Annotated in this window: 53 protein-coding genes and 2 pseudogenes (1 of these 55 running past the window's edge); 24 read left to right on the top strand and 31 right to left on the bottom strand. The window is 50.8% G+C overall.

Translation table 11 applies throughout. The features are described 5' to 3' along the window. Both B157_RS0111190 and B157_RS0111185 read right to left on the bottom strand, forming a co-directional pair. A protein-coding gene (locus B157_RS0111190; protein ID WP_020603417.1) for a DUF2911 domain-containing protein crosses the window boundary here: on the bottom strand, positions 1-944 show its 5' portion. 250 nt of this gene lie to the left of the window's left edge; 944 of the gene's 1,194 nt are visible here — the first part of the coding sequence; the start codon lies at positions 942-944; the stop codon falls past the left edge of the window. Between the two features lie 50 nt (positions 945-994). After that, on the bottom strand, positions 995-1,585 hold the full coding sequence (locus tag B157_RS0111185) for a DinB family protein (RefSeq protein WP_020603416.1): 591 nt from the start codon (positions 1,583-1,585) through the stop codon (positions 995-997). Positions 1,586-2,126: 541 nt separating this feature from the next. On the opposite strand from B157_RS0111185, the gene B157_RS0111180 reads away from it, so the two are divergent. Both B157_RS0111180 and B157_RS0111175 read left to right on the top strand, forming a co-directional pair. Beyond that, the gene (locus B157_RS0111180; RefSeq protein ID WP_169521719.1) at positions 2,127-3,911 is read left to right on the top strand and encodes a sensor histidine kinase; all 1,785 of its coding nucleotides are present in this window, start codon (positions 2,127-2,129) and stop codon (positions 3,909-3,911) included. Then, complete coding sequence (locus B157_RS0111175; protein WP_020603414.1) at positions 3,892-4,530, top strand: response regulator; 639 nt, start codon at positions 3,892-3,894, stop codon at positions 4,528-4,530. The genes B157_RS0111180 and B157_RS0111175 overlap by 20 nt, the downstream gene beginning before the upstream one ends. Positions 4,531-4,634: 104 nt before the next feature. Here B157_RS0111175 and B157_RS39705 read toward each other — a convergent pair whose 3' ends face one another. The 7 genes from B157_RS39705 to B157_RS0111140 all read right to left on the bottom strand — a co-directional run bounded on the left by B157_RS39705 (position 4,635) and on the right by B157_RS0111140 (position 10,665). Continuing rightward, positions 4,635-4,829: an ATP-binding protein gene (locus B157_RS39705; protein ID WP_342664696.1), complete on the bottom strand. Its 195-nt coding sequence runs from the start codon at positions 4,827-4,829 to the stop codon at positions 4,635-4,637. A 366-nt stretch (positions 4,830-5,195) separates the two neighbouring features. Further along, a complete protein-coding gene (arsS, locus tag B157_RS0111165; protein ID WP_026308633.1) occupies positions 5,196-6,242 on the bottom strand; it encodes an arsenosugar biosynthesis radical SAM (seleno)protein ArsS in 1,047 nt (348 codons plus the stop codon). 122 nt (positions 6,243-6,364) lie between these two features. Then, positions 6,365-6,697, bottom strand: a complete 333-nt coding sequence (locus B157_RS0111160; protein ID WP_018620665.1) for an arsenosugar biosynthesis-associated peroxidase-like protein — start codon at positions 6,695-6,697, stop codon at positions 6,365-6,367. Positions 6,698-6,862: 165 nt separating this feature from the next. Beyond that, positions 6,863-7,819, bottom strand: coding sequence for an SDR family NAD(P)-dependent oxidoreductase (locus tag B157_RS0111155; protein ID WP_245565057.1), 957 nt, complete (start codon positions 7,817-7,819; stop codon positions 6,863-6,865). After that, positions 7,785-8,795 carry an NAD-dependent epimerase/dehydratase family protein gene (locus B157_RS0111150; protein WP_020603409.1) on the bottom strand — a complete coding sequence of 337 codons (1,011 nt, stop codon included), beginning with the start codon at positions 8,793-8,795 and terminating at the stop codon, positions 7,785-7,787. The genes B157_RS0111155 and B157_RS0111150 overlap by 35 nt, the downstream gene beginning before the upstream one ends. Then, positions 8,795-9,487: a TIGR04283 family arsenosugar biosynthesis glycosyltransferase gene (locus tag B157_RS0111145; protein WP_020603408.1), complete on the bottom strand. Its 693-nt coding sequence runs from the start codon at positions 9,485-9,487 to the stop codon at positions 8,795-8,797. Before B157_RS0111145 ends, B157_RS0111150 begins: the two co-directional genes overlap by 1 nt. A gap of 80 nt (positions 9,488-9,567) precedes the next feature. After that, positions 9,568-10,665 carry a BamA/TamA family outer membrane protein gene (locus B157_RS0111140; RefSeq protein ID WP_020603407.1) on the bottom strand — a complete coding sequence of 366 codons (1,098 nt, stop codon included), beginning with the start codon at positions 10,663-10,665 and terminating at the stop codon, positions 9,568-9,570. A 127-nt stretch (positions 10,666-10,792) separates the two neighbouring features. Here B157_RS0111140 and B157_RS0111135 point away from each other — a divergent pair, with 127 nt between their 5' ends. The 5 genes from B157_RS0111135 to B157_RS0111110 all read left to right on the top strand — a co-directional run bounded on the left by B157_RS0111135 (position 10,793) and on the right by B157_RS0111110 (position 16,539). Then, positions 10,793-11,581, top strand: coding sequence for a DUF547 domain-containing protein (locus B157_RS0111135; protein ID WP_020603406.1), 789 nt, complete (start codon positions 10,793-10,795; stop codon positions 11,579-11,581). Between the two features lie 22 nt (positions 11,582-11,603). After that, positions 11,604-12,920, top strand: coding sequence for an NAD(P)/FAD-dependent oxidoreductase (locus tag B157_RS0111130; RefSeq protein ID WP_020603405.1), 1,317 nt, complete (start codon positions 11,604-11,606; stop codon positions 12,918-12,920). A gap of 89 nt (positions 12,921-13,009) precedes the next feature. Further along, the gene (locus tag B157_RS0111125; protein WP_020603404.1) at positions 13,010-14,563 is read left to right on the top strand and encodes a 4Fe-4S binding protein; all 1,554 of its coding nucleotides are present in this window, start codon (positions 13,010-13,012) and stop codon (positions 14,561-14,563) included. Further along, on the top strand, positions 14,560-15,246 hold the full coding sequence (locus tag B157_RS0111120) for a DUF6134 family protein (protein WP_020603403.1): 687 nt from the start codon (positions 14,560-14,562) through the stop codon (positions 15,244-15,246). Before B157_RS0111125 ends, B157_RS0111120 begins: the two co-directional genes overlap by 4 nt. Before the next feature lie 360 nt (positions 15,247-15,606). Then, on the top strand, positions 15,607-16,539 hold the full coding sequence (locus tag B157_RS0111110; RefSeq protein ID WP_020603401.1) for a hypothetical protein: 933 nt from the start codon (positions 15,607-15,609) through the stop codon (positions 16,537-16,539). Positions 16,540-16,574: 35 nt separating this feature from the next. Here B157_RS0111110 and B157_RS38240 read toward each other — a convergent pair whose 3' ends face one another. After that, a complete protein-coding gene (locus tag B157_RS38240; protein ID WP_157618396.1) occupies positions 16,575-16,760 on the bottom strand; it encodes a hypothetical protein in 186 nt (61 codons plus the stop codon). A gap of 11 nt (positions 16,761-16,771) precedes the next feature. Between B157_RS38240 and B157_RS40475 the strand changes: the two genes are divergently transcribed. The 6 genes from B157_RS40475 (at position 16,772) to B157_RS0111085 (ending at position 21,625) form a co-directional block, all read left to right on the top strand. After that, entirely contained in the window at positions 16,772-16,849 is a 78-nt protein-coding gene (locus tag B157_RS40475) for a hypothetical protein (RefSeq protein WP_425423195.1), read from the top strand. Positions 16,850-16,940: 91 nt separating this feature from the next. Further along, positions 16,941-17,861 carry a restriction endonuclease gene (locus tag B157_RS0111105; protein ID WP_026308632.1) on the top strand — a complete coding sequence of 307 codons (921 nt, stop codon included), beginning with the start codon at positions 16,941-16,943 and terminating at the stop codon, positions 17,859-17,861. Between the two features lie 35 nt (positions 17,862-17,896). After that, a complete protein-coding gene (locus B157_RS0111100; RefSeq protein WP_020603399.1) occupies positions 17,897-18,781 on the top strand; it encodes an FtsZ/tubulin family protein in 885 nt (294 codons plus the stop codon). 66 nt (positions 18,782-18,847) lie between these two features. Then, complete coding sequence (locus tag B157_RS0111095; protein WP_020603398.1) at positions 18,848-19,429, top strand: Crp/Fnr family transcriptional regulator; 582 nt, start codon at positions 18,848-18,850, stop codon at positions 19,427-19,429. A gap of 82 nt (positions 19,430-19,511) precedes the next feature. Then, on the top strand, positions 19,512-20,468 hold the full coding sequence (locus B157_RS0111090) for an SDR family NAD(P)-dependent oxidoreductase (protein ID WP_020603397.1): 957 nt from the start codon (positions 19,512-19,514) through the stop codon (positions 20,466-20,468). 83 nt (positions 20,469-20,551) lie between these two features. Beyond that, entirely contained in the window at positions 20,552-21,625 is a 1,074-nt protein-coding gene (locus B157_RS0111085) for a TolB-like translocation protein (protein ID WP_020603396.1), read from the top strand. A gap of 33 nt (positions 21,626-21,658) precedes the next feature. Here B157_RS0111085 and B157_RS0111080 read toward each other — a convergent pair whose 3' ends face one another. The 5 genes from B157_RS0111080 to B157_RS0111060 form a co-directional block, all read right to left on the bottom strand. After that, positions 21,659-23,242, bottom strand: a complete 1,584-nt coding sequence (locus B157_RS0111080; protein ID WP_020603395.1) for a DUF819 family protein — start codon at positions 23,240-23,242, stop codon at positions 21,659-21,661. Beyond that, positions 23,206-25,770, bottom strand: a complete 2,565-nt coding sequence (locus B157_RS0111075) for a CHAT domain-containing protein (RefSeq protein WP_020603394.1) — start codon at positions 25,768-25,770, stop codon at positions 23,206-23,208. Before B157_RS0111075 ends, B157_RS0111080 begins: the two co-directional genes overlap by 37 nt. Positions 25,771-25,865: 95 nt before the next feature. Continuing rightward, positions 25,866-27,425 (bottom strand): S8 family peptidase, encoded by a 1,560-nt coding sequence (locus B157_RS0111070; protein WP_020603393.1) that lies wholly within the window; start codon positions 27,423-27,425, stop codon positions 25,866-25,868. 26 nt (positions 27,426-27,451) lie between these two features. Continuing rightward, a complete protein-coding gene (locus B157_RS0111065; RefSeq protein WP_020603392.1) occupies positions 27,452-28,168 on the bottom strand; it encodes a tetratricopeptide repeat protein in 717 nt (238 codons plus the stop codon). Next, positions 28,165-28,758, bottom strand: coding sequence for an RNA polymerase sigma factor (locus B157_RS0111060; RefSeq protein WP_020603391.1), 594 nt, complete (start codon positions 28,756-28,758; stop codon positions 28,165-28,167). The genes B157_RS0111065 and B157_RS0111060 overlap by 4 nt, the downstream gene beginning before the upstream one ends. A gap of 784 nt (positions 28,759-29,542) precedes the next feature. Between B157_RS0111060 and B157_RS0111050 the strand changes: the two genes are divergently transcribed. The 4 genes from B157_RS0111050 to B157_RS0111035 all read left to right on the top strand — a co-directional run bounded on the left by B157_RS0111050 (position 29,543) and on the right by B157_RS0111035 (position 32,873). Beyond that, positions 29,543-29,905 carry a hypothetical protein gene (locus B157_RS0111050; protein ID WP_020603389.1) on the top strand — a complete coding sequence of 121 codons (363 nt, stop codon included), beginning with the start codon at positions 29,543-29,545 and terminating at the stop codon, positions 29,903-29,905. Between the two features lie 101 nt (positions 29,906-30,006). Further along, entirely contained in the window at positions 30,007-30,483 is a 477-nt protein-coding gene (locus B157_RS0111045; protein ID WP_020603388.1) for a hypothetical protein, read from the top strand. A 139-nt stretch (positions 30,484-30,622) separates the two neighbouring features. Beyond that, positions 30,623-32,368, top strand: a complete 1,746-nt coding sequence (locus tag B157_RS0111040; RefSeq protein WP_020603387.1) for an alpha/beta hydrolase — start codon at positions 30,623-30,625, stop codon at positions 32,366-32,368. A 148-nt stretch (positions 32,369-32,516) separates the two neighbouring features. Beyond that, a complete protein-coding gene (locus B157_RS0111035; protein ID WP_020603386.1) occupies positions 32,517-32,873 on the top strand; it encodes an HNH endonuclease in 357 nt (118 codons plus the stop codon). 133 nt (positions 32,874-33,006) lie between these two features. On the opposite strand, the gene B157_RS38235 is transcribed toward B157_RS0111035, so the two are convergent. The 5 genes from B157_RS38235 to B157_RS0111010 form a co-directional block, all read right to left on the bottom strand. Then, on the bottom strand, positions 33,007-33,150 hold the full coding sequence (locus B157_RS38235) for a hypothetical protein (protein WP_020603385.1): 144 nt from the start codon (positions 33,148-33,150) through the stop codon (positions 33,007-33,009). Positions 33,151-33,245: 95 nt separating this feature from the next. Further along, on the bottom strand, positions 33,246-33,503 hold the full coding sequence (locus B157_RS0111025; protein ID WP_041952039.1) for a zinc finger, YgiT-type: 258 nt from the start codon (positions 33,501-33,503) through the stop codon (positions 33,246-33,248). Between the two features lie 3 nt (positions 33,504-33,506). Next, positions 33,507-34,130, bottom strand: coding sequence for a pPIWI-associating nuclease domain-containing protein (locus B157_RS0111020; RefSeq protein WP_020603383.1), 624 nt, complete (start codon positions 34,128-34,130; stop codon positions 33,507-33,509). Continuing rightward, positions 34,120-34,560 (bottom strand): RusA family crossover junction endodeoxyribonuclease, encoded by a 441-nt coding sequence (locus B157_RS0111015; RefSeq protein ID WP_020603382.1) that lies wholly within the window; start codon positions 34,558-34,560, stop codon positions 34,120-34,122. Before B157_RS0111015 ends, B157_RS0111020 begins: the two co-directional genes overlap by 11 nt. 30 nt (positions 34,561-34,590) lie before the next feature. Beyond that, positions 34,591-35,481 carry a bifunctional 5,10-methylenetetrahydrofolate dehydrogenase/5,10-methenyltetrahydrofolate cyclohydrolase gene (locus B157_RS0111010; protein ID WP_020603381.1) on the bottom strand — a complete coding sequence of 297 codons (891 nt, stop codon included), beginning with the start codon at positions 35,479-35,481 and terminating at the stop codon, positions 34,591-34,593. A gap of 333 nt (positions 35,482-35,814) precedes the next feature. Here B157_RS0111010 and B157_RS0111005 point away from each other — a divergent pair, with 333 nt between their 5' ends. Genes B157_RS0111005 through B157_RS0110995 form a run of 3 tightly spaced genes read left to right on the top strand, consistent with a single transcriptional unit; the run spans position 35,815 to position 39,821 of the window. Further along, positions 35,815-37,893, top strand: coding sequence for a patatin-like phospholipase family protein (locus B157_RS0111005; protein WP_041952038.1), 2,079 nt, complete (start codon positions 35,815-35,817; stop codon positions 37,891-37,893). 31 nt (positions 37,894-37,924) lie between these two features. Further along, positions 37,925-38,650: a hypothetical protein gene (locus tag B157_RS0111000; RefSeq protein WP_020603379.1), complete on the top strand. Its 726-nt coding sequence runs from the start codon at positions 37,925-37,927 to the stop codon at positions 38,648-38,650. A 22-nt stretch (positions 38,651-38,672) separates the two neighbouring features. Beyond that, positions 38,673-39,821 carry a hypothetical protein gene (locus B157_RS0110995; RefSeq protein WP_020603378.1) on the top strand — a complete coding sequence of 383 codons (1,149 nt, stop codon included), beginning with the start codon at positions 38,673-38,675 and terminating at the stop codon, positions 39,819-39,821. Between the two features lie 57 nt (positions 39,822-39,878). On the opposite strand, the gene B157_RS0110990 is transcribed toward B157_RS0110995, so the two are convergent. After that, complete coding sequence (locus B157_RS0110990; protein ID WP_020603377.1) at positions 39,879-40,385, bottom strand: DUF4385 domain-containing protein; 507 nt, start codon at positions 40,383-40,385, stop codon at positions 39,879-39,881. Beyond that, complete coding sequence (locus tag B157_RS0110985; RefSeq protein WP_020603376.1) at positions 40,370-41,011, bottom strand: pyridoxamine 5'-phosphate oxidase family protein; 642 nt, start codon at positions 41,009-41,011, stop codon at positions 40,370-40,372. Before B157_RS0110985 ends, B157_RS0110990 begins: the two co-directional genes overlap by 16 nt. A gap of 105 nt (positions 41,012-41,116) precedes the next feature. Between B157_RS0110985 and B157_RS0110980 the strand changes: the two genes are divergently transcribed. From B157_RS0110980 to B157_RS35070, 3 genes and pseudogenes are all read left to right on the top strand, one after another. Beyond that, positions 41,117-41,860: an SOS response-associated peptidase gene (locus tag B157_RS0110980; protein WP_020603375.1), complete on the top strand. Its 744-nt coding sequence runs from the start codon at positions 41,117-41,119 to the stop codon at positions 41,858-41,860. 176 nt (positions 41,861-42,036) lie between these two features. Next, a complete protein-coding gene (locus tag B157_RS0110975) occupies positions 42,037-44,631 on the top strand; it encodes a TonB-dependent receptor (RefSeq protein WP_020603374.1) in 2,595 nt (864 codons plus the stop codon). Between the two features lie 178 nt (positions 44,632-44,809). Further along, positions 44,810-45,604, top strand: a pseudogene (locus B157_RS35070) (SDR family oxidoreductase). 106 nt (positions 45,605-45,710) lie between these two features. Here B157_RS35070 and B157_RS0110965 read toward each other — a convergent pair. From B157_RS0110965 to B157_RS0110955, 3 genes are all read right to left on the bottom strand, one after another. Then, the gene (locus B157_RS0110965) at positions 45,711-46,277 is read right to left on the bottom strand and encodes a 50S ribosomal protein L25/general stress protein Ctc (RefSeq protein ID WP_020603371.1); all 567 of its coding nucleotides are present in this window, start codon (positions 46,275-46,277) and stop codon (positions 45,711-45,713) included. An 83-nt stretch (positions 46,278-46,360) separates the two neighbouring features. Beyond that, complete coding sequence (locus B157_RS0110960) at positions 46,361-47,302, bottom strand: ribose-phosphate pyrophosphokinase (protein ID WP_020603370.1); 942 nt, start codon at positions 47,300-47,302, stop codon at positions 46,361-46,363. A 48-nt stretch (positions 47,303-47,350) separates the two neighbouring features. After that, positions 47,351-47,818: a redoxin domain-containing protein gene (locus B157_RS0110955; RefSeq protein ID WP_020603369.1), complete on the bottom strand. Its 468-nt coding sequence runs from the start codon at positions 47,816-47,818 to the stop codon at positions 47,351-47,353. Between the two features lie 104 nt (positions 47,819-47,922). On the opposite strand from B157_RS0110955, the gene B157_RS0110950 reads away from it, so the two are divergent. Beyond that, positions 47,923-48,855, top strand: coding sequence for an ROK family protein (locus B157_RS0110950; RefSeq protein ID WP_020603368.1), 933 nt, complete (start codon positions 47,923-47,925; stop codon positions 48,853-48,855). Between the two features lie 183 nt (positions 48,856-49,038). On the opposite strand, the gene B157_RS38975 is transcribed toward B157_RS0110950, so the two are convergent. The 6 genes and pseudogenes from B157_RS38975 to B157_RS38970 form a co-directional block, all read right to left on the bottom strand. Further along, positions 49,039-49,188 carry a hypothetical protein gene (locus B157_RS38975; RefSeq protein WP_020603366.1) on the bottom strand — a complete coding sequence of 50 codons (150 nt, stop codon included), beginning with the start codon at positions 49,186-49,188 and terminating at the stop codon, positions 49,039-49,041. A gap of 2,100 nt (positions 49,189-51,288) precedes the next feature. Continuing rightward, positions 51,289-51,618, bottom strand: a complete 330-nt coding sequence (locus tag B157_RS40250; RefSeq protein WP_342664695.1) for a transposase — start codon at positions 51,616-51,618, stop codon at positions 51,289-51,291. Further along, positions 51,551-52,096, bottom strand: a complete 546-nt coding sequence (locus B157_RS35065; protein ID WP_026308629.1) for a transposase — start codon at positions 52,094-52,096, stop codon at positions 51,551-51,553. Before B157_RS35065 ends, B157_RS40250 begins: the two co-directional genes overlap by 68 nt. A 232-nt stretch (positions 52,097-52,328) precedes the next feature. Continuing rightward, the gene (locus B157_RS0110915) at positions 52,329-55,586 is read right to left on the bottom strand and encodes a WD40/YVTN/BNR-like repeat-containing protein (RefSeq protein WP_020603362.1); all 3,258 of its coding nucleotides are present in this window, start codon (positions 55,584-55,586) and stop codon (positions 52,329-52,331) included. A 154-nt stretch (positions 55,587-55,740) separates the two neighbouring features. Continuing rightward, complete coding sequence (locus B157_RS0110910) at positions 55,741-57,279, bottom strand: serine hydrolase domain-containing protein (RefSeq protein ID WP_020603361.1); 1,539 nt, start codon at positions 57,277-57,279, stop codon at positions 55,741-55,743. Between the two features lie 137 nt (positions 57,280-57,416). Next, a pseudogene (locus tag B157_RS38970) lies at positions 57,417-57,671 on the bottom strand (IS701 family transposase); the annotation flags it as partial.

Here is a 57,671-nt window from a genome sequence, read left to right as displayed (position 1 = left end):
CCTTCGGGAATTACGGTCTCTCCAATCTGAATCGATTGCTGAAGCGTCAGTACGGTGGCATTGCTGGCCCCTGTTCGCCATACCGAATCATAGGGAACCACACCACCAAAGATTTTACGTCCTCGTTTATAGGGTCGGCTGTAGGCAACACTGATCAGGCTATTCTGAACGCTGACGTTCAGCGTGTCTCGCGGGGAGGGGTCACCAATACCCGGTGATTTTGCCATCCGTTTCGCCAGTTGATCAATGTCGATGGGGTCGTGTTTCGTTACCAGAAAATTGTAAACTGTGCCGGTGCCATCTGAACTGATTATTTTACCTTCGTCATCAACGTTAATTTTTGTGTACTCGATAAACGGTCCGCCAAAAATCATGGTATCTTTAGCCGTATAGCGAACGCTAACGGTACTGACTACACCAGAATTTGTCATTGTCAGTGGACCAAGCACTTGTTTGCCCGATTTTGCCAGACGGACGCAGTTCCATTCCATCAGTGAAAATAACGGGTTCGTACCACCGTAAAAATCCATACTGGCAGTAGCCTGCTTTCTAATTATCTCCTGCGGACTGTCTTTCTGTGAAATAAAGAACGTACACGTATCATCGGAACAAACCATGGTGCGGTTATACGGGAACCTCCAGGCAGTGGTAGCCTGATAAGGCAGTGAGCTATTGACGGGGTCCATAGCCGCCCAATTGAATTCCCGGATTGTGCCGTTCGGATAAAAATGGACGTTGAATACACCAATGTGATTCTCGAACATCCGGAACAGGACTTTCCCATACAGGTGATTATTGACGATACTATACGTTTCAACGAATACGGTGTCTGGCCCAATTTTCCCAACGAAGGAAGCCGTATAGGGTTTTGTCTGGCTAAAACTACCGGTAGTAGTGAGCAGGATAATCAATAAAATGCCCCTGAATTTTATGAAAAAGCGCATACGTTTGCCCGAATAAGGTTGCCTGTAACGATAACAAACCAAGCTGTGGCTCACCACGGATCAAAATCCGCCTTGCTGGTGATGTGGAACACCCGGCTATATGTGCCCCGGATATAGCGAATCTGATACCGGTGGCCTGACATGTGCGTCGTTTGTGTTTGCAGCAAATTGAAAAGAGTTACGGGGACACGACCCACGAAAATCACTTTTTGGCCCAGTCTATCAGGCGTTAAGCCGTTCACAATGCTTATGGACCGGGCGCGGGCCGCATCAAAACGCGCCCGCATGGCCTCCATCGTAGGCTCCTGAACGGACATTGGGTTTTTATCGGTCAGGTAGCGGCCTTTATTCTCCATTGCATCGGCCATCCATTCCTCATACCAGCATATATGCCCCACTACCCAACGAACGGGGTTCGATTCGGGGTTAGGTTGCCAGTCGGCTTCCTTTTCGGTAATGCCTTTCAGATTACCCCAAAGTGATTTATACTCCCAGCCAGTCATGTCCTGTAGCAGATGAGCCTCTTTCAGCGAAAAGTCGTCGTCCAGCGCGGGCGCGGGTCGTTCAGTGACGAGAAACGGTGTGAGGGCGCAGGCCGTGCTGCCTTGGTGTAAAAACGAACGGCGTGAGTGAAGTTTCATGGCTAAGCAATTGTTAGGTACTGACTTATGTGAACCGTGTGGCTGGAATTGGTTAAGAATTTTTCCGGAAAATCCTGGAATCCTAAAAAGGGTATTTCTTGGAAATTATCGACGTTGAGCTTTTCCGTAACCTATAACAAACGTAGCAAATAAGGCCACGTTAAAACAAGGGGAAATTTCCCCTAAAAGCGGTAGCAGACGTTTGGTTTTTCGCCAGGTTTTTTGCTGGTTGGCTAATCTATGTGGCAAGTCACAGCATATTGAAAACCTGACCATTCGGTCCGATGATGGTCGTCCCTCCGTATGTCTTTGTCAACGCCACCGACACGCTTAGGGCCAGGTTATGGGCTTTTTCCCTTTGTCTGCTTTTAGGCCGTTGGATAAAACAAAGTTGTGATGCACCAAAGCCCCGCACTATCCCCCAATTGGGGGATTTTTTGTATCGGTCAACCACTTTTAATTTGCGGGGGATTTCTGTTTCGCGATCATGCTGCTACGTACTTGCCTGTGGTTTATGTTTTTATGGGGTAGCTATACCGCTATGGCACAGCCTACGCTGAACGTATTGCGGATAGATGACCATTTTACAAAAAATTCGCTCTTTGGATACACAGCCTGTTTTAGTGATACCTCCCAAATCGTAACGATTGAGACTCTTTTAGCAGGCACTGCTAATCACAATGCATTTCGCTTGATTGATAATGAGATACTTAATGTGGGATTTTCCCCCTGGCCCCATTGGATTCGATGCAACATCCGAAATGAAACAAGCCATGAAAAATCGTTAGTATTTGGGGTTGACTTTGCCTATATCGACGATCTTTCATTCTTCGTCGTTGATGAACAGCGGCAACTACTCTATAGGAAGGAACAAATTAACCGTAAGACACCGATTGTTAATCGGCCTATTGCTCACCGTATGTTTGCCTTTCCGGTTACCATAAAGCCAAATCAGACTCTGACGCTCTATTGCAGGGCAATCCGGAAGAAGAGTGTGTTACTGTTACCCATCACGCTATTCAGCCAGCATGAATTTATAACAAACGGGTTTTCGTTCGATCTGCTGATCTCGCTGGGTATGGGTATTTGGCTCATTGCATTTTTAACCAGTTTAACCCTGTTTCTGGCCACTAAAAAAAACCTATTGTTCTATTATGCGCTGTACACCTTAACCTATGGCATTGCTTTTATGAGCCTAATAGGTATTTGGAACCACTATGTGCCAAATATTCCCTTGTTAGATGAGAATACGCATTTAGTTATGTTTGGCATAGCCGGATTTGCGCAATTAAACTTCACAACTGAGTTTTTGCAGCTTCGTAGTCTATTAAAGCGCAAATGGCTTACTGGCATAAAAATTATTTCCTTATTATCACTCTCGGCAGCGATTTATACTTTAATCTGGCCCTTCAGTTATACAAACTCATCCATTATATCAGGCGTTGGCCTGGTTATCGAATTGCTGATAGTATGCCTTGTTATTTTTGGCCTAACTCGTCGGAAGTACGAAGCGCTGGTGTATTTAATCAGTTTTTTACCACTGCTAATAAGCATTAGCTGGTTCTCCATTTCGGTGTTATTTTCTGTTGATATAAGTTGGCTATTTTACAAGTTGGGCTATGCTATTCCATTTGTCCAGATCATCGTGTTGGGCATTGGTGTAGGGTTTAAATTAATTCGGGAGAAAGAAGAATCGTTAACCGCTGTTAGTGCGATGAAACAGCAGTATGTTGAACAACTCCTCAACGCCCAGGAAATCGAACGCCGACGTATTGCCAGGGATCTGCACGACGACATCGGTACCTCGCTCATTGCCCTGCGTGGTAAACTTCCCACTGATAGCCCCGATGCACACAATTTCCTCGATCAGATTATTGCCGACGTACGGGCGGTGTCACATAACCTCATGCCTGACGAATTGGCAACGCTTGGTCTGGCTGGCGCGTTAAGTGAAGTGGCACATCGGTTAGCAGAGTCATCAGGAATTAAGTTTTTATTCATAAGCGCGGGCGAGACCGTGCCACTTTCTCCAATGGCCGAACTGACTTTATATCGTGCTGTATTGGAATTAATGAACAACGTGGTACGCCATAGTGGGGCTACTGAATCGCTTGTTCAGTTAGTATATCATCCTGATCTGTTGAGTATTATCGTAGAAGATAATGGCCGAGGGTTTACGAATAAAAACACTGAATTAATGAACGGAATTGGACTGAATAGTGTAGCTTCACGAACCGAATGGTTAAGGGGCCTGATGGCCATCGACTCATCAGTAGCAGGCACAACCATTCGGCTCGAAATTCCGTATGATCCCCATCCTTCCTGAACCGATTCGCATTCTCTTAGCCGATGATCATGCTCTTTTCAGTGATGGTTTAGCCCTGCAACTCACCCAGTCAGACTCCTCAGTAACGGTCGTAGCGCAGGTGTTCCGGGGGAGCGATGTACTTCCTGCCGTCCATGAATGTAGCCCAGACATCGTGTTGCTGGATATTAACCTCCCTGCTCCCAATGGCATTGAGTGCGTCCGGCAGTTATCAGCTACATTCCCGTCGGTTAAAACGATCATGCTGACGATGTACGCCTATCGACGGTTCATCAATGAATGTTACGATGCTGGAGCCGCTGCATACCTGCTTAAACACGTTCGCGTTCCCGCTATACTCGATACCATACGGCGCGTTCTTGCAGGCGAACGTATTTTTCCGACCCCACCCACTATCGATCTCCACGCTGACGATAGTTTCGTGGTGCGCTTTAAACTAACACCTACTGAAATCAAAATCATCAAACTAATTCGGCTGGGACTGAGCAATCCAGAAATTGGCCATAAGTTGTTCATCGCAGTCGAAACGGTGAAATCGCACCGCAAGAATATTTATCGTAAGCTGGCTATTACTAATCTTTCAGAACTAATCAACTTTGCAATAGAATACGGATTGTAGGAACAATAAATCACAAGTGATTAGGCGCTTTATACTACATCAAAAGCCCCGGCAGGCTTCTACTCAATGGCTAAAGTTAGGTTTCTTATTCACTTTGGAATTTACTACTGAATCGGTAGGCTGATAATAAATTGGGTTCCCTGCCCCTCCTGGCTCTCCACCCACATCTCACCCTGTGTCCCTTGTCCCTTGGTGATGATGTCGTAACTCAGCGATATACTCAACCCCGTACCCTGTCTCGTGGGCTTGGTGGTGAAGAAGGGTTGAAATACCTTACAGGTACTTTTGATTTTGGCCAAAAACCTTTTCCAGGTGGACAGGAACGTCCAACATAATGCCTTTACCACGAAACTCTGGTCTGGAGTTTCGTAGCTTATTTACCTGGGTTTTTTTAAAAGAAGGATAGACATCCAGCCGCCCGAAGGTTAAAATACATCAAGTATATATATTCTGGCTAACCTCCCTGCTGGCAAACTAAGCTGCACTGGGGAACTATTTACTACAAACTGGCTATCAATAATCTGGCTGAACTTATTCAGTTTGCCTGCGAGCCTAGTTCGTAGTACAGAACAAACCAAAACGGTCTGGTATGTTGTCTCAGAAACTGACAACATACCAGACCGTTTTGGTGAAAAAAAACTGTTACTCCGTTAGTTTAGGCTAGCCTAAGCGGTAGTACCGCCACAGCTCGAACCGGCTCCGGCGGTGCAGCCGTAGCAGTGCTGGTTGATGACCACTGTGCGCTGACTCAGCGTGTCTACGTCGAAGTTCTGGACGTGCTGTACCGGACTGGCCACTTTCAAATCCAGCATCTGGTTGAAGTCGCAGTCATACAGGAAACCGTCCCAGCTAATCGAGATGGTATCCCGGCACATAACGCCCATAGCCGCTACGGGGTTGAAGGCATTCACCAGCTTTTCCATATAGGCATCATAGTTGCCCGACGAAATCAGGTAATCCAGGTACCGGCTGATGGGGATGTTGGTGATGGCGAACAGGTCGTTGAACACAATACCAAACTCATCGAACAGTACCCGTTTGAACTGACGGGTCAAACTATCCTGCGAACCGGGCAGGAACGCCCCGTTCGGGTTGTACACCAGATTTAGTTTCAGGTCCGAATCGGGTTGGCCGTACCCAACGGCATTGAGCATACCCAGCGCCTTGATGGAGTCACTAAAAACGCCTTTTCCGCGTTGACGGTCCGTTTTGTCGGCATTGTAGAAGGGGAGTGAACTCACCACTTCCACCCGATGCTGGCGGAAGAACTCGGGCAGGTCATTGTATTTGGGATTCGCTACAATGATGGTCAGGTTGCAGCGTACAATAACGTGCCGACCCAGCTTCCGGATTTCTTCCACAAACCACCGGAAATCGGGATTCATTTCCGGGGCACCACCGGTCAGGTCGACCGTAGCGATGCTTGTTTTGGCCAGCGCATCGAGGCATTGCTGCATCGTTTCGCGGGTCATGATTTCCTTCCGGTCTGGCCCGGCATCGACGTGGCAATGCTTGCAAACCTGGTTGCACATCTTACCCACGTTGACCTGAAAGATAGCAGGTTGGTTGGGTAATAATGGAAAGAGTCCGGCATCCTGCAGTTTTTCGTGAAAAAGCGGGAGCTGTAAGGTATCGGCAACCTCGTCGTGCAGCGACTGCAATTGAACCGCTGAACTGGCTAACTGGTGGCCACTGGCTTTAAGTGATTTCATAGAGTAGGTAACTGGTTTACAGTATACGGTATTCAGTTTACGGTAGCTGACGCCCAATAATACGGTTGCGTCAGCCACCGTAAACTGAATACCATAAACTATAAATCATAAATTGATTTTGCTTACATGGAAAGGCTCTTTGCTTTGTTCATCATCTGGACGCCATGAACCAGGGAGGCACCTCCCCGAATGGCGGCTGCTACGTGAACAGCTTCCATCATTTCCGCTTCCGAGCAGCCTTTTTCGAGCGTGTCGCTGGTGTAGGCGTCGATGCAGTAGGGGCATTGTACCGTATGCGAAACGGCCAGGGCAATCAGCGATTTCTCGCGGGCTGTCAGGGCACCTTCGGCAAAAACGGAACCGTAGTAGGAGAAAAACTTGTCGGCCAGTTCTTTTTGAAACTCGCCGATTTTACCGAACTTTTTGAGGTCTTCAGGATTGTAATACGTTTCCATTTGCTTGAAAGAATCTTGATATATAAACGAAAATAGACTGTTTTTAGATTGAAAGTCACTCGTGGTCATCAAGTTGTCAGGGGTAGTCATTCATCGTTCCACTCGACCACAAATGCCAATGAATGAGTACCACTGACCAGAAATGACAACCTGATGACTACGAGTTCATTCGTAAAAATGACGCATGCGCCGGATGCTGGTTAGTACCACCCAGTCGCCAATGCGGGGAAAATAGGTATGCACCACCGCAATCAACAAACCTAAAGCCGAAATAACCGTTCGTTTTTGCCGACGGCGAATGTGCTTGAGAATGATAGCTGCTACCTCTTTCTGGCTTTTCTGCCAGCGGGGTGGGCGGTGAGCAATGGGTACCGGTTGCCCTTCAGCATCCATAACCCGCTTTTCGGGGTCGTTCTGGGTAAAGCCAATGTGGACCACGCCAAACTGAATACCCGTGTGGTCCAGTTCCAGCCGGAGCGTGTGCGCCAGATTGGTCAGAGCGGCTTTCCCGGCGCAATAGGCCGAGCCGCTGGGCATCCCGTTGAGGGCCGAAATGGACGAAATAAACGTAACGCTGCCCCTTGTTTTGATCAGATGCGGCAGGGCCACTTTGAGGGGGTAAACGCTGCCATACACATTACTGTCGAACACCTCCCGAAACACGTCGGGCTGCATATCGGCGAAGTATGCCCGCATGGAAATACTGGCGTTGGTAATCAGAATATCCAGTTGGCCAAAGGCGTCGATGGCGGTACTGATCAGGCGTTCGCAGTCGGCATAGACCGTTACATCGGCCAGGCAACTTACGACCGGGAGTTCCCCGGCCAGAAATTCCTGCTCGGTTTGGGTCAGCCGCTCGGCCGTTCGTCCGTTGAGGATAACGGAAGCCCCGGCTTCGCACAGGGCGCGGGCGGTTGCTTTACCAATGCCTGATTCGGAACCTGTAACGATGGCTACTTTTCCGGCGAAAGGGCCGGGTATGCCCTGGGCCGGTCGGCGAATACCGATTGGCTTTTCGTCTGGATCTAACTCAACTGTCTCGCAAACTGCCTGCCCGGATTTGTCCGGCATCAACAGGACTGAGGGTTTATTTATTTCCGGCATTCGTTGTAACATAGTCATGTTTTTTAAACCAGTCGAAGGCATCACGGATTGCTTCGACAATGGGTGTTTGCGGAAGGGCCAGTTCCAGAATGGCTTTTTGGGACGAGAAATAATGCCCGTCGCTGGCAACGGCAATCATAGCCGAATTAAGCTGACCCGGATGCCCGGTTAACCGTGCCCAGGCATCGCACAAAAAACCGTACAATCGGGCCAAATCCGGCGGAATGGGCAATCGGGGCGGAGCAACACCGAGTAGCCCGGCCATTAATTGAAACGATTCCTGATAGCTCATGTTCTGATTGCCCAGAATATAGGACTCGCCAATTCGCCCCTGCGTCAGGGCATTGACCGTGGCGACGGCCACATCCTGAACGTGGACAAAATTCTTACCGCCCATTGGATACCCGATGACCTTACCCCGGAATAGTTCAATCAGCATCCGTCCCGATGTTGGTTTGGCATCCAGCGGCCCCAGCATAAAGGTAGGATGAACCAATACCGCCGGTAAGCCCAGTTCGCGCACGGCCTGCTGTACTTTTTGGGTAGCGGCCCGTTTACTGTCGATGTAGTCCGAGCCGTAGCCCTGCCCGGCAAAGGGAGTGGTTTCGGTACCGGGATTTTCCCGGCTGCCAAAGCCAAACACATTGGCCGTACCGACATACACGAATCGGTTTACCCGGCTGCGGTGAGCTACCTCAATAAGGGTTTCGGTACCCGCCAGATTCATGGCCCAGATGGCCGGGCTGCGGGCCGGATTGACCTGTGCCAACGCGGCTGCATGAATCAGGGCATCACAACCGTCGATAGCCCGTTCCAGCGAATCCGGCTCGCGGATGTCTCCTTCGCAATACGTGATGGGTAATCCGGCCAGCGTCTGGCAGTTGCTACCCGGCCGCACGAACGCCCGGACATGGTAGTTACGACTGAGCAGCTCGCGTGTCAGATGAGAACCCAGAAAGCCATTGGCGCCAGTGACCAGTACTGTTTTATTCATCAGCGATAGTTGAGCAGCGCTTTATAAGTACGGGCAATCCGGGTAGGGCATACGTTCAGGAAAAAGAGGGAGAAAGCGGTTAGGTTTGCTACCTGTACCCGCAGCCAGCTATTGGTATCATATTTCCGGGCCGAAACGAGAACATCTTTGGGGATGATGGCAAAGCGGGCAACCTTCCGGATACGCACGATCATGTCAAAATCTTCCATGATGACGTAGCGTTCGTTAAAGCCTTCCAGCCGGTCGAACAGGATACGGGTGATGAACAGGGTCTGGTCGCCCCCCCGGCTCATAATCCCCGGAAAACGGGTTCCGTAGCTGTTGAAGCGCAGCAGTGGTTTGGGGGAGTTGAACCGAAACCGGTAGCAGCCCGATTCATACCCCGATTGTACGGCTTGTACAATATCCTGGTTGAAGTCGGGGTGAATCCGAACATCAGCGTGTACGAAATAGAGTAGTTCCCCGGTGGCAACGCTGGCCCCGAAGTTCATCTGGGCTGCCCGGCCCGGTTTGGGTGATTGATGCACGCAGGCACCCGCCTGCCGGGCTACGTTGGGGGTGCCATCCGTACTGCCGGCATCGATAACCAGAATTTCGATAAGTTGTGGCCCACCATAGGCTCGTAAATCATGCACTAACTGCCCGATATTACTAGCTTCATTGTGGGTCGGGATGATGGCACTAAACGTCATTAGTAACTAATTATAAATGGCAAACTACTACATTTATTGGCCCTGAACAACAGCAAAAGGCGATTCGCGCGGGATTTTGTTTAAAACGCTTCCCCGATGGTGAGGTAGAATCCACTCGATTGCTGACCAAATCCATAATCAACCCGAATGTTGAGATGGTCCCGCCGATTGATGGTGAACCGTAGCCCGGCACCATAAGCAGCCTTCGGGTCGGCAGGGCGCAGGAGCGATGCATCGTCGCCCAAGATTCCTACCCCACCAAAAACAACACCGCCCAGGCGTTTATAAATATCAAACCGTACTTCGCTTTGTATCAGCGCTGCATTCTGATCCCGAAACCGGCCTTCATAATAGCCCCGCATTCGTTTGGTGCCGCCCAGCAACGACATGGCGTTGAACGGCGCGACACCCGTTGTAAAACTTACGAAATAATTGAGGGCTAAGATTGCGTGCCTGCTCAACGCGTGGTAAGACGACACGTCGGCGGAGTACCGGTCGAACCGGACGTTGCTGCCCCATACCCGGCTCTGATTCAGGAACGCCACATCGGCAACCATGCCGCTGGTGGGAAAGAAAATCTGGTTCCGGGAATCGTAAAACAGGCCCAGTCCTGCACCGGCCAGCTTACTGCCCAGCCCGCCCGGTACCGTACCCGTAGCCAGCAGCCCATCGGGATCTACGCTGGTTACCTGATAATCTTCGTATTGATACCGCACCCCGGCGTACAGTTTTCCAACCGGAATGACCGAAGCCGCTATCTGACGGAACGCATTGACCCGGATACGCGGAAAATTGACGGCGTATAACTCACGGGGTACTTCCCGCTGGCCCACGCCAAAAAAGAAATAACTGTATTTGTAGTACCCTGCCTCGCCGTTGATGTAGTATTTATCCCGGTCGTAGAACAACTGGAAAGGGATGTAAAACAGCAACTGTTTATTTTGCGTATAGGCAGCTCCAAGCGTGACCTGCGAGGGGCGTACGGTAGCTGCGGAATCGGCACGGAGGGCCGTCATATCGCGCTTGAATCTAAATGTAAACGTAGGGGCAACCCCGTAGGCGAATCGGGTTTCGGGGGTGTAGTAAATAAGGGGTAAGGGCAACAAACTAAATGCTTTCGGAACACTATCGGCAGGGGAAGAAATGGATAATGCAGTAAACAGGGTTAAAAGGAGCATTTGACATAGAAGTTGACGTACTTTAGCATACGATAAAGTAACCAACAGAGTTTGGACCCGAACGAATCAAAAACCTTTTGGGCTTTCGGGTCGTATATCAATTAGTAACAAATTTTTTAAAGGTACTATGAAAAAAACATCATTTCTTACACTGGCTTTAACGGGGTTGCTTATCACCCTGCTTACGGCTTTTACCTGCACGAACAAAACCACGTACGATACAACCGGCGCAGCTCCCGTTGATCACAGCATTTTCGATAAACTGCTGAAAAAATACGTCAATGATAAAGGGCTTGTTAACTACAAAGGGTTTAAGTCGGACGTAAAAGTACTGGATCAGTACCTGGATATGCTGAGCAAGAACCCACCGGCATCGTCCTGGAGCAAGAACGAGCAGATGGCTTACTGGATCAATGCCTATAATGCCTTCACCATTAAGGATGTTGTAAAACATTATCCCATTGAGAGCATCAAGGACATTGGGTCGAAAATCCAGATTCCTTTTGTCAATACCCCCTGGGCGGAGAAGTTTTTTACCATTGGCGGGGAGAAAATGAGTCTCGACAACATTGAACACGGTACGTTACGCAAGAAATACAACGACCCCCGGATTCACTTCGCGCTGGTATGTGCATCGATCTCCTGCCCCCGGTTGCGGAATGAAGCGTACATGGCTGATAAACTGGAAGCCCAGCTGAATGACCAGGGAAATGATTTCCTGAATAATCCGGCTAAAAACAAAATCAGTAAAGATGAATCCAAACTATCGAAGTACTTCGACTGGTACAAGGGTGACTGGAAAGAAAGCGGGCAGTCGGTGGTGAAGTGGGTCAATAAATACTCGACAACTAAAATAACCGACAACACCAAAATCGATTATATGGATTATAACTGGAACCTCAACGAGCAGAAGTAATTCGTTGCCGAACCGGCTTTCCATGAAGCATATCATCATTATCGGTAACGGCATTGCCGGTATCACCACCGCCAGACACGTTCGCCAGCAGGACGACAGTGCTCGGATTACCGTCATTTCGGCGGAATCCGAGCACTTTTATTCGCGTACGGCCCTCATGTACATTTACATGGGGCACATGACCTACGAACACACCAAGCCCTATGAGGACTGGTTCTGGAAGAAAAACCGGATTGATCTGGTCAGAGGCTATGTGGGAGAGGTAGACACGGGTGCTAAACGTATTCGGCTCATCGACGATACGTGGCTGGATTATGATGCGCTGGTCATTGCCACCGGCTCCGTTTCCAGTACCGTCAACTGGCCGGGTCTGGATGCCACAGGGGTGCAGGGGCTATATGGGTTGCCGGACCTGGAAAGCATGGAGCATCATACCCGGGATATTGACCGGGCCGTAGTGGTAGGCGGGGGGCTTATCGGTATCGAGATGGCCGAAATGCTCCATTCCCGCCATATTGCCGTAACGATGCTCGTACGCGATACGCACTACTGGAGTTCGACCATCCCGGCTGAAGAAGGAGAACTTATTGGTCGTCACGTTCGCCAGCACGGCGTTGACCTGCAACTGCAAACGGAGCTGAACGAAATTCTGGCTGATGATAACGGGCACGTACGGGCCATTGTCACCACCGATGAGCGGGAGATTGCCTGTCAGTTTGTAGGGTTGGGCGTGGGCGTAACGCCCAATGTCAGCTTTCTGAAAACGTCCGGCATCGAACTGGGAAAAGGCGTTCTGGTCAATGAATACTTCGAGACGAATATCCCGGATGTGTATGCCATCGGCGACTGTAATGAGTTTCGGGCTCCGATAGCCGGCACGGACGGCAGCCCGCGAAAAGCCATCGAACAAATCTGGTACACGGGCCGGATGCACGGCGAAACCGTGGCGCAAACGCTGTGTGGCAACCGAACCGCCTACCAGCCGGGCGTGTTTTTCAACTCCGCCAAGTTTTTCGACATCGAGTACCAGACCTACGGCACCATGAACGCCAGACTGGCCGAGGGTGAGAAGACATATTACTGGGAACATCCAAACGGGCAGCAGTGCCTGCGCATCAATTACGCAGCGAAAGGGGAAGGTGTGGTGGGTATTCACGCCTTTGGCCTGCGCCTGCGCCACGCCGTTTGCGAACGCTGGATTCGGGAGCACCGCCCTTTGCCGGAGGTGTTGAGCCAGTTTCAGCAAGCCGATTTCAATCCGGAATTTTCGGAGAATTACACAGACCAGCTGGCCGGAAAAGCGCCCCCCCGGAAAAGCTGGTTGCAGCGATTATTTTAGCAAAGGGTCGGGGGAGGGAGGAGGTATGCGGTCCAATCGCTAACCCTTAAGTTCCACCCCCATGCCCTAAGCCACAAACCCCAAACCCTATGCTTACAAACACCCAACGTATTGGTTTAACGCTTTTCCTGATTGGCTTTGCCCTGTTCGTCGGTTCGCTCAGCCTGAGCCGTTATCAGTTGACCGATGCGGTTTTGACCAGCACCGTTAAGAAAGAGCAGTTGGCTGCTGTTGAATCGGCCACGTCGGGTATGCAGGGTACCGTGTACGGGTCGGCTTTTGGGTTTGTAAGCGATTTCAAATCCGCCATCGCCAAACTGAATGACGGGTACAAAGCGCGGAACGAGAAAGACAAAATCATCAATGACGACTACGCATTTCCGGTTACCAAAGCCGCCAGTATTGGCTTCTTCCCGGATAACAGTCTGCTGTTTTTCTGCCTGAGTCTGCTACTGTGCGTGGGGGGCGCATTGCTGTACATCATACCGAAAAAGAGGCAGTTGCCGGGTATCAAAAACAACGGTGTTTTTCATAATCCAGCCACCAACCGGGGCTGGATTGGCATCGTCATCGGCAGTTTCCTGATTGGCTTTTACGTGCTGCTCTATTTCTACCCCGAATACCTGACCAACTGGGTACTCATGTTCGACCCGTTGAGCCGACTGCTGAACGGCGGACCCGCCAGCCAGTGGTTCGTGTACGGCACCCTTTATACACTGGCCATTCTGGTGATGGGTGTTCGGATGCTGGTCAAGTACCGGGGCAATCCCTACCAGCAAATCCGCACGGTGTCGGTCATGTTCTTCCAGACCTGCTTTGCGTTCCTCATCCCCGAACTGCTGTCGCTGTTCAACCAGCCCGCGCAGGATTTGAAAAATATGTGGCCGCTCGACTATAGTTTTTACTTCGACTACCGGCTCGACCAGAAAATTCAGGCTGGTACGTTCGGTCTTTTTCTGCTGGTGTGGGGAACGGCCCTCTGGCTGATTGGTGTGCCGGTTATGACGTATTTCTTTGGCAAACGCTGGTATTGCTCCTGGGTGTGTGGTTGCGGTGGCCTGGCCGAAACGCTGGGCGACCCGTACCGCCAATTGTCTGACAAACGGCTGGTTGCCTGGAAGTTTGAACGGGTGGTGGTGCATGGCGTGCTCGTTTTTGCCGTGGTGATGACGGTAGCCGTGCTATACACCTATGTAAGCGGCCAGTCGGCGCTGTTTGGGTTTCTGGATTCGTACAGCCTGCGTTCCGGTTATGGTTTTGCCATTGGCTCCATCTTTGCCGGGGTGGTGGGTACTGGTTTCTATCCCGTTATGGGTAACCGGGTGTGGTGCCGGTTTGGCTGTCCGCTGGCTGCTTACCTGGGTCTGGTCCAACGCTTTAAATCCCGTTTTCGCATTACAACCAACGGCGGGCAGTGCATTTCCTGTGGCAACTGCTCGACCTACTGCGAGATGGGTATCGATGTTCGGTGGTACGCGCAACGTGGTCAGGATATTGTCCGGTCGTCGTGCGTGGGGTGTGGAGTTTGTTCGGCTGTGTGCCCACGGGGCGTATTGAACCTGGAAAATGATGATGAGACAAACCGTATGCCTGCCATAAACCCAATTTTGCTGGGAAATGACGGTATCCGCGTAAACGTATGATGGTAAGAATAGGTAATAGTAGCGCAAAATTACGTGTGCCGGGTTATAATCCGGTCTTTCGGAAACTCCCCAAAAAGGGGGTGCTTTTCCTGATTATCGTATTGGGTACCTCCCTTTCTGGGTTGGGGCAGGCACCTGATAGCACGCAGACCCGGCAGTTTGTTATCGACATAGCCGGTATTAAAGTAGGTACCATGACGGCCATGCGTCAGCCAAAAGGCAACCAAACTGTTTTGTACACCATTATCAGTGATGTAAGTGTCAATTTGCTGGTTTACAAAGTGAAAGTGTATTACAAGATGGTGAGCCTGATGCAACAGGGCAAACTCACCCGTTCTACTGTGGAAGCCCAGACCAACAAGGGTAGTTTTCTGACCAAAACGGAGTGGAAAAGTGACCATTACGACATCGTGGCCGAACAGTACAAGTATTCCCGAAAAGCAACCGAAACCCGGCCCATCACCTACATTCTGAGCAACGTGTACTTTGGTGAACCCGTTGGCCGAAGCCGTATCTATTCGGAGTACTTCGGCGACTACTTCGCTTTTACGTCCCCCGCGAAAGGAGCTTATACCGCCCGACTCAGCGACCGGGAAGATGAATACGAGTACGAAGGCGGTCAGTTAGTGAAAATCATCAAGAAAAACTCCCTCAAGAATTTTATCATCCGACCGGTAAAGTGAGCAGGAGCGAGGGAGGCTACCGGTACAGTCTACCGTATGGTGAATCCAGCATAATCATTGTACCTTTTCCTGCCACTTTGCTATTTATCTGCACCCTTTCGTTCTTTCTTATAACCAAAGTTGGTTTAGTGAACTGCTTTAGTGAAAGTGCGGATAATTCCTCGGGAAATTGATGTTAATTTGCTGATTATCAATGGTTTTATGTTGATTGCCTTTGCGTACATGAATGCATTGGGTGAACTATTAATGATATAGTCTGTAAACGATCCTGGTACGTCCATACCAGGTCAACTGAAAGCAAATAGTTGATTAGCAATAACTCAATCCATATATTCATTGGCCACTTTCTGGTAGCGATGTATGATAGCCGAAGCTCCGACCAACCGTAACCGATTACTAGACCGATTTTATTCGTCCTTACTGTCTGAAAAAATAAAAGAGAAAAGCGAGTTTGTCATCGTGCTGATGGCTATTATAGGTTTCGGAGTTCACCTGCTTCTCATTGCAGCCGTCAGTCTGGACCTCATCCGGCCGCAGGACCACTCCAAACTCCTGGACAGTCCAATTGCCGCGATCTACACGCCGTTCTCGTTTATCCTGATCTACGAGGTCTATCTGCTGGTCTATTATTTGCCCAAGTCGATCTATAATTACATCGGCAAGCAGTATGAGATTATTACGCTGATCGTGATCCGGCGGCTCTATAAAGACCTGTCTAAACTGGAATTTACCGACGATTGGTTCAAAGTGCGGGACGACCTGCAGTTTACCTACGATCTGGTGGCGACTGTGCTGCTGTTTTCGCTTATTCTGATCTTCTACCGGCTCAAGCAAAAGCAGGGTGAGCCCGGACAAAAACAATCCCATTCCCTAGAGACCAAACGGTTTATTACCCTCAAAAAACTGATTGCCACGTGTTTGGTGCCTATTTTCGTGGGTATGTCGGTCTATAGCCTTAGTCACTGGATATATGAAAATTTCTTCTCCATTGGCCAGATGGTCGACTCAATGAAAGATGTGAACAAAATATTTTTCGATGAATTTTTCACGGTGCTGATCCTGACCGACGTACTGTTGCTGCTGATTTCGTTTTTGAACACCGATAAATTCAACAAGGTGATCCGCAACTCCGGGTTTATCATCTCTACCATCCTGATCCGGCTCTCGTTCGGTATTGATGGGCTGCTCAATACCATCCTGATTGTGGTGGCGGTGCTGTTTGGCGTGGCGGTTCTGGCCATTCACAATCAGTTCGAGAAACTGCCTGCGTCAACTAAGGCTGATTTGACCTGACGTTGCCCGTTTATGACGGGACACAACCGGTTCCTTTATAGCCCAACGACGGCAGGAGTACACCTCCCCTCCGCGTCATCGGCTCCGGTGGTCGTTGGGCGAAATACCCAGATTTGAAAAAATGTAAGTCCCAGCCCTCTTCCGGGCTGATCAATCCCCCGTTGGGCGTAGTTGCGAACCACCCAGCCTGCCCGCCCTTCAGGTCGTGTGCCAGCAAGCATTGACTGGTGCCATGACCACCTCCCTAACCATGGACACCCACGGCAAAAGTTTAAGCTACGCGCTCCTGGAAAGGAAAATTGAGGGGTAGAGGAGATTACAGAACGTTCCCCCTCTTTTCAGACAGTCATATGATTGCTTAATCACATCGGCATTATCTTTGTGTACCTAAATTCATACCGATGCCTATCCCTGACTTTCAATCTATTATGTTGCCGTTCCTGGAGTTCAGTAACGACGGGAATGAACATACAACGCGAGAAGCCGTAGGGTTTCTAGCTAATGAGTTTGGGCTTTCTGAATTAGAACGGGAAGAATTATTGCCGTCAGGAACTCAACGGATATTTGAAAATCGTGTTTCATGGACAAAAACCCATTTACTAAAAGCGGGTTTACTTGAGTCGTCCAGACGTGCTTACTTCAAAAGAACAGAACGAGGGAGAAAGGTTCTAGAGCAAAGGCTACCTAAAATTAACATAGCATTTCTTCGGCAATTTCCCGAGTATGTTGATTTTCAATCGCCGAAGCGTGATGAGAATGGTACGGCGGAAATAAACCACCCGAACGACGAAGTATCAACTCAAACACCTGATGAAACGCTGGACAGCGTTTATCAAAGCATTCGTAAAACACTTTCTCAGGATCTTCTGAGTAAAATCGTTTCTCTGTCTCCCGCCTTTTTTGAAAAACTGGTCGTTGAGTTACTCGTTAAAATGGGTTACGGAGGGTCAATTAAAGATGCGGGTAAAGCCATTGGTAAAAGTGGCGATGAAGGTATTGACGGAACCATAAAGGAAGATAAACTCGGACTTGATGTAATCTATATTCAGGCTAAAAAATGGGCACCCGGAAACGTAGTGGGACGTCCGGAATTGCATAAATTTGTTGGAGCACTGGCAGGACAGGGAGCCAAGAAAGGCGTTTTTATTACCACATCCAGTTTCACCAGAGAAGCCAGAGACTACGCGCCCCGCAACGAAACCAAGATTGTGCTGATTGACGGGGAAGAGCTAACCCAGCTCATGATTGATTATAACCTCGGTGTAACCGTTCAGCAGACGTACGAAATCAAACGGATTGATAACGATTACTTCGACGAGTAAAAAACGAAAACGCTTCTGACTAAATAACCTATACCATGTATGACGACGAAGAAGTGCCAACGCTGACCATTGTTGGTGTAGGCGAAATGGGGGCGGCTGTGGTTAATCAACTCCTCAAAACGCCACTCTACAGTGCCAGTTTACTCATCTGCCATGGTGATGCCGATGTATTGCGGGCTTCTGCAGCGCCTAACAAGGTGCTGTTTGAGACCAACAGACCCGACGACGAAGCCAGGTGGCATCTGACAGACGCGCTTAGCAATCCGGAGTTACCCGGCAAGATGGCCATTATCATATCTGATCTAAGTAGTTCTGACGAGTACCGCCAGATGGCATTACTCATTCAACTTTTTAAGGAACAGGGAAAGTTAACGGTTCCTACGATTGGCCTATACCCGGATACTGACCCTGAGCAACGAAAACGGGTTGATCGCATGATACTTAACCTGCAACAGCAGGCGGATAGTGTCTGGATATGTACCCAGGAGCAGGAAGACTATCTTAAGCGGGTCGAACAAGTAGCCTTTTCGGTAAGCATACTGGCTAGTTTCTGCGAATCGACTATTGATACGGCTGACTTTCCGGATGTTAAAAAAGTGGTTGGGAAGGCCCGTATGGCGGTGGCCACCGCAACTGGAAAGGGAGATAACCGGGCGATTGACACGGTTAATGCGCTGATTGGTCAGATACAGGCGCAAACAAAGGGCGGACCCGTTGTTGACCGCATCCTGCTGATTACAAGCACCGGTAAAGAAAAACCGTTGCTGCTACGCGAACAAGTGGCAATATCAAACGGCATTAGCGACTTCATTGGCAGAGAGGTGAAACTGTTTAAATTTGGTGCCGTAACGGATGCCATGTTGGGTGAAGGAATAAGTGTAGCGCTTTTAATGGGCATGCCTTTCGATCAGGTAAAATAAGAATAAAGAACGGGGTTTGAGGACTAAAAACAATCCTTGTTCGTGTGATAGACAACCCAGGAAACCATGACGCATCTGCACGACTACCTACTGGCCCAGCATTCATTTAGCCGGGATGAACTGCGTTTGATTGAGGCTGAGTTCTTGCCAAAAACGTACCGAAAAGGCGCGTTTCTGCTACAGGTAGGGCAAGTTGATCGCTACATCTGGTTTCTGGAACGCGGTATTCTTCGTCTTTTTGAGGAGCCGGTAGCGGGGGAAGAGCAAACAGTCTACTTCGTTAGTGCCGGGCAGTTATTCGCTGATCCGGAGAGTTTCGGTCAGCAGATTCCAACTGTTGTCAGTGTACAAACCAGTACCGACTGCCAGGCGCGGGTTATCAGCTATGACGGTTATCAGCGGCTTGTACACGCAATTTCAGTCTGGCCGGACGTTGTTCGTCGCATTACCGAGCGGACGTTGATGGAGAAAGTACAGAAACGCAGCCGACTATTGTATGAAGATGCCCGCACCCGCTACATCCGCCTGATGACCGAACAGCCTGACGTAGTACAGCAGGTACCGCTGGGCATTATTGCGTCGTACATTGGGATTACGCTGCCCTCGCTGAGCCGTTTGCGAAAGCAGTTGGCCATAGAGCATGCCTGAACAGAACTCATTTTTTGCCAAATGGTAAAAATCGGGAACGTCGGATACCGGAAGTTTGCAGGGTACATTCAGCCCATTGACTATGCAAACGATTATCATTACCGGCGCCACGCAGGGACTTGGCTACTACGCGGCTCAAACGCTGGCCCGGCAGCACTACGCAGTCGTACTGGCAGGCCGTAATCAGGTAAAAAACGAAAACGCTGCCAGCACCATTCGACGGGCGACCAATAATCAACACGTATATGCCATGATGCTTGATCTGGCTTCGCTGGCATCGGTACGGCAGTTCGTGAACGCGTTCGCCAGCCGAACGGATTTGCCACCCCTGTTGGGCCTGGTCAACAACGCCGGGTTGCAAATTATTGGACCCACCGAATACACGGCAGACGGGTTTGAAATGACGTTTGGTGTTAATCACCTCGGTCATTTTCTGCTCACTACGCTGCTGCTGCCTCATTTTGCCCGGCAGGGCCGAATCGTAGTTGTCAGCAGCGGGACGCATTACCCCGATGATCCTTTTGCGCGGGCGTTAGGCGTGTTGCCTCCAGCCTATACAACCGCCGGGGAACTGGCGTATCCTGAACCGACTACCCGTAAACTCGCTGTGACAGGCACAATTCGGTACGCTACCTCGAAACTCCTGAATCTGTTGTTTGCCTACGAACTCATTCGCCGACTGCCCGCACTGGGTCGCGCCGACCTGACTGTCAATGCCTACGACCCCGGCCTGATGCCCGGTTCCGGCCTTGCCCGGCAACAAAGCGGCCTGCTGAAATGGGTTTGGACTAATGTGTTACCCGTGCTTCGGCTGTTGCCCGGAGTTGGTAGTGTGCAAACGTCGGGGCCATTGCTGGCCGGATTAATCAGCGACCCCGCTTTTGCTGATGTAAGGGGTAAGTACTTTTACTTCCATCGGCCGGGCGACCGGCGGGAGAAACCATCGTCGCCGGATTCGTATGATTTGGCGAAAGCACAGGATTTATGGACAACCAGCAAACAGTTGGTTGCGGAGGTATCCGTGATGAAGAAGGCCTGATGGCTGCCTGAAATCAATTTGCCGGGTTTGTGATTCCAACGGTTTTGGATACATTCGGGTCCTGTAAAAAAACGATAGGAACGATGAAGCGCGTACTACTGGGTGGCTGCCTGCTTGGGCTGTTTTTGGGTTGTGATCCGGCGAAACAAAAACTGCACGGGTACGATGAAGTGGCCTTTCCCGAAAAAGTTGAGAATATGGGCGACATCAATTCGGTCGATGATGATTACAACTCGGCCCTGCAAACCGTAGGTGCGGTATCGGCCCTGACATTTTCCTCAAAACGGGGTGGTAGAAGCGATTTCGACTTCGTCCGGGAGTCGCTCAATTACTCGTTCGATTTACGTTCCGGGCTGTTTTCATTCGATTATACCCCCTACAGTGGCCTGAGTGTGTTGCAGGAGCTGGCCCCCATTGGCTGGGCCGCCAGCAAAGCGAATTCCAACGCCAATGAATTGGGGCCATACATTCAGTCGTACGAGCGGGATTTAATCAAAGATGGTTTCAACCGGCACTATGGCGAATACCTGATGCTGTTTGCTTCCGACCGAACCGGTAATCTTGACATGTACCTGACGCATAACTACCGCAATAACCCAACGGGTGCATCGGCCATTCCGGGCAGTACAACGGCTACCGCCAACAAGACGTTTTCGGACCCGGTGCCGGTTGCGTTCCTGAATTCCTCCGCCGACGATGCCTATCCGACCTTCGACAAGGACTTTAAGTCGGTTTACTTCACCTCGAACCGGGGTGGCTCGTTCGATATCTTTAAGGCGACCCTGCCCGCTGTTGCGCCCACGGAGTTACAAAATCAATTAATCACCCTAACCGACGCAGCCACCGAGCGCGTGGCTGAACTGTCGTCGCCGGCCGATGATAAATGTCCGTTCATTTCGGGTAACCGACTGGTCTTTACCTCGAACCGGCCCGGTGGCTATGGGGGGTACGATTTGTACTACAGCCAGTGGGATGGCAGTCGCTGGGCGGTACCTGTTAATTTTGGTCCTGCCATAAACACCAGCAGCGATGAGTACCGGCCCATACTGACCGGCATCGAACCATACACGAACCAGCTAATGATTTTCTCCTCCAACCGGCCCGGCGGTAAAGGAGGCTTCGACTTGTACCGGGTAGGGGTGCCGACGGTGAATTAGTCCAAACCAACCCCGAAAGCATTAGCTGTTTAGTTAGTCCTCAACCAGTCGCATGAGCCAGGCGGTGAGCAAGCCGCCGTATGTACCGAGTACGTGACTCAGTACGGCCAGCAATACGCCCACCGGGGCCAGCGCCGGATGAAAAATGGAGGCCACTGCCGGCGCTGTGGACACCCCGCCAATGTTGGCCTGACTGCCCACAGCCACAAAAAAATAAGGGGCGTGGATGATACGGGCCGTTACCAGCATGACCAGTACGTGAATAAGCATCCAGATAACCGCCACCAGAAACAGGCCCATGTTACCGCCCAGGTTGGAGAGGTCGAGTCGCATCCCAATGGTCATAATCAGGAAGTAAACGAAGAGGGTGGCCAGGTCGGTGGTGCCGAGTTTTTCGAGCTTGCGCAGGCGCGTGAACGACAGAATGATACCCAGCGTAGTAGAGAGCATCACGACCCATAGGAAGTTGGATGTGAACGGGTCCAGTCCGTACTCCGCCAGCGCGATTTTGTAGGGTTGCAGCCGGGATGAAATTACGTAGGCCAGCCCGTGAGCAACGGCTCCTCCACCAAAGCCCAGAGCCAAAATGGTGCTCAAATCCAGCAGATTAGCCGGGCGGTCGGGCGTTTCCTTATACTGTAGGATGCGCTGTTTGACTTCCTCAATGGACGCTGTATCGGCGTGGAGCCAGCTATCTATTTTGTCTTTGTGAGCCGCTCCCCAGATCAGGCAGGCCGTCCAGCTGGTCGAAACCACCGCATCGACTACCAGTACCACGGCGAAGAGTGCTTCACTACAGCCATAAATCTCTTTCAGGGCCAGCTGACTGCTGCTGCCCCCAATCCAGCTCCCCGAAATGGTCACCAGTCCTTTCCAGTACTCGCCCGCAATAGCCTGTTCGCGGAAGCCGGGAATCAGGGCCATAACGATGGAAAACGCAATGGGGGCACCGATAATTATCCCCACCGTACCGGATAAAAAGGTGATGAGTGCTTTGCTGCCCAGCCGGGCAATGGACCGTAAATCGGCGGTGGAGGTGAGCAGTACCAAAGCTGCTGGCAGCAGATAGGTGGTCGCTACGTTGTATAAACTGGACTGCTCGCCCGAAATGATGCCCAGGCTATTCAGCGTAGCCGGAAAAATGTAGCACAGTAACAGCGACGGCATGTATGTATATAGCCGTTGCCAGAAGGGACGTTCGGACTGCGAGGTAGTAAAAATAAGGGTCAGAACCACCAGGAACAGGCCGAGCGTAATAGCATCGTTGGTGATGAGGGGCTGGCTCATGGGTTGCTTATCAGGAATCGGCCGGGCAATGTACGGTGGTTTCGCGCTGCTGAACCAGATGCCACACGATCCGTTTCCCGGTTTTTTATCAGGACTGGGAAGGGGAGGAGAAAGAGGAAATGCTGGAACAGGTCGGGTACTTGTTTTTTCATGCCGTAGGGTAAGTCTGGCTACGAATATAAGGGTATGAGCAATACGACCTGCTACCAATACGATGTACACCCGACCTGGCCAAACTACCGAAAACGGGAGGGGTTTCGCTAAGTAACGGGAGAGGAACCGCAAGGCCCGGGTCAGTGAAGCCGCTGCCTGCGACGGTGGATCCACCATGCCCCCCCAAGACCCGCTACTACGCCAAAACCACCGACCCAACTAGTGTAAGGCAGTTGTTTTTTAATCGGTTCGGCATTGCCGACGAGCAACAAACCCGCCCATCGGTTGGGTAATTGGTCTGATAGGTCCGCATTGGCGAGGTAGGCAATCTTGGCTTGCTGTAGGGCTACGTCTTTGGGTAAGCCCTCCGCCAGTTTGGTGTAAAAGAGTTCGGTAAGGGCGTAGGTGGCCTGATTTTCGACGTTCCAGAGCGTGGTCAATACGCTCGGAACGCCTAATGAGGCAAAGCCCCGCGCCAGACTAAATACCCCTTCGCCCCGCTGATTGGCCCCAATACCCGTTTTGCAGGCCGATAAACCGACCAGTTCGGCGGGCAACTGCCCGGTGGTGGTCAACTCCGACAGGCGCAGGGTAGAGTCCGCAAAGAACAGTGTGGGTTCGCGGTCGGTACTGTCGGCATCGGCATGGGTAAATAACTGGATAATGCGGTATTGCCCCGCCTGCCCGCTAAACGCCCGTCGCGTTGCTGACACTCCGGTGAGCAGGGCGGGAGTCGAAAACTGCCCGCCAATTCGGCTCAGCACCGCATCCGAACCCGCCAGCGGAACCTGCCCCAGTCGGGCCGAAAACGTAACTGGCGCAATACCCAGAAATGTCCCCGATTGCCCAAACCAACTCGTTTCTCTACCCGTATCGGTCGTTTCTTTAAACAGTTGATTCAGCGAATAAGCGTAGCTGAAGGCGTATTGGTTCACCAGAAAATCGGGTTTGGTGGCCGATGTGCTCAGGGCCTCAAAGGGCAGCAGTACCCCATCCGGCGACACGATGACCCGGCCGGGTGGCAGCTTCAACGGAGACAGCAATGTGCGGTAGAGTTGGTTGGCTACGGTGAGGTAATGCGTAAACTGCCGGTTGAGCGCGTCGGGGTTGGCGTTAAGCGCCAGCAGTTCAGCGGCTGGTTTGGTATAGGCCGTTGCAGGCAGGCGCAGGAGTTTGGTGCCGTTGGGGGTAATGCTGATGGCGTAGAGGGTGCTGTCGCCAATGAAATAGGTAAGGAGGGAGGCTTTGCGATTGGTAAGCTGGTCTATCACCCGACTTAGTGGAATGGTCTGGTTGTCGTACTTGTAGCGGTAGTAGGCCGGGTTAGTGCGTTCCAGTTCACGCACAAAGGCTTCCTGCCGTTCCTGGACAGTACGCAGACTATCGAGATACTTGGCATAAATGGGGGTATTAGGCTTTTCAGTGGCGACTTTGGCCTGCCAGTCGGCTACGTGCTGTCGGAGTTGCTGTTCCCGCGCGAATTGAGCAGGGTCAAGCTGGCGGCTGGCACCCAGTTCATTGAGTTTGTCGTTGAGCAAAACGGCCCGACTTTTTTCCATGAAGCGGAAGGCACTGGCTGCATCGTTGAGCCGGAAAGCGGTTTCGATGGCCTGTTCGTAGAGTCGGTGGGTTTTGCCCCGCCAGAAGAGTTTGGACTGTTGCCCGGTATGTTCCCAGCGCATAAAGTCAATCATGGTATCGGCCAGGGCGTATGTGCGGAGCGCATTACGGAGCCGGGTGGGGTTGTTTTGGGTGGCCGAAGCCCAATAGAACCAGGTATCGGCCTGATGTTGAATCAAATCGAACAGATAGTCATGATGAGGGGCAATGCGGAGCTGGGGTGACTGGAGTAGTTTGCCTGTGCGCTTACTAGACGTGCCGGCAAGCAGCTGATTCAGCCCTGCCTCATTGTAATCCAGTGCTTTTTCGTACCGGGCCTGTTGCTCACATACCAACGACAGAATGTCCAGGGCTCTTGCCCGTGCATGGGGCATAGGGTGTATGCGTATCACGCTTTCCAGGACGGGTATCGCTTTCTGGTATTGCCGTCTCTGAAAATAAAACCGACCCAGGTCGGTCAGGTTGTCACCCAGCCCCTGGTCATCCCGTAAAGAGTTATTCAATTTAATTGCCTTATTGAAATAGGTTTCAGCTGCTTGGTATTGCTGCTGTTTCACATATAGTGTGGCTTTGCAACTGTAATACAGGGTCAAGTCATAGGGGATACTATTGTCCGCTTCAGCCAGTCGGATAGCGCGGTCGATGGCTATATGCCCCTGGTCAAAACGTTCAAGCGACCGCAGGGCTTTGGCCTGTTCAAAAAAACCGTTTGCTGCACTATAGGTGTTGGGAGCCAGTTGTCCCAGTTCCCCACCCCGTTCGCCCATTTTTGCAGCCTGTTCGTAATCGCCGGTCGTATTATCGAGGTAAGCAATCAGGCCGTACAGGTCGGCGGTCCAGAAATAATGCGGGTAGCGATTTCCCAACGTCAGACCCGCTATGGCCGTTTGCCGCGAGGCCGACAATTCATTCAGTTTACTTTGGTAAAACGCGAGCCGGTAGAACGCTTTTAGCCTATCGACAGGGCGCAGGGTGGACGATAGTGGGGTTTTCTGGTATTCGCGGACAAGGGGGGTGAGCGTGTGTATCGCTTCGGGAAGCTGATTGGCATCATAGTATATACGTGCCTGTTCGATAGTAGCCACTATACGGGTAGAGTCAGGTTTTGGCTGAGAAAGGACTACGGTACTCACCAGTAGGCCTAAACTGCAACAAATAAGCCTGATAGTCATAGGGTAGGCTATATAATAAAAAAACGACCATCTTTAATATCCTTGCCCAGTTGTCCTGCATCTGTTTTAGGGGCAAGCTTTTTCAGCAGGGCATGGTTTGTAACAGGCAGGGGAGGGTTCTCGTGCTTCACCAAAAAGTTTGCCACAGCACCCGTAATACAAGGGGTGGCAAACGATGAACCATCGGATGGCGAAAAGCCCCTGGTAAGAAAACCTCGATTTGTTACACTTCCCGGCAGGGGAGCATTGGCTATTACGCCTACATCCACAAAGAGGTTGGACCGGTTTTCAGTCACCTGTCTTACATCTAACCATTTTATACGTTCACCAGCAGGGCAGGCACGTGCATCGGGCAAACGAAAGGTAATAGCAGTTGTAACCGTAATTACTTTGTCAATCGTGCAACTGTAACAGGCTGGATAGAGGTAATGATTATCAGCACCCAGGGGTAAGGGATTTCCATGATTGCTTACGTCTGGAAAATACTGGCTGGTGTTCCCAGCTGCACACACAAACCAACCATCAAACCGCTCAATAGCCGCCCGAAGTAGCGGAATGGGCGTTTCACTGCTGGCGGGGAATGACCAGCTGGCGTTAATTACTTTCGCGCCAATAACCCTTGAATATTCCAGGCCACAAAGTACATCGTAAAGCGTACAGACATTATCCTGGTTTGATACTTTTACCGGCACAATGCTAGCTTTTGGGCTTTGTTGACGAATGATGGTTGCAATGCGAGTACCATGATGATGCGGGTGGTCATCTTGCGGCAAAGTATCAGGGTCAACAAAATTCCAGCCCGTATGATTTGTACGGCAGGAGGTCAACTCCTGCTTTTCGGGCGATTCTTCGGTGTAAATAATACCCGTGTCGAGCACGGCAACAATAGGGGCGCATTCCGATGTATTCAGCCGGTCGGCCGTGACAACCAGATTACTATTGACAAGACTCTCCATATCATCATAAATGGCTGATCCGTAGCAATTGGTATGCCCACGTCCCTGCGCGTTCTCGTGGCCACGCCCCTGAGCGTTTTCATGCCCGCTCCCCGTAAAATCACCCTGTCCGGGATGAATTTTACCGACGGCTTTACCGCGCGATAATAATGGCAATTCAGTGTTGTCCGGAAGCAGGCTCAACGGGTCAAGCGATACGGTTGAGCGGATTAGTAAAAGTGTACGACCATCACATCCTGCCTTTTTAGCATCCCCTTTCTCTTCAGCACCAACACACCGCCGGTTTTTGATAATTTTTATCTTTGGCCGGTTCAACTTTCCGAACACATTATCAGTTACAACGTCGAGTGTGAAAACTCCTCCTTCGCCCAGGTTGTACAACTGAAGATTTTCATCTTTCTCAACCAGAATATATTCCTCAGGGATTATCAACAAACCCTGGCGAACAATACTGCCTGGAAACAAGGACTTACTTGGCGGAGGGGGACCGGTTTGCTTGGAACTATACCGTTTTGCGTATAGTGCCTTGAAAAGAACAGGTGCCAGCGTGTACTGAATTTGCTGGCCTGGATGGGATAGATTCGGGTCTTCAGAGTTAGGTGTAGTTTCCATAAGTGGGAGAGATGGTCAGGTCATTTTTATAACTCGTCAATCAACTCTTTCGCGGCTTTTCTGCCTTCCAGATTCTGGTCGATAACCGTGTTCAGCAACTGCCGGGCGGTGGCTTTATCATCAGGCTGATTACGCTTCATGCGGGCCAGGGCTTCGTAAAACAGGCCGGGGTTGGCCCGCAAATCGGTGCGCTGACTCAGGCGGTGAAACTGCTCGATGGCTTTGTCGTACTTATCCTGCCGCAGGGAAACAAGCCCGGCTAATTTTAGCGCATCCGTGTTGACGGCATCCCGCTGTTGCAGGGTAGTAATCAGCGTATCGGCTTGGGTAAACTGCCCTTCGTTGTAGGCTTGCCGGGCCAGTTGAAGCGTATCGGGCTGGCTGCTCATCGTTACGGACAGGGTGGTGAGATTTTCCTGAATGTAGCGGTCGGCTATAGCTGGAGCCGATGGGTTTGGCCAGAACACGAATAAACCCAGCAGTAATACAACACAGGCCGCAGCCGCGTAGGACATGGGCCGCCAAACGGGTTGGCTCACAGGTTCCTGTCGTTGCCGGAGTGCAGCCCACTCGGCCTTACGCCCGGCCTGCGCCTGCTGCCGGGCGGTTTGACGGGCCTGTACATAGAAGGCTACGGTTTCCGCCAGATTGGGATCAGTCACAATCTGCTGCTCGAACTGCGCCTTTTCCGGGCCAGTTAATTGTCCGGAAAAGTAGTTGTCGATGGTGTCCAGATCGTTCATTTGTTTGTCAGTTTATACGCATCCCGCAATCGTTCCAGGCAACGCAGTCGGCTGGTTTTGGCTACGGATGCCGTGTTATAATTCATCTGTTGAGCAATTTCTTCATCGCTGTATCCCTCACCCCAGGCCAGTAACATCTGTCGACACTTGTCACCAATACGTTGTAAATGTTGGTGTAGCTTCTCGGCATCATTTTGCGTAATAAGTTGCTGCACCACCGTATGGGCCAAATCGGGTAATTGCAACAGTGAATCGTCGATAGACATAGCGTTGTGAACCTGCTCCCGGTTAGTCGTTTTTTTTCGGATCTGGTCAACACACTTGTTTGTAAATAGTTGATAGAGATAGGTTTCCAGTTTGGACTGGCCCCTAAAACGTCCGGTACTGATGTGGTCAATAACAGCCAGAATCGCATCGTCGTAGGCCGAAACGCAGTCTTCGTAGGCAAGGTGGTGCTTGCGTTCTCCCGCCCGAACCATGAACAGGTGTTTTTCGTAGAACCGGTTTTCTATGCTGTGGCGGGTGGAGCCTCCAGCCTGTATACCAGCAATGATATCGGCATCCGGTAAGTGTCTGGAAAAAAGGCTCATAGCGTGTGGTTGAAGGTAGAAAGGTACATTAAAAATAGAATTTTTAAAATAATAATACCCCTGTTTCCATACCCGTCTAACCCTGTGACTAATGGATAGCATCGATGTGTATATCCGAATCTTTTCGCTTCTATTCACCCCATCCGCCTGAAAATGACTACTTCCCCATTTATCGTTACCAATCAGTACGTCTCTTTCAGTCCAGTTAAATCAAACCGGCCATTCGGCTACATCCACAATCAACCTTTTATAACCATGTTCCACGCCACAATTATCTAACTTTTGCGTCCGCTGCTGATAGCGTTGACCATCGCATTCTTCTTTGCCGTCTGTATACCCGGCGAAACGGGTCCAGCCGGGCCAACGGGGGCTGCTGGCAATGCGAGTGTTACCCAAGTGTCCTACAACGCGCCTTGTGAAATTTTTTACCATCGTGGGCGACATCAGCGATGACAATAACTGTAACGACGATACCTGGATTGTCGGCATTGAGTTCGCGCCGGTGCGGGTGGAGTTTGCTACTAATCAGAACTGAGCGTGAAAACAGCCTTATTTTTCTGGTTAATTTGAATACGGGCAAAAACTAATCCCGTATTCACGTTAAGTTAGGTCTGAAGTTTCCGGGCAAAGCAGGCCATAAGCAAAGGGCTCCCTTCAGCGTAAGCGTATCGTTAATTATTTAGGCGGCTATGTTTCCATAGCCGCCTTTATTTCGACTAACCAGCAGACCAGTACACTAAACCAGGCTGGTTCATCTATCCACATCATAAACCTTCCTCTTTTTATGAAAACTTACCTGATTGCACTATTGGCACTTTCGTCCAGACTTACTTTTGGGCAGATTCCCGATCCAAATCATCCCCAAACCGGTACCGGGACGAAAGCACACATGGCTCAACTCCATAACCGGTTCAGGCGGTCATCCCCGCCACCCGCCGGTGGATTTTGGGTGGTCGAAGAAAATGCCAAAACGCCTGTTATTGTCCATTTTTATACAGATGGATGGCTTGAGATCCGTACTGATACGCTGCTCCGTAAGCGACTTAATCTGAAAGAACGCGCCGTTGTCGTTCGGTTGAACAGGCGACTTTATTCGGTGCTCAATGCCCGACCTGCCCCGGCTACAGTCGCAGTCTTTCGTCCCTGAATCGTTTTCAGGTTGTTGCGCCCCGCTTCTTTTTAACTGCTTTACCGTACCTGTTTAAGTGTTCCATTATCAATTCTATTCACAACTAAAACAATACCCAAATGAAAACCAAGTGCATTATTCTACACCGTAGCGCATTAGCCGCGCTGATTACCTGCCTGCTGTCGGCCTCGTCTCTAACTACTATGGCCCAAACGTACAATGGTCAGTTGAAACTGGCCGACGCATCAGACCAAATCGAAGCCAATGTATATCCACTGTCGAATCGTCCCGCAACCATTAAAGTTATCTTCAATAATCGAACAAGTGGTGCGGTGCGGGTTGTGATTCGGGATGGGAAAGGTAAAATTCATTACGATGCGTACGAGTCGATAGCGCTTTATCGCCGGAACTTCGACCTGTCTGGCCTGCCGGTTGGTGATTATACCGTCGAACTCAGCAAGCGGAATGAGAAAGTTGCCCGGATATTCGCGATCAATCCGCCAGCAACGAACTGGATTACCATGGAGATGCCAGCTAAACAGGACACTCCCGACCAGCCGAATTTTAAAGGAAAACGGCTGACGAGCAATCAATAAGTGTGTTCCAGGCCAATTGTTATGTGCCTGCTTATTTTGTAAGTAACAGCGTGGCCGGGCTATCTTATAAGCCTGGCTACGCTGTTGTATATTATCATTTTTTGCGTAGTTTAAGCACTCACTTAACCGGCACTACGCGATGAACCGATTGCTACTCAGTTTCTTTTGTGGCCTGATTTTAACCACTACTTATGGACAGTCCAGAATTGGACCGACCACCTTCTCTGTCTCCTTTCCAGCATCGCAAAGCAACCAACCGCTGGACGGGCGTGTACTGCTGATTCTGGCCAAAACCAACGCGTCCGAGCCGCGTCAGCAGGTGAGCGATGCGGTGGAAACGGCCCAGGTGTTCGGTGTGGATGTGAACGGACTAAAACCCGGTCAGGCGGCTGTGGTGGATGCGAGTTCGTATGGCTATCCGCAGGAAAGCCTTACGAAACTGCCCCCCGGTGAGTACTTTGTGCAGGCAGTACTCCATAAATACGAAACATTTCAAATCAAAAACGGCCCCAATGGAACCCGGCGCACCGTGAAATTGCCGATGGATCGGGGCGAGGGACAAAACTGGCGTACGGCTCCGGGAAATCTGTTTAGCAAGCCGCAGAAAATCTCGCTGAAAGCGGGCGGCAAACAGTCGGTTGCGGTGGTTTTGGACCAGGTGAATCCGGCTATCCCTGCCCCGAAAGACACGAAGTTTATCAAACACATAAAAATACAGAGTCAGAAACTGACCGAGTTCTGGGGCCGTCCCATGTTCGTGGGGGCCAACGTGCTCATTCCGGCTGGCTTTGCTGAACACCCCGAAGCCAAATACCCGCTCGCGATTTTCCACGGCCACTTCCCCGACGATTTTTCCGGCTTCAGTGAAACGCCCCCACCCGCCAACATGGATACCACCGACTACATTGATCGGTTCCATATCTACGGCTATAAAAAAATTGTGGCGCAGGAAGCGTATGATTTTTACCAGAAATGGACCAGCAAAGACTTTCCCCGGATGCTGATTGTCGAAATCCAGCACGCCAACCCGTACTATGACGATTCGTATGCCGTGAATTCTGAAAACATTGGTCCCTACGGCGATGCTATCATGTATGAACTCCTGCCCGAAATCGAAAAGCAGTTTCGGGGTATTGGGCAGGGGTGGGCGCGGTTCACGTACGGCGGTAGCACAGGTGGCTGGGAAGCCCTGGCCGCGCAGGTGTTTTACCCCGACGAGTTCAACGGCTGTTTTGCCGCCTGCCCTGACCCCATCGCGTTCGATGCCTACACGGTGTTTAATCTCTATAAAGACAAAAACGCGTACTATGAAGAAGGCCCGTTCCGGCAAACGCCCCGGCCTGCTCACCGCAACAACTTAGGGCAGATTCAGTCGACGCTCGAACAAACCAACCACCGCGAACTGGCCCTCGGCACCCACTCTCGGTCCGGCGATCAGTTCGACATCTGGGAAGCGGTGTATTCCCCCGCCGGACCGGATGGCTACCCCAAACGCATCTGGGATAAAAAGACCGGCGTCATCGATAAATCCGTGGCCGACTACTGGCGCGAACACTTCGACCTGATGCATATTCTCAAACGCGACTGGAAAACCCTCGGCCCCAAAGTGACCGGAAAAATCCATATCTACTGTGGCGATATGGACAATTATTACCTCAATAATGCGGTGTACCTGATGGAGGATTTCCTGAAAAACGTTAAGAATCCGGCGGCCAACAGCGAGGTAGCCTACGGTGACCGGTTCGAGCACTGCTGGAACGGCGACCCTAACGTGCCTAACTACATCAGCCGACTGCGCTACAATACGATGTACATCGACAAAATGCTGAAACGCATGGAAGACAGCCACCCGGCGGGCGCCGATTTAACGAGCTGGAAGTACTAAAAAGACCCGTCGACTATCCGTTGAACCTCGCTTTCATGATTGGTGTTCTGACAAAAACAGCCCGGCGAGTGCGGGCTGTGGTTAATTATAGAGCGATCAGGTAGATTGTAGGGAAATACCCTCTGTGCCTGATCCAGTGACTATTCTTATGAAATTACCGCATACCCTGAACGGGAACCGCGTGCTCAAGCGGTTGAATTTTGAGCTATTACAGACCAGGTACAAGAACCACCGGCGATTACAGGTATTTGCCAGCAAGGGTACAGTCTGCGTGCGTTGTGGCGTTGAAGGGGTGCACCTGCTGTCGTCGGTTAATCCCAGTGGCGGGCATCACGTCGACCTGTACACGGCCAGCTTCGTACTGATGACCGTTGACCACATACTGCCCAAATCCAGGGGGGGAGCCAGTGAACTGGCCAATTACCAGCCCATGTGCCAGCACTGTAATGGCCGAAAAGGAAATACGCTGGAGACCATTGTCGGCAGACCAGAAAGTCGTCCCTGATAGTACGCCACTCGACTATCCGGGCGGGCGGATGCCCCTGCATTCCTGAAAATGCTGCGGTAACCTGGTAGGTGAAACCCTGCTCCCGCAGCGACAGTACGCTCATAATGCCACCAGGTAATTGGTTAACTACCTACCGGACCGCATCCAGAACGCCAGCGGTGCTCACCTGAATTTCGGTAGCATCGCTGGCCATTTCAGGCCCGAACGGTAGTAAGCCGTCTGGTTTATGAACGCCGTGGCTGCGTTGGTAGGGCTCCTTTATCTGACCACTCACTATAGTCTATCAGGCTGGGTTGGCAACCCGTACACCTCACCCCGGGCGGCTTTCAGGGTGTTTTGCATCAGCGAGCAGGTGGGCAGTAAAAAAAATCAGGCTGCGTTAGCCCAGTCGTATACGCTGGCTTCAATTGTTCGGGCGGGAGCATTGGCCGAAAACGCAATCTGCTGAATCTGGCGGATCGTAGCCGGGGAGAAAAATTGCTCACCCGTAACGGGGTTGACGCGGGCCGGAACGTCCTCAAAAACAAGCAGTTTTCCGTCGAGGTCCAGAATGTACCGAACGCGGGAATCTACCAGCGTCTCGTCAGGCCAGGTCATGATTCTCTGGTTTTCAGATTCGTTTCCCATACTTTATTCATAGAATGACGAGATATCGACATCAATCGTGTGCGTATCTTCTATAATCAGTTCCTGCTTTTGATTGTATTTGAGGACAATGTCGAAATCAAATGGAAAAGCGTCATGTGATATTGACTCATCGTCACCTGAACCATATTGCAGTTGTACTTCCACCGTTCCCATTCCTTTTACAACCATACTGCCGTCTCTACCTACCGTGACTTCGTTAGCAGCCGTGTCAACTACATCAGTAATACGTGTTTGAGGAGATAATGCGTTAAGACTATCAGGGAGATGGTTGAGCAAATAATGGAATAGCAATAGATCAAGATTTGGAATATCGATTTTCTTTGGTTTAGGAGGAGTTGCCAATACGACTAAAAACTTGTAATTCTTGTGGGTACGAACGTAGTCACCAATGTCGGCAACCTGTTGGCGTTTTTGTGGTGTCATTCGCCCGGTTTTAACTTCAACAACGACTACTTCATCCTCTTTTTTGGCCACTAGATCTGCCTTGTATTTACCCACTTTTTCTTCTTTCAGAACGGTATAGCCTTTAGCCTCATAGTCTGCCATTAGCTGATCTATGGCTATGTCGTGAAGATAGCGTTGCAGATATTGCTGTCTAATTTCCATTCCTTTCCAGATTTAGCTTAATCATGTCGGTAGTGAATTTACCACATTCAACGTAAAGTATGTGCTCATCAGTTTCTTCCTGCAAAGCATCAAGCAAAGAAGTAATCATGCTACCCGACAATCCGGAAAAGTCTATGGTTGTGAAATCGTTGGTTGATAGGTTAAAACTGCCGGCAATACGCAGTTTCACTTGCTTATCGTCTGCAAAAAGTAAACCTCTCAATGCGTCCCAGACCGGTTTACTCAGGTTATCGGCATCAATACCTATATCACGCCGAAAAAAGTGATGAACCAATCCGTATAAGTCTGTTTCGACAGGAACATGAATCGGATAGTTGGCCGAATAAGTAACCCTCAACTGGTTTTCATAAGCAAGAGATTTTTTGCTGTTGTACGATTTGGGACGAGTGCTGATAATAAAGCTATACACGTCTTACTTGGTTTGAGATAGGATTATAGATTACTGATTTGTTCCGTACACCTCACCCCGGGCGGCTTTCAGGGTGTTTTGCATCAGCGAGCAGATAGTCATTAGTCCCACGCCACCGGGAACGGGGGTGATGAAACTGGTTTTCGGGGCTACTTCATCAAACTTTACATCGCCTTTGAGGGCAAAGCCGCTTTTTTTGCTGGCATCAGGCACCCGCTCCAGCCCAACGTCAATCACTACGGCCCCTTCCTTCACCATGTCAGCGGTGACGAATTCGGGTTTGCCCAGAGCCGCTATCAAAATATCGGCCGAACGGCAAATCTCGGCCAGGTTCTGGGTACGGCTGTGGGTGACGGTAACGGTACAGTTGCCGGGGTAGGTGTTGCGCTGCATCAGAATGGACATCGGCAGCCCAACAATCTGACTCCGTCCTACCACCACGCAGTGTTTGCCGGCGGTCTTGATATCGTACCGTTTGATCATTTCCAGCACGCCCTGGGGTGTAGCCGAAACATAGGCGGGTAATCCTTTGGCCATGCGACCAATGTTGATGGGGTGAAAACCGTCCACATCTTTGGCGGGGTCGATGGTTTCCATGATGCGGTCGGGGTTAATATGGTCGGGGAGGGGGAGTTGCACAATCAACCCGTCCATGTCGGGGTTTTCGTTTACCGCCCGCACATTGTCCAGCAGTTCTTCTTCCGAAACCGAGGTGTCTAACCGGATGAGGGTGGAGTGCATACCTACTTCCTCGCAGTTCTTCATTTTGGACGCCACGTAGGTTTCCGAAGCACCTTTATTCCCAACCAGAATGGCAACGAGGTGCGGGATTTTGCCGCCCTGTTCGCGAATCTGGGCGACTTCAGCCGCTATTTCCTGTTTGATTTGTGCCGAAAGAAATTTACCGTCAAGGAGTTGCATAGTGTTGTTCTAGTGTTCATAACGTCTTTAAGGGGATACCAGAGGTACTATCAGCCGCACCGGCGGCCCGGCGAAAAGACGCAGAGAGAAGGTACAAAGGTCGTAAAGATTCAGAAATAAAGGTACTAAAATGATTGTTGGTATTTGAATTGCCGCTTCAGGTTACGCGAAAATATGGAGTGACTCAGGTGATATTTATTGGCTGGAAAGGCAACGTAAATACGGGAATTTTCCCATTGTTACTGACGGGAGGGGGGCGGTACTTTGTCAGAGAAGTTGAGTGGGCTTGTGGCTACCTGCCCGTATATTAAAGAACGACTCCGGCTCCCTGTTATGCATCAGACCAACACGAAACGGAACCATAATCAAACGTATAACCTGCTTAGGGAAATGCTCGAAGCAGGGGAGCAGATTATAGAAAACCTGCAGGCTAATCCGGATGTCATGAAGCCGGGCGGAAACGTCAAGAAAGTATCGGATGTAATAGAAGATAATGTCGGAGCCGATTCGGCAGGTAACAAAGAGCCGCGCTATTTTCAGTACGTAAACCTGGTGCAGCAGGGGGGTGGTGTGCTCGGAATAGCCCTTTTGGGGTATACGTATATACTGGAACGGATGGGTATCCGGTTTCTGAAACTGGCAGGCACCAGTGCCGGGGCCATTAACTCGGCCATGATGGCTGTTGTGCAACCTGCTGATATAAGAAGCCCTAAATCGCCCATTATTCTTTATTATCTGGCCAGCAAAAACCTCTTCGACTTAGTCGATGGCGACCCCATTGCCCGCTGGCTGCTTGAAAAACAGATTAACTACAAAGACTATCTACGTTGTTTACTCAATTCCATTAAGCTAACGCTGATTATCAGTATGTGGCTTATTCTGTTCAGCAGTTTGTTATTATGGGACGATGAGGGAAACAGCCTGATCAGTGTATGTATTGGCATTCTGCTGGCTTGCCTCATGGCCCGTATTGTGTTTGCTAAAGGCCGGGTTAGTAATGGGGTCATTGCAAATTACCTGATAGGCCCTCATTTCAGGAAATCATTGCTAGGCGTACTGGTAGTACTTCTTCTTGCCTACGGATTCGTCTGGATACCCACCGCCTGCCACTATCGGCTGTTTGCTGCCCTGCTACCAATTGGCTTTTTAATGGGATACGTATTGGTGTCCCGCCGGAAAAATCACCTGTTATTTATCCAGCTTGTTGATGCTGTTATTCTGGGAAGTGTACTGGTCAATGGCGTTGTGGATGGTTTTGGGTATCGGTTGTTTTTCGTTTCGTACATGCCGGTCAATGTGAGCGAATACCGCTATCTATCCATAGCCGGCATTGCTTTGTTACTTTTTCTGTTGCTGCTTGTGGGTGGGATGGGGCTATACCTGCTGACCCGTTTCAGCGGTAGTAATTTCGGGATTAACCCGGGAAAGGAGTTTCGGAACTGGATCGCTGACTTGATGCAGAATGGGGAAGTACATGCGCCCGACCAGCCCGATCAGCCACTGAGCATACAACTCGATTCGGGTAAGCGTATTGATGTTTTTAACCCCAAAAATGAAGTAAGTACGCTGGCTGATCTGGAAGAGAAGAAGCTGAAGAACATATCGCACCGAATGCGATACGATACCAACTCGCGTCAGGTTGGTTTTGATAATAAACTGGCTGGGCTTGACAAATACGATCCGGAAGACCCTCCGCTGTCTATCATAACCACCGAAATCGCTACTGAAAACAAGATTGTGTTTCCTAAAATGTGGAAGCTTTTCTACACCGATGAAGCCCGGAAAAACGCCCGTTTGCTAAGTCCGGCTGATTTTGTGCGGGCATCGATGGCGATTCCTGTTTTCTTTGAAGCCTTTCGGGTGCCGGACGTTCCTAAAAGGGCCTATCGGGCTGCTGAATGGAAAAAATACGTACGATATCAAGGGCGCGATATCACAGAAGCCGTTTTCGTCGATGGGGGAACGTTGTCAAACTTTCCAATTAATTTATTCAACCCAACCAAGTCGATTGTACCCCGCCTGCCAACGTTCGGTGCCAGACTTCAGGATGAAGAACCGGCTGATTCACGCTCCGTTGATTCGTTTGAGGGTATTGCCAGTTCGATCATCAATACCATGCGGGGCTACTTCGATAAGGATTTTTTGATTAACCATCCTCAGTTTGAGCAGGGGCTGGCCGACATAGACGTTCGGGGCTTCAACTGGCTAAACTTCAATTTGCCTGACGAGGAGCAGGTACAACTTTTCGTCAGGGGAGCGCAGGCCGCCAGAGATTTCCTGATTCGGTTTGACTGGGAGAAATACAAACTGGAACAGGAGGCCCTGAATACCGGGGAGTCACCTACCAAAATCCGGGCATCAGCCAATAAGCAGGAATTGCAGCAAATGATCGATAATACGCTGTACAAATGAGCAGACTGATGCTCGCTAAATCAACTGTTCTATGCCCGTCGTTTCACACTCCTTATCAGCCCTGTTTGCTTTGCTGACCATTGCCGTTGCTATCTGGACGGGTGTGCATAGCCGCACCCTGAAACCGCCCAATTCGGTACCTGCCAGCCGGGCAATCATATCCTTTGAGTTTGCCAGAAATGCCGGTCAGATACGAACACTTCTCGTTGATTCATCGGGGCGGGGTGCCGGGCCGTTTATCCGGCAGGTACGTTACCTGACGCGACTTGATTTTCTGTTTATAGCGGCCTATACGCTCTTTGTACTCTCCTTTACGTGGAGCGTGGGTCAGGCCATGCCGTCTGGCTGGCTGTCGGCTGCGTTGGTTCTGGCCCCTGTTATCGGTCTGTTCGATGTGCTGGAAAATGTGCAAATGCTGGGTATCCTGGACAAAGTTATGAAAAATGCAAAAGATAGCTTTCAACCCGAACTAGCCCGTTTGTCGGTATTTACCTGGATCAAATGGGAAGCTACCGGCTTACTGATGCTGCTGCTCGTTCCTTTTCTGTGGCATCAGAATTACTGGACCAAAGGAATCGCCATCCTGTCTGTCGGCGTTTTTATTTTGGGCATTATTGCCCTTGCCGAACGGCTATCAACGCAGGAATCGATAGTGCAGGCCCAGCGATTTGCGAATCTGGTGCTGATTACGTTCGCAATCTTTACCGTTTATGTACTCGTAAAAGAAATGAGTATGGCCCTGAAAAATTTTAATTAACGCCATCTTTACTACCCTATCCATGCTTAATCTATCGTCTTTACTGGATGTTGCCATTTCGATGATTTTCGTCTACCTGACACTAAGTATATTCGTGTCGGGGATTGTTGAGTTTATCAATACGTTTAGTGAAAAACGGTCGGAATTACTCAAACTGGCACTTGACAAGTTGCTGGGGTCCACCGTATTCGGGCAACTTTGGAACCACCCGTTAACGAAACTCAAAGAGCAGAAAGTGGGTGGATTCTGGAAACCTATCGCCTATCTCTCTGCCAACAGCTTTTCTACCGTGCTGATTGATTTGATGGTCAGTGGGAAACCGGTACCGCCCCTCCCGGCGGGCGTTATACCAGCGACTACGCAGATTACGCTGGCTACTATTCATGACACAATCACCAATGACCCTCTTTTTGCGCCCCTGAAGCCATTGATAGAACCTATGCTGGCAAAGGCCGATACACTGCCCGCCTTTATAACAGCCCTCGAACGCTGGTATGATGGTTATATGGAACAGGTATCTGGCTGGTTTAAACGATACGCACAAGGCATTGTATGGGCAGTATCCATTGGGGTGACCTTGACGTTTAACGTGGATACGATTACCATCGTCAAACGCATTTCCAATGACAGGGCTTTGCGGGAAAGTTTAGTTAAACAGGCCGAAGCCGCTGCCAGCCGGGATTTGAAACTAGGTGTGTTCTCACCGAAGTCTACTCCGACAGGGTCGGCTTCAACGGTGCAAGCGGGCAAGGGAAATGGATCTTCTCTAACTAATTCGGATACGACCGGTACCAGGGCGGTAAACGATACGATGTTCCTGGCTTACCTAAGCGAACGTGATGTGACGCTGGTTAACTCGCTGACGGCTGGCAAAGGACTGACAAGTCTCGATAGTATTCGGGTACAGGATTTTTATCTGCAATATCTTCAGGAAAATCTGGCCGGGCTGGGCCTTCCTATTGGCTGGACGTTTCCCCCTCAGGCAACCATTGGGCAAATTTTCAGTACCATCGGGCATACAGTGGGAAGCTGGGCCTTTCTGGGTTGGGTCCTCACGGCGGCTGCTCTTTCATTTGGAGCCCCTTTCTGGTTCGAACTACTGCTTAAAGTGGTCAACATCCGCAACGTTATCCGTAAACCCGCTCGCACAGACGGTTCACAAACAAACTGATGGTATTGTACCTGCTCACCGGATATTCGTCTGTTTTGGTCGTTGGCCATCACTGGATTACCCGTATGTTTCCTGCCACTCCTTTCGTAGTTTTTTGTATTCCGCATCTTCCCGGGCATCCAGGTATTTACCGTAAAATATACGGGCCGATTCGGCTTTTATGGGGTCTTCTTCGCGGGGGAGCTCGTCGCGGCCGTGTGCGCCCGAACGTCCTTTTTGGTCGTCGGGAACTGGGCCGTCGTATTTCTGGCCGGTTTTGTGATTCGCGTACCGCCTTGCCCGGGTGTAGCCCATTTGCAGAAACTTCCTGGCCATGTCCATGCCGATGAAATCTCCTCTTCCCTTGTATTCGAGAAACAGCTGGTAGATTTTTTCGGACGATTCGCGGGCTATTTCCGGTGTTTTGAACCGCCAGTGTGGCAGTATTTCATCTTTATAGGGCTGTACCAACAACACGCCCTGCTCCCCTTTGCCAACGCGATACAGTTCGGGTTGTTCGCGCAGGTTTAGAACCCGATAGTTGAGGTCGTAATTGAAAGCACGGTCGTTTACGGAGCCAGCCACACCATTCTGGATTCGGGTTCGTACTGGAAACGGGCCCTTGTCTGACCGCTTCGGCTGAGGTGCAGGTATTCCATCTCCAACACCCGGCATTCAATGACCGCGAAGTTTTTGCGACCAGCCTCGCTTTCTTCGGCCGAGGGTAGCTTGTCGGCAAATTGTTCGGGGAAGCCAGGATAGGGCTGCGGTTGTTCGCTGCCCGGAACCGGCCCCGAGAGATAGGCTTTACGGCTACTTACTGCCAATTTCTTCCAGTGCTCATCGGCAATGTAATCGTCGGTATGGAGCCGGGTTTCGATCGAAAGGCGAAGCTGTAGTTGCTGCTCACCATCCCAAAACAGGAGTGCTGCCATTGGACAGGCTTCCAGCTGTAGTACTTTTTCGGCGCGGGAGTCGGTGTAAAACCATACGTACTTCCGGGCTTTATCTACCCTGCGCAACACGACTAGTCGCGCGTCGGCCCCTCTCTGTGTACCGGTGGCAATAGTCATGGTCTTAAAGTGAGATTCAGGTTGTTCTACACCTGCCAGAAGCTGCTCCCAATTACTCAGTTCAAGTTCAGAAAGGGTACCGATAGTCGGAGTAGTTGTATTTTCCGGGTGGGTGGGTGGCTTGGGCGACTCGCTCATGAGGGGGCGTTTTTATAGCTTTGTTTTGATTGGCATAACCCCGGGGTTACTTTCTTTGTTTCAGTAATTGACATCACAGATTAGTTACGACTGAATAACCCGCGCATGTGTTTTCATAAATCGCTGGCCGTTACCGCATCGGAACTGGAGGCCCGCTACGCAGTTAAATTACCCGATTCGGCTCATTTCGAGCCGGTCTACCATGCCAATGCCTGGCAGCTACCGGACTGGCCCATTCTTACCCATCAGGAACCGGACCGGTTGCAGCTGATGCACTGGGGAATGATTCCACCCTGGACTAAAACCGGAGAAGATGCCACCGACATACGTACCCGAACCATCAACGCCCGCTCCGAAACCATCTACGAAAAGCCGTCTTTCCGGTCGGCGGCAAAATCCGGAAAACGGTGTCTGATTCCGGTAACGGGTTTTTACGAATGGCACACGCTGAAGGGGAAAAAATTTCCGTTTTACATCACCATGACCGACCAGAAGATTACGTCTGTTGCCGGACTCTGGGATGAATGGGCCGACCCCGAAACGGGTGAGTTGGTGAGGACCTACACGCTGCTGACGGGAGAGGCCAACCCATTGCTGGCGGCCATTCACAATACTAAAGAACGAATGCCCTGCCTGCTGACACAGGAAGCTGAACAAATATGGTTAAACGATGAGTTGACCGAAAAGGATGCTCTGAAACTGTTAGCCAACCAGTATCCGGCCAGCCACATGCATAGTTATAGTCTCAGCAAACGGATAACGTCCCGAACAGAGCCAACGGATGTGCCGGAAGTGATGGAACCGGTCGATTACCCGGAATTAAGTAATAATCCTAAGCTGTTTTCCTAAGTAGTCCGGCCCGTTCGTCTGGGTTACACACCGTTTATGTAGAATTAGATTTTTTGAGGGAATCTGCCCTGAAATTTGCCCGAATACGTTCTGTTTTGGGACAATCCCAAGTTTTGCCCGTTTATAAAAACAGGTACCGGCTTGTAAGCTGAACCACTTCTAACAACTTCCTGATTATGAAAAACATATTACCCGCTCTTTTATTTTTCTTTACATTACTAATACTGCCCGACGCCGTCAGGGCGCAGATTATTCCGGAGACGAAAGGCAATGGCACAATAACGGGCATTATTGTCGATTCGACTTCAGGTAAACCGGTTGAATTTGCCAGTATTGCCCTGGTTGATATTTCGACAAAGAAACCAATTGATGGCACCATTGCCGACGAAAAAGGAGCCTTTACACTGACTAAATTGCCGGAAGGTAATTTTAGATTGCTTATCTCGTTCGTTGGCTACCGGGAGAAAACCATTACTAAACTTGCCCTCGACCGGAAGCAGGAATTAAACCTCGGAAACATTAAACTGGCGGCTGATGTCAGAATGCTTAAAGAGGTAGAAGTAGTAGGGCAGTCGGCTATGGTAGAAGAAAAAGTAGACCGGCTGGTGTATAATGCCGAGAAAGATGTTATGTCTAAAGGGGGCGATGCCACCGAAGTAATGCGGAAAGTGCCCCTGCTAACGGTCGACCTGGACGGGAACGTGAGTTTGCGGGGCAGTAGCAACGTGCGGGTATTGATCAACAATAAGCCCAGTACCATTATTGCCAGTAGCGTGGCCGATGCGCTCAAGCAGATTCCTGCCGATATGATTAAAACGGTAGAAGTCATTACCTCGCCCTCGGCCAAGTACGATGCAGAAGGGTCGGCCGGGATTATCAACATCACTACCAAGAAAACGACCATTCAGGGGTTTACGCTTAATGTCGATTCCGGTGTGGGGAACCGCGGCAGTAACCTCGGCCTGAATGGTAATTTGCGGCTGGGCAAAATGGGATTCAGTCTGGGCGGCTTCGGCCGGGCCAGTTACAACGTGCTCGGTACCTTTGCCAACACCCAGCGGACGTTGAGTGCCAATGGCCCCATCCTGACGGAGCAAAGTGCCGACACCCGTAATCAGGGCGTGTTCGGGCAGTACCGACTGGGCTGGGACTATGACATTACCAAGAACAGCTCCCTGAACGCTACCCTGCGCTACGGTGCCCGCAACAACACCCAGTTTCAGGATAATTTCATCACCAAAACGACCGGTGCTTTCTTCCCCGTGTACAACGCACGCAACGTGCAAACGAAAGATAATTCGGGAACGCTGGATGCCAACATCGACTATACCCATACGTACGCAAAACCGCAGCAGGAGTTCAGTATGTCGGCACAATACAGCCGGAACAATCGCAACAATAACTTTACCGCCGATATCCTGAGTTCGGCTGATTTCGCTACGATCACGGCCCGACAGCAAAACCTGAACGATAGCTACAACCAGGAATCGACACTCCAGGCCGATTACCAGACACCGGTTGGTAAAAACCAGCAGATCGAGATTGGGGGTAAGGGGATCTTTCGCCAGGTAGAGAGTAACTACAGCTACCTGCTGGCCTCCGGCAACGGGGCGTTACAAACCGATTTTACGCGACCTGCCAACACGCTCAATTATGATCAGAATATTGGTGCAGGTTACTTTTCGTACCTGATAACCACCAAAAATAAGTATTCCGTAAAGGCCGGGATGCGCTTTGAGCACACAACGATTAACGCCTTCTTTAGCCAGAGCCAGACGGTGGGTGATCAGGCAGTACAGGCCGGCCAGGATCTTGGTATCCCGAGCTACAACAACTTTGTGCCAAGTATTAACATATCCAAGACGCTGAAAGGGGGTAAAACCATTAAACTGGCCTACAACCGGCGGTTGCAGCGCCCCGGTATTCAGTTTCTGAACCCGAACATCAACGCGTCCAACCCGACGAATATTTCGCAGGGTAACCCATTGCTGTCGCCCGAACTGACGGACAATTACGAGTTGAGCACCAGTGCATACGTGAAAAGTGTGTACCTGAACGTATCGTTATTTGCCCGGCAAACTAATAACTCCATCACCAGTGTGCGCGATACGGTCAGAACGAGTTTGGGACAGGTAAATAATCCGGCCCTGGCGCAGGCCATTCGGACAACCTACCTGAACATAGGCCGTGAGTCGGCCTATGGTACCAATATTTTTGGTAACGCAACGCTGTTCTCGAAGTGGCAGATTGGCGGGGGGATGGACCTGTACTATGCCTACCTGACCAATAACAATGCCGCGTCAATCTACCAGGCGACTAACTCCGGCTGGGTCGTCTCCGGCCGACTGTTCACCAACCTGAGCCTTAAGAACGGCTGGGGTCTACAGGGATTTGCTTTTGCCAGAGGCAAGCAGGTCCAGTTGCAGGGATATCAGGGTGGATTCGCTTTCTACAGCCTGGGGGTGAAAAAAGATATGAAAAACAAGCGGGGTAGCTTTGGTATTGCAGGCGAAAACTTTTTCAACCACCCATTTACCGTTCGTTCCGAATCATCGTCGCCCATTTTTACCCAGAGCAGTCTGACGAGCCTGTACAATGCTGGTATACGGGTTAATTTCAGCTATAAGATTGGCAAACTTACCTTCGACGATAGCCAGAAGAAAAAGGGTAAGTCCATCGAAAACGATGACGTGAAAGGTGGCGATGCCGGGGGTGACCAGCAGCAGGCTCCCCAGCAACCCGCTGCCGGTGGTGCCCGTCGGCCCCGGTAAAAGTAAGCATCATTCAGCCAGTGGGGGTTACCTCCATACCAGTCAATCAGGTATGGGAGTAACCCCCGCTTTTTTTGCCCGCTGCCTCATAAAAAGGATTTGTACCAAACAATCGCCGTGAATGAAGCAGTTTGTATAGGAGACAAGTATTACTCAACACTAGAAACCTGTTTTTTTAATGGAACCAGTCGATTATCCCAAAGCGGAAGAACTCAACAGTAACGTACAGGAATTTCCGGCCATTCAGGCCAAAATGACCCCTGAGCCAGATAGCGACCTGACGAATTACTAGGCCGCCGGAAAACTGACCGGTAAAGTAGCCATCGTGACCGGGGGCGATTCGGGAATAGGACGGGCCGTTGCCGTCGCTTTTGCCAAAGAAGGAGCTTCGGTGGTGATTTCATACCTGGAAGAGGAAGAGGTAGATGCACAGGAGACGAAGCGGCTGGCTGAGCAGTTTGGCGGCAAATGCCTGACGCTGGGTCAATAACGCGGCTTACCAGCACATTGTCGAGAAGATTGAGGACATTACAGAAGAGCAACTGAGCCGGACCTTCGAGACCAATATCTACGGGTACTTTTTCATGGTACAAGCCGCGTTGCCTCACCTGCATGAGGGCGACTCAATTATCAACACGGGGAGTATTGTGGGGAAGAAAGGGCAACCCAAACTGGTGGATTATGCCTCCACAAAGGGCGCGATTCACGCCTTCACCCTGTCGCTGGCAACCCAGTTAGGCGAGCGTAAAATCCGGGTCAATGCCGTACTGCCCGGACCGATCTACACGCCGTTTCTGCCGGGTGCCGGCATGGGACCGGAAGGCGTCGTTGAAGCGGCAAATAAAACAATTCTGCAGCGACCCGGTCAGCCCGATGAACTGGCCCCAGCCTATGTTCTGCTGGCCTCCAATGATGGATCGATGGATCATACATTACCGGCAGTCTGCTGGACGTGAACGGCGGCAACGCCTGAAGGTGGCGATGGGAATATACCCACTGAAAACAGCAACACCCGGCCAATTTTTTGGCCGGGTGTTGCTGTAAATCTATTAGCGTATTAGAACAAAAGGACAACCACCTTACTTGGCAATCGTGCCCCGAAGTGCCCGCGGTATTTCGATGCTGGCTACCGGGTTCGATGCCTGTTCGAGCATCTCGATGTTTTTAACCGAAATCTGACTCACCCGAACGGATTTGCCCAGTTCAAGGTTGGATACGTCGACATCAATAAAATCAGGAATATTTTCGATAGTCCCCTTCACCCGCATTTTCCGAACGCGGGTTACCAGTTTACCGCCTTTCTGAACACCGGGTGCTGTACCAACCAACCGAACCGGAACCGCAATTTTGACGGGCTTCTTATCCGTCACCAGCAGGAAATCGGCGTGAATCAGCACGTCACTTACTGGGTGAAACTGGCTTTCCTGAAGAATAGACCGGTAAATAGTCCCTTCGATGTTCAGCTCAACTTCAAAAATATTGGGCGTATAAATTAAGTCGCGGAACAGAATGGCGGGCGCGTAAAAATGCACCTGCTCGTCGCCCCCGTACAACACACACGGAACATTGCCCTCGGCCCGAATCGCTTGTGATTCCGTGCGGCCGAGATTCGCTCGTTGATACCCTACAATCTCGAGTTTTTTCATGATAATTATTTAAAGAGTGAAAGAGCGGGAGAGCGAAAGAGTGAAAAAAGACAAACCGCTCTTTCACTCTTTCACTCTTTCGCTCAATATTTTATAAAAAGTGAACTAATAGATTCATGGTCTCTGATGCGGCCAATGGCTTTGGCGAATAACTCCGCCACCGACAGCACGCGTATTTTTTCGTTGGTTTGTTGCATGGGCAGCGTATCGGCCACCACCAGTTCCTCCAGCACAGAGTTACGGATGATTTCGTGGGCTTTACCCGACATGATCGGATGCGTACAAACCGCCCGCACCGATGTAGCCCCTTTATCCATAATAATCTGGGCCGCCTTAGCCATCGTTCCGCCGGTGTCGATCAGGTCATCTACCAGCACCACGTTGGCCCCTTCTACGTCCCCAATCACCTGCATCGACGCAATTTCGTTGGCCCGTTTGCGGTGTTTGTCGCACAGCACAATGTCGGCGTTAAAATGCCGGGCAAACGTACGGGCGCGGTTGGCTCCGCCTACATCCGGCGAGGCAACGACCAGGTTTTCCAGCCCCAGGCTCTTGATATAAGGCACAAAGACAGACGTTCCTTCCAGGTGATCGACCGGAAAGTCGAAAAAGCCCTGAATCTGTCCCGCGTGCAGATCAATCGTCATCAGCCGGTCGGCGCCCGATGCAGCCAGCATATTGGCCACCAGCTTGGCCGCAATAGACACGCGGGGCTTATCTTTCCGATCCTGACGGGCATAACCAAAATACGGAATCACTACCGTTACGTAGTGCGCCGAAGCCCGGCGGGCCGCGTCGACCATCAGTAACAACTCCAGCAGATTATCGCCCGGAGGAGGGGTAGACTGAATGAGAAACACATCGCATCCCCGCACCGACTCCTCAAAACTCGGCGACATTTCGCCATCGCTAAACCGGCGACAGGTGTACCCGCCCAGATCTTTACCGTAGTAGTGTGCGATTTTCTCGGCCAGGTAGGTTGATTCACTCCCCGAAAAAATCTTAACCGGATTAAACGATGCCATGCTGCCAGTGAAATTTCCCGCAAAGGTACGAAAAAAAAAGGGTCGTTATCAGTTAATCGCAGAAAGTGTTTCCTGAATAGCCTGAAAACTGGGCGTATCGCCCGCACTTTCGAGCACTTCGGCGTACCGGATGATTCCTTCGCCATCCACTAGGAAGGCAGATCGTTTGCTCACCCCTTTCAAATTCATCACGAAGGTATCGTAATACGACCCGTACGCCTGCGACACCTCTTTGTTGAAATCGGATAGTAAATTGAACGGTAGTTCTTGTTCTTCTTTGAATTTAGCCAGTGTAAACGGCGAATCCACCGAAATGCCCACTACATCGGCGTTCAGGTTTGCGTAAGTTGCGATGTTATCGCGCATTTCGCAAAGTTCGGCGGTGCAGACGCTGGTGAAGGCCATCGGAAAAAATAGAAGAATCAGGTTTTTCCCCTGAAAATCGTGGAGGGAAATTTCTTTCCTATCAGTGTTGAATAAGGTAAAATTGGGGGCTTTCTGACCAACCGTGAGCATAGTTTTTATACGTTAAAATGGACTGTTCGCTAATTTTCACCTGTAAAGCTACGGGCCGAAAGGAATAAAATCGTAAATCGTATTACCTAAATTCTTCATCATCTATGAAATCGTATTGGGGTATAGACCTGGGAGGTACTAAAATTGAAGGGGTCATTCTCTCCGCAGCATCGCCCGATGCCGTTGTTATTCGACAGCGAATCGACACGGAAGCCCAGGAGGGCTACGATCACATTCTGAATCAGATTGTTCGACTCGTGGAAAGGCTCAAAGCCGAAACGGGGTTACAGCCCCAGCACATCGGTTTTTCTACTCCCGGCACCTTCGATCCGGCCCGGCAGGCCATGAAAAACTGCAACACGACTGTGCTGAATGGCAAACCATTAAAACAGGATTTGAGCCGTCTGCTGGGCGTACCGGTCGCCCTGGCCAATGATGCCAACTGCCTGGCCCTGGCCGAAGCAACGATGGGTATCGTGCCCGACATACTACCCGACTACCAAACGGTGTTCGGCGTTATTATGGGCACCGGCGTGGGGGGCGGTATTGTGGTGAGGAACACATTCAAGAAGCCCTACAAACGTCCTTTTGTGCTCAATGGCCTGCAGGGCCTGGGAGGAGAATGGGGCCACAATGTCCTGGAAGAAAATGGCCATGCCTGTTATTGCGGCAAACGGGGCTGCGTGGAGCAGGTTATTTCCGGACCGGCCCTACAGCGGTACTACAAGCAGGTGAACGGGCAGGACCACACGATGCAGGATATCATAAAGCAGTACCGGGACGGGAACGACCTGGTAGCCAGCCAGACCGTGAACCGGTTGCTCGAATTTTTCGGCCGGGGTATTTCCACCATCATCAATGTGCTGGACCCCGATGCCATCGTGATTGGCGGGGGACTGGGTAACATCGACCTGCTGTATACCGAAGGCGTAGAACGGGCCAGAAAATACGTGTTCAACAGCCGCGAGATACACACCCGTTTTCTCAAACCAAAACTGGGCGACAGCGCGGGCGTTTTCGGCGCTGCAATGCTGTAAAGAAGGGGATAATCGCCCGGTAGAGGAAATGGTATTCCCGAAGCTGACTGTCCAACGCCGACTGGAGACCGGAGAACATCCCGACGTAGGTCAAGTCTGTAGCGAAAACGGCCAGGTCAAGGCAGTAGCTGGGCGTGTTTTCAGGACGCTCAAAAACGAGTGGGTAATCCTACACCAAAACAACTAGCTTTTCCGGGTTTTAGGGGCCTGGAGAGGAGCTGTTATGCCGGTTTCGCCTTGCTCGTACTTAGGAACTTTAGCGGCACCCGGTGCTTTAGGCGCTTTAGTTGCCACTTTCTTGATATTCTTGTTTCCCTTGTCCTGATTACCCATGGTATACGATTATGAATTGAAACCTAACCAGATAAAGGCGTGCTATTATAGAACCTACTATAGCTAGTTACGCCCTGCTCGGTCCGCGTCAGGCCGCTCTATCCGTTCAAACCAGCGTGTTTGACGCTGATTCGTAAAGGGTTGAGCGAGTAAAAATGCAGGCTGCAAGCTGTTGGCTAATCCTATCAGGCCAACTAAATAACTGCGGCTTGGTTTGGGCAGTGTCCGGGTAGTCGATCATCTCCTGCTGCACCTGACAGACGGTTAGCACGCACCCACCGAAGTTGGTACTGATTGAACACCTCTACTCACTGAATGATTACGAATCCGAAGTTTATTTAGTGACACGAATGCGTAAGGCAGTACACCAGTAAAATGCTCGTCAATGCGCCATTGGTAACTTCACACCTTGTATTATAACCGCTTCGGAAGATCCATTCATCCTATTTCTAAAAATTCTCTTGCCCTGGCCTGCCTGCCCAACGCCGGTCATAAGACCGGATAACACCGCGACCGGTTCGCCGGTGCGGTACTTCAAACTACGTCTACAGGTAACGGAATCTCACTTAATGCCGGTCGGGGAGCGGATAACATTACGACGTAGTTCAAACTAGGCCGAACGGGGGCTGTTAATGTTGGCCTTGCTGCCTATCGCCCAACAAGCCGGCCCATGCGGAGCGATAATAACGCACATTTAGATGCCGATTTTCGGGGCTTAGCTCGACTTGCATAACCATTCAGCCTGTTATCAGTAGTTCGCCTATTGGCTCGTGTCAACAATGAGTTTTGGGCAAAGTTGAAAAATGAACGACATAGCCTACAGGGATTGCCACAGATAAAAAGCGGCAAACACAAACTGTAAAATTACCGGTATCACCCAATTAGTGTTGGATTTCGTTCTGACTATCAGAAAGATAGAAAGGATAGTGGCTGTTAACAGCAGCGCATTCAACACTACCACAGAGTTAAGGGGGGGAAATTGTATAAACTTATCTACCCGCTCTTTACGCGTAGAAACAGTATTAAATGCGTACAGCCAAACACCTACGTAGTAACAGTTAATTGCGGTGCAGAAGATTGTGAAATATTTTGCCATTTTGCTCATGGTTGATGACCACTTCCAGGTGTATAAGCAGGTCCACAATACTGATGATGGCGAATAGGATGATTGACACACTTGGGAGAGAGGGCAGGTCATGTGGCTTTGCCGCCCACCAATCTTACGAATGGCGTCAACCATAATGGTACTTTTCAGAAAGCACTTCCAAGCCTGCAGGCCGTCATACAAGCTTAGAAGCTGTTTGAGTTGATCTCTTTGCCTATAAAATGCTCTTTCCTTCCAGATTTTACCGCAAAAAATCACTCTTTTCTATCACTAAAATTTAACTTAAACAGCTTCTAAGCAAAAAGACGATTACCTAAAAAAGTGAAAATTATGTAAATATTATTCAATATTGTGCAACAATATTTGACGCATAAGTAATTAATTTTGCTGTAAAGTATATAACAAGTATACATAATAGCCGATAATTAGATGATCAACCCGCTATTCGATAACGATTCGGTAAATAAAAATGGGCATTCACTCGAATACATACCAATTGGCTGGCTTGAAGCAATCACCAGTTTTCATCTATGTTATAATCAGCTAATCACTACCGTTAGCCAGTGCGTAGCCGAACAGGACTTACGAAAAGGCAGTAAAATAGGTACAGGCCAATGCACTACAGACCAGCTACTCACGATGGCTGCTCGGATGCAAAGGGAGCTAAAAAAGCTAGCCCAGGACATGGATCAGACAGATAGCCTCACGAAACTATCTGCCCGGGAAAATCATGAACAACTAGCCGCTCACATCCTTCGATTAAATCAATTGAATTACCAAGCACAGCTCAGGCTTGACTTAAGCAGGCGGTCTACCTCATAGGAGATGTTGGCCGTCGCCGTACGAAATGGCAAACACATAATTTATGAAAAAAAAATCACATGATTTAATAAGTGTAGCGACCTGGACGGTGGTAGGATTTGTTACCGTTCTGGAGGTTTATGTATTGTTCACATACTTTTTTAAGATGAAAACTTTTTAAGAAGCTGTTTGAGTTAATGCCAAACTCGCTTTGCGGTACGCCTGATGTGAGCGATCCAGATGAAAGTTTGGGCTGACAGAATAGTTCGTTCGTAATCTTTTGATAACCGCCGGTTGTTGTTCAGCCAAGAAATGGTTCGCTCCACTATCCACCTCCAATGATGAATAACCAGCTTACTATCAATAGGTTGATCCCTAATCGGGGACTTAGGAATCAGTACTTGCATATCATAGATGGTTTCTAACTGCTCTTTAAAATGACCGCTGAACGTACTGTCAGCATAAATTAGTACCAGATCGTACAGCAACGGGTTGAGAAGCTTGGCTTGCTCCCAAAGCAACACCCCTGCTTTGCCATCCGCTACATGGGCCGGGCGCACATGGGTCCACAACAAATGCCCGCACGGGCGGCCCCGCCATCGTATCAACGATCAGAAAGCGTTTGCGGCCTTTGATGAGCTTACCCCCATCAAAGCCAATTTGCTCGGTTGCGGTCGAGGAGTTCTTGACACTTTGCGCGTCGATGATAGCCACCGTAGGCAACGGTTTCTTATCAACTTTAAGGCGGTGAAGCATCGTCAACTCGTTGGCTAATAGCAACCAGGTGTCGTCCTTTGCCCATTTCCTGAAGTACCAGTAAACGGTCTGCCAGGCGGGGAAACCCTTGGGCAAATCTCGCCAAACGATACCATTTTTAGTCACGTAAAAGATGGCATCGACAATGCGTTGAAGGGGCCAAATACTTTTTCGTTTAGACAAAATAAATTTTTCAATACCTTGCCATTGAGAGGCTGTCAGGTCGGAAGTATATAGTTGCTGCACACAACTTAACTCCGATAGGCGGCTTTCTCGTTTCTAAAAGTGCTAACTCAAACAGCTTCTTAGGTTAGTTTCTACGTAGTAGCGCCTGGTTACAATTCGGATGCTGCCAATATCAATAGGTTCACCATGAGCCCATTGATATTGGTTTGCTGCGTTCGTTGGTAGACTTACTCCATTCGTCCGCTCACGAAAATAATTCAACACGACAAAATACTAACTATCAAATCCACCATCAAGGCTTCGGAGTCGAAACGGCTACGTCGGGCAGGGTTATTTTCTCCAGTTGGGCCTGTCGGCACTGGTTGTTGAACCGGGCGATGTCGTTTTGAATCAGGTTTTCCATCTGGGCTTTCAGGGGTTGCCAGGTGGCGTTTAACTCCGACAGGCGTTCCTTCTGACCCGCTGTAACGTAGGGGATGTTGGTGTCCATTTCGCCCTTGAGGAAGATGTAATCGGCGCTCAGTTTGTTCTCGAAGTTGATGACGTCGTCGTTGGATTCGGATTTGGGCTGGATCACTTTCTCCTCCCACGCTTTGATGCGCTTGCTTACCGCCCGGCCCGAATCGGCTACGGCTTTCAGACTGGGTTTATCGTCGATGACGTTGACCAGGTCGTTGATTTGCTTCTGCGCTTTCCGCATTCGGTTAACCCCCTGGTGAATCTCTTTTACACCCTCTTCAACACCCACCAGCGTTTTTTGCTGTTCGTCATAGTCCGCATCGGTTGCTTTGATACGGGGGTCGGGCAGGATGGTGAACGGCACTGTTTTCTCCTGCTTACCCAGTTTTAACTTCGCCTGATACGCGCCGGGAGCTACTTTGCGCCCGGCGTAGTTGCCTTCGATAAACACCTTCTCGATGGCGGGCAGGGTTTCGGTGCGCATGTCCCACACAAAGCGGTTGAGGCCGGGGCGCATGGTCAGTGTGGGTTCCGGTGATGGCCCGCCGGGGAACTTCACGAACTTCTTGTCTTTTTTGCTGCTCAGCGTCCGCAGTACCGTTCCCTGCGCCGACAGAATAGCCATCGTCAGCGTCTGACTGGTATCCACTTTGGCGGGTAGCTGGTAATACATCACCACACCCGTCGAGGGGTTCACCCCCGCGAAGCCACTGCGGCCGGGACTGCTGCCCGCATCTTCGTCGTCCTCTTCTTCCACCACTTTATCCAGCGCGCTGGACCCCGACACGCGGTGGGCATCTTCGGGTTTGTAGACCAGCAGGCTGTCTTTGCTGGCTTTGGCATCGTACTGCCGAATGGGGCCAAGGTCGTCCAGAATCCAGAAGGAGCGTCCGCCGGTTGCCGCCAGCAAATCACCCTGATGTACTTTCAGGTCGTTGATGGGGCTGACGGGCATGTTCAACTGCCAGGGTCGCCAGTTGGCCCCGTCGTTGTAGGAAATGTACAGACCTGTTTCGGTACCGGCGTAAAGCAGGCCTTTGCGCTCCGGGTCTTCCCGGACAACGCGGGTAAACGCCCCGTACGGAATGCCGTTAACGAGTTTCGTCCAGTTTTTGCCGTAGTCCGTCGTTTTGTAAATGGCCGGGGCGAAGTCGTTGAATTTGTAGCGGGTGGTGGCAATGTAGGCCGTAGCTTTATCGTGGGGCGACACGTCAATGCAGTTAATAAGCGTTTCCTCCAGGCCCTTCGGTGTTACGTTGGTCCAGGTGGTGCCCCCATCGCGGGTAAGGTACACGAGTCCATCGTCGCTGCCGGTCCAGATAACGCCCTTTTCGGCGGGGGATTCCAGCACGTAGGCGATGGTGGCATAGTTCTCTCCGCCTGCCCCTTCGTTGGTATAGGGTGCCCCGCCCCAGCCGAGTTTGGTGGAGTCGTGGCGGGTTAGGTCGGGCGATACGATGGACCAGCTTTTGCCCAGATTTGTTGTTTTGAAGAGTCGGTTTCCGGCGTGGTAGAACGCATCCGGCTCGTGTTTCGACCAGATGATGGGGGCGTTCCAGTTGAACCGGTATTTCATCGTTTTGGCCTGCAAGGCCTGGTACTGAATCGGCGACACCATGATGCCTTTCCCTTCGTGGGTCTGCTGGTCGAGTACTTCGATGGTTCCCTGATAACTGCCGCCCATCACGTAGCGCGGGTCGTCGGGATTGAAGGCCAGAAACGCACTTTCACCCCCCGCCGAGGGTGTCCAGTCTTTTTCCGTAATGCCGCTGCCGGTGGTAGTACGACTGGCAATCATGACCGACGTATTGTCCTGCTGTCCGCCGTAGACGTTGTACGGAAAACGATTATCGGCATTGACGCGGTAAAACTGCGCCGTGGGCTGGTTGTTTTCCGACGACCACGACTTACCCCCGTTGAAGGTGATGGCCGCGCCCCCGTCGTTGTTCAGCAGCAGGTTTTTGTTGTTGTTCGGGTTGATCCACAGGTGGTGATTATCCCCGTGCGACCCCGTTATCGGGCTGAACGTCTTACCCCCGTCGATGGATTTCAGGACGGAGGTGTTCAGGACGTAAACCGTGTTCTCATCTACCGGGTCGGCGAAGATTTCGATGTAATACCAGGCCCGCTGAATGGTGCGGTGGTCTTTACTGACCCGGCTCCAGCTTTTACCCGCATCGTCGGAGAGAAAAACGCCCCCTTTGTCGGCTTTGGAGTCGGACTCTATCACGGCAAACACCCGGTTTGGATTGGCTTTGGATACCGAAATGCCCATCTTGCCCAGCTCTTTGGGCAACCCTTTTTCGAGTTTGGTCCAGGTTTCGCCCGCGTCGGTGGATTTGTACAGGCCGCTGCCACTGCCGCCACTCTGCACCTGCCAGGGCAACCGCCGGTAGTCCCACATGGATGCATACAGAATGCGCGGGTTGGTCATATCCATACTCAGGTCGTTGCAACCCGTATTGTTGTCCACGAACAGCACCTTCTTCCAGGTCTTGCCGCCATCGGTGGTTTTGTAAATACCCCGGTCGGGGGTAGCGCCGTGCAGTGCACCCTGGGCGGCTACGTAGACTACATCCGGGTTCTGCGGGTGTACCCGGATGGCGGCCACGTGGCGGGTGAGGTCGAGGCCCAGGTGTTTCCAGGTCTTGCCCGCATCGGTCGATTTGTACACGCCGTCACCGTAGGAGGACATCACCCCCCGGGGGGCGTGTTCGCCCATGCCCACGTATACCACCGCCGGGTCGGACTCGCACACGCCTATGGCCCCGACGGACGATGTTTTCAACTGCTCACCGGACACGTTTTTCCAGGTCATGCCGGCATCGTCGGTTTTCCAGACGCCCCCGCCCACGGTACCCATGTAGTACAGTTGCGGGTCGGAGGTGACGCCCGTTCCGGCCACGGAGCGACCCCCGCGAAACGGCCCGATGTTTCGCCACCGGACGGGTTTAAAATAGGGATCATTGTTGAGGGTTGAGTCCTTAACTGTGGCCGTTGTTACCTTCGTTGGTTTGGCCGATTTAGGTTTCTGCGCCAGTAGCGGGCTGATAAATAAGATTGAGCAAAGAAGAAGTAGTACGTTTCGCATAAGATACCGTTTGTTGAAATATAGAGGGCTAAGATAGCGGAAATCAACATGCAGGGCTTCCTGATGCAGAGAGTCCTGGCGGTATTATACGCCTGAAGGGGGTTGGGTTTTTCGGTATAGCAGCACCAGGAAGGACTGAAATCCAAACTGCGCTTTAATGAGGTTCCGGGTGTTCCAGCGTGAAGGTAACAGGAGCCAGGCGGCCACCGCTGAGTTGCCGGGCTGTGGTATAGGCCCGAAAGACAAACGGAACAATATCCGTTCCATCCTCGGACGGAAACAGACCCCCCTGCCGGTTTAGTGCATTCGTGAACAGGACAACGGTCAGGTTATTGGGTAGTTTCATCCAGATGGTTCGCAAGCCCATGTAAGGGGCAGCATTGGTCAGGTACCACCAGCCGTCGTGATACTGGAAATCCCCCAGCGTGGACGAAACCCGATAGCATCCCAGGCTATTAAGTAGCAACGTGTCTTTGTAAGCTGTTGGCAATACTTCCTGACTGACCGACGACAAGACGGTGGCGTAGAGTTTCCCGGCTTCGCGCGGAGTCAGGTACCAACCGTATGCCCCCACCGTATTGAAAAAACTACCCGGATTCCATCCTTTCTCACCAGCGGTGTACGGGCTGCTGTAGCAATAGGTAGGGTCGTTTGCGGGATAAGTAGGTACGATATTGGTAAGTCCTGCTTTTTCAAATACATTTTTCTGGACATAGGTCAGGTAAAGTTGCTGGGTTTGCCCATCGTCCGTATCATCGTTGCCCGTAAATACATAGCCGGTCAGGGCGGGAATGAGTACCCGCATCAGGCCAACATTGGCATTCTGGTAGCAGTACTGCCCCCGGTTTTGCGCCTTTACCCCCTTCGCAATCAATTGTCTAAGCCCCGAATAAATATTTTCGCTGTAGGCGCCATTCTGGCAGTTACTGCCCAGACCAATGATGCCGCTCCGGTGCGTGAACAAGTCGCGAAAGGTAATCTGGTCGATGTTTTCCCCTTTAGGCCAGGATGGCGGTAGATAGGGGCTGATTTTATCGGTCGTTCGGATTCCTTTCCGGGCGGCCAGCTGCGTAAACGCCATTGCCGAAATGGTTTTACTCATGCTGGCGATGTGCATTTTGGTATCGATGGTGTACGGTTTCGGGCCGTCGGCTTCAATCGCTCTGGCTTTCAATCCGCCATTGCCGGATGCCTTCATCTCATCGTTCTCGAACAGCACAAATCCATAGCCGATGTCGCGATTCTGAAGCAAGCCGGTCAGCGTTTGGGCAAACAGTTCTGTCACCGATACGGTCACCTGAAATGTAACGGCGGGGCTGTAAACTGTGCCGGAAGCTGTGGTCAGGTAAGCGCGGGCAACATAGGTTGCGTTGGTTTCCAGGCCCGTCAGTGAATCCCGCATGGCATACGGCAGACTTGTCAGCGTTACAGACTGGCGTGTTTTACTATCGGCCACCGTAGGCATCGGATTGGTTTTCGACCACACAAATCCTATGGTTGTGGCCTGCCCGGTTGGGGCTTCGGTCATAGTGGCCGAAAGCACCGCCGATGTACTGCTGCGTATCGAGAAAGTGGGCGCCTGACTCCAGGTAACTACCGGAGGCTGTGGTGGCGTGGGGTCAGCTTCGTGCTTACAGCTATAAACAAGCCCTAAAACCACAAAACTTAGCAGGATAAGCACAACATGTTTCATCAGGGGCTAAGATAGTGAAAGTCGAAGCTATTGCCAGACGAACGGAGCGTTCATCGACCGCTTAATAAGCGCATCCGGCCGTTCCCTCAATCAATGGCCAAAGCGGTTGCTGTTACTGGTAACTTAAGTAACTGATGTTACGCAGCCTTGGCCAATAGAGTAGATTGACTTTTGAGGCTGTTGAGTTCCTGCAAAGCCAACTTAGTTGCATTTAGCGTCAGCAATTTCTTTAAAGCAAAATGATTTTTTGATGTGGACAGCCGTAAGGCTTCCCACTTAACAAAGGCCAGCATCACCAAAAACAAATGGTTGCTTTGACTACGAACCGTGTGCGCCGGGGATGCCCCGTAGCCCGTGTTCGACTTGATGGATTTGTGAAATTCCTCGACCTT

The organism is Spirosoma spitsbergense DSM 19989, from assembly GCF_000374085.1.
Lineage (GTDB): Bacteria > Bacteroidota > Bacteroidia > Cytophagales > Spirosomataceae > Spirosoma > Spirosoma spitsbergense.
The sequence above is the reverse complement of the archived record's forward strand: the minus strand, read 5'-3'. Positions and strand labels throughout refer to the sequence as shown.

Bases quoted from the DNA above. Each gene is read 5' to 3' on its own strand.
- B157_RS0111185 (WP_020603416.1), bottom strand. From the start codon at position 1,585: ATGAAACTTCACTCACGCCGTTCGTTTTTACACCAAGGCAGCACGGCC.
- B157_RS0111180 (WP_169521719.1), top strand. From the start codon at position 2,127: ATGGCACAGCCTACGCTGAACGTATTGCGGATAGATGACCATTTTACA.
- B157_RS0111175 (WP_020603414.1), top strand. From the start codon at position 3,892: ATGATCCCCATCCTTCCTGAACCGATTCGCATTCTCTTAGCCGATGAT.
- arsS (WP_026308633.1), bottom strand. From the start codon at position 6,242: ATGAAATCACTTAAAGCCAGTGGCCACCAGTTAGCCAGTTCAGCGGTT.
- B157_RS0111160 (WP_018620665.1), bottom strand. From the start codon at position 6,697: ATGGAAACGTATTACAATCCTGAAGACCTCAAAAAGTTCGGTAAAATC.
- B157_RS0111155 (WP_245565057.1), bottom strand. From the start codon at position 7,819: ATGACTATGTTACAACGAATGCCGGAAATAAATAAACCCTCAGTCCTG.
- B157_RS0111150 (WP_020603409.1), bottom strand. From the start codon at position 8,795: ATGAATAAAACAGTACTGGTCACTGGCGCCAATGGCTTTCTGGGTTCT.
- B157_RS0111145 (WP_020603408.1), bottom strand. From the start codon at position 9,487: ATGACGTTTAGTGCCATCATCCCGACCCACAATGAAGCTAGTAATATC.
- B157_RS0111140 (WP_020603407.1), bottom strand. From the start codon at position 10,665: ATGCTCCTTTTAACCCTGTTTACTGCATTATCCATTTCTTCCCCTGCC.
- B157_RS0111135 (WP_020603406.1), top strand. From the start codon at position 10,793: ATGAAAAAAACATCATTTCTTACACTGGCTTTAACGGGGTTGCTTATC.
- B157_RS0111130 (WP_020603405.1), top strand. From the start codon at position 11,604: ATGAAGCATATCATCATTATCGGTAACGGCATTGCCGGTATCACCACC.
- B157_RS0111125 (WP_020603404.1), top strand. From the start codon at position 13,010: ATGCTTACAAACACCCAACGTATTGGTTTAACGCTTTTCCTGATTGGC.
- B157_RS0111120 (WP_020603403.1), top strand. From the start codon at position 14,560: ATGATGGTAAGAATAGGTAATAGTAGCGCAAAATTACGTGTGCCGGGT.
- B157_RS0111110 (WP_020603401.1), top strand. From the start codon at position 15,607: ATGATAGCCGAAGCTCCGACCAACCGTAACCGATTACTAGACCGATTT.
- B157_RS38240 (WP_157618396.1), bottom strand. From the start codon at position 16,760: ATGCTTGCTGGCACACGACCTGAAGGGCGGGCAGGCTGGGTGGTTCGC.
- B157_RS40475 (WP_425423195.1), top strand. From the start codon at position 16,772: ATGACCACCTCCCTAACCATGGACACCCACGGCAAAAGTTTAAGCTAC.
- B157_RS0111105 (WP_026308632.1), top strand. From the start codon at position 16,941: ATGCCTATCCCTGACTTTCAATCTATTATGTTGCCGTTCCTGGAGTTC.
- B157_RS0111100 (WP_020603399.1), top strand. From the start codon at position 17,897: ATGTATGACGACGAAGAAGTGCCAACGCTGACCATTGTTGGTGTAGGC.
- B157_RS0111095 (WP_020603398.1), top strand. From the start codon at position 18,848: ATGACGCATCTGCACGACTACCTACTGGCCCAGCATTCATTTAGCCGG.
- B157_RS0111090 (WP_020603397.1), top strand. From the start codon at position 19,512: ATGCAAACGATTATCATTACCGGCGCCACGCAGGGACTTGGCTACTAC.
- B157_RS0111085 (WP_020603396.1), top strand. From the start codon at position 20,552: ATGAAGCGCGTACTACTGGGTGGCTGCCTGCTTGGGCTGTTTTTGGGT.
- B157_RS0111080 (WP_020603395.1), bottom strand. From the start codon at position 23,242: ATGGTGGATCCACCGTCGCAGGCAGCGGCTTCACTGACCCGGGCCTTG.
- B157_RS0111070 (WP_020603393.1), bottom strand. From the start codon at position 27,425: ATGGAAACTACACCTAACTCTGAAGACCCGAATCTATCCCATCCAGGC.
- B157_RS0111065 (WP_020603392.1), bottom strand. From the start codon at position 28,168: ATGAACGATCTGGACACCATCGACAACTACTTTTCCGGACAATTAACT.
- B157_RS0111060 (WP_020603391.1), bottom strand. From the start codon at position 28,758: ATGAGCCTTTTTTCCAGACACTTACCGGATGCCGATATCATTGCTGGT.
- B157_RS0111050 (WP_020603389.1), top strand. From the start codon at position 29,543: ATGAAAACTTACCTGATTGCACTATTGGCACTTTCGTCCAGACTTACT.
- B157_RS0111045 (WP_020603388.1), top strand. From the start codon at position 30,007: ATGAAAACCAAGTGCATTATTCTACACCGTAGCGCATTAGCCGCGCTG.
- B157_RS0111040 (WP_020603387.1), top strand. From the start codon at position 30,623: ATGAACCGATTGCTACTCAGTTTCTTTTGTGGCCTGATTTTAACCACT.
- B157_RS0111035 (WP_020603386.1), top strand. From the start codon at position 32,517: ATGAAATTACCGCATACCCTGAACGGGAACCGCGTGCTCAAGCGGTTG.
- B157_RS0111025 (WP_041952039.1), bottom strand. From the start codon at position 33,503: ATGGGAAACGAATCTGAAAACCAGAGAATCATGACCTGGCCTGACGAG.
- B157_RS0111020 (WP_020603383.1), bottom strand. From the start codon at position 34,130: ATGGAAATTAGACAGCAATATCTGCAACGCTATCTTCACGACATAGCC.
- B157_RS0111010 (WP_020603381.1), bottom strand. From the start codon at position 35,481: ATGCAACTCCTTGACGGTAAATTTCTTTCGGCACAAATCAAACAGGAA.
- B157_RS0111005 (WP_041952038.1), top strand. From the start codon at position 35,815: ATGCATCAGACCAACACGAAACGGAACCATAATCAAACGTATAACCTG.
- B157_RS0111000 (WP_020603379.1), top strand. From the start codon at position 37,925: ATGCCCGTCGTTTCACACTCCTTATCAGCCCTGTTTGCTTTGCTGACC.
- B157_RS0110995 (WP_020603378.1), top strand. From the start codon at position 38,673: ATGCTTAATCTATCGTCTTTACTGGATGTTGCCATTTCGATGATTTTC.
- B157_RS0110985 (WP_020603376.1), bottom strand. From the start codon at position 41,011: ATGAGCGAGTCGCCCAAGCCACCCACCCACCCGGAAAATACAACTACT.
- B157_RS0110980 (WP_020603375.1), top strand. From the start codon at position 41,117: ATGTGTTTTCATAAATCGCTGGCCGTTACCGCATCGGAACTGGAGGCC.
- B157_RS0110975 (WP_020603374.1), top strand. From the start codon at position 42,037: ATGAAAAACATATTACCCGCTCTTTTATTTTTCTTTACATTACTAATA.
- B157_RS0110965 (WP_020603371.1), bottom strand. From the start codon at position 46,277: ATGAAAAAACTCGAGATTGTAGGGTATCAACGAGCGAATCTCGGCCGC.
- B157_RS0110960 (WP_020603370.1), bottom strand. From the start codon at position 47,302: ATGGCATCGTTTAATCCGGTTAAGATTTTTTCGGGGAGTGAATCAACC.
- B157_RS0110955 (WP_020603369.1), bottom strand. From the start codon at position 47,818: ATGCTCACGGTTGGTCAGAAAGCCCCCAATTTTACCTTATTCAACACT.
- B157_RS0110950 (WP_020603368.1), top strand. From the start codon at position 47,923: ATGAAATCGTATTGGGGTATAGACCTGGGAGGTACTAAAATTGAAGGG.
- B157_RS38975 (WP_020603366.1), bottom strand. From the start codon at position 49,188: ATGGGTAATCAGGACAAGGGAAACAAGAATATCAAGAAAGTGGCAACT.
- B157_RS0110915 (WP_020603362.1), bottom strand. From the start codon at position 55,586: ATGCGAAACGTACTACTTCTTCTTTGCTCAATCTTATTTATCAGCCCG.
- B157_RS0110910 (WP_020603361.1), bottom strand. From the start codon at position 57,279: ATGAAACATGTTGTGCTTATCCTGCTAAGTTTTGTGGTTTTAGGGCTT.